This is a genomic window from Sporomusa acidovorans, from assembly GCF_900101845.1.
GTDB classification, from domain to species: Bacteria; Bacillota; Negativicutes; order Sporomusales; family Sporomusaceae; genus Sporomusa; species Sporomusa acidovorans.
On record NZ_FNAM01000015.1, the window covers coordinates 57,672 to 115,342 of the forward strand.

General features: G+C 44.4%; 47 protein-coding genes, 6 tRNA genes, 1 pseudogene and 1 riboswitch (1 of these 55 only partly in view). Of the genes and pseudogenes, 42 read left to right on the forward strand and 12 right to left on the reverse strand.

Features of this window, described 5'->3' with window-relative positions; all coding sequences use genetic code 11:
• From BLR65_RS12035 to BLR65_RS29770, 7 genes are all read left to right on the forward strand, one after another.
• Positions 1-56, forward strand: a tRNA-Gly gene (locus BLR65_RS12035) (it extends 18 nt beyond the left edge of the window).
• Between the two features lie 21 nt (positions 57-77).
• Positions 78-153: transfer RNA gene (locus BLR65_RS12040), tRNA-Arg, on the forward strand.
• Between the two features lie 427 nt (positions 154-580).
• Entirely contained in the window at positions 581-808 is a 228-nt protein-coding gene (locus BLR65_RS12045; RefSeq protein WP_093794438.1) for a hypothetical protein, read from the forward strand.
• Positions 796-1,377, forward strand: coding sequence for a hypothetical protein (locus tag BLR65_RS12050; RefSeq protein ID WP_143122565.1), 582 nt, complete (start codon positions 796-798; stop codon positions 1,375-1,377). The genes BLR65_RS12045 and BLR65_RS12050 overlap by 13 nt, the downstream gene beginning before the upstream one ends.
• Positions 1,378-1,717: 340 nt before the next feature.
• Positions 1,718-1,984, forward strand: coding sequence for a hypothetical protein (locus BLR65_RS12055; RefSeq protein ID WP_093794440.1), 267 nt, complete (start codon positions 1,718-1,720; stop codon positions 1,982-1,984).
• 13 nt (positions 1,985-1,997) lie between these two features.
• Positions 1,998-3,086 (forward strand): S-methyl-5-thioribose-1-phosphate isomerase, encoded by a 1,089-nt coding sequence (mtnA, locus tag BLR65_RS12060; protein WP_093794441.1) that lies wholly within the window; start codon positions 1,998-2,000, stop codon positions 3,084-3,086.
• A 60-nt stretch (positions 3,087-3,146) separates the two neighbouring features.
• Positions 3,147-3,320, forward strand: a complete 174-nt coding sequence (locus BLR65_RS29770; protein WP_169716759.1) for a hypothetical protein — start codon at positions 3,147-3,149, stop codon at positions 3,318-3,320.
• Positions 3,321-3,441: 121 nt separating this feature from the next.
• Here the strand turns inward: BLR65_RS29770 and BLR65_RS12065 are convergent, their stop codons facing one another.
• Entirely contained in the window at positions 3,442-3,591 is a 150-nt protein-coding gene (locus BLR65_RS12065) for a small acid-soluble spore protein P (RefSeq protein ID WP_093794442.1), read from the reverse strand.
• A 383-nt stretch (positions 3,592-3,974) separates the two neighbouring features.
• On the opposite strand from BLR65_RS12065, the gene BLR65_RS12070 reads away from it, so the two are divergent.
• Positions 3,975-5,807: an ATP-binding protein gene (locus tag BLR65_RS12070; RefSeq protein WP_093794443.1), complete on the forward strand. Its 1,833-nt coding sequence runs from the start codon at positions 3,975-3,977 to the stop codon at positions 5,805-5,807.
• A 38-nt stretch (positions 5,808-5,845) separates the two neighbouring features.
• Here the strand turns inward: BLR65_RS12070 and BLR65_RS12075 are convergent, their stop codons facing one another.
• Positions 5,846-6,313, reverse strand: coding sequence for a hypothetical protein (locus tag BLR65_RS12075; RefSeq protein WP_093794488.1), 468 nt, complete (start codon positions 6,311-6,313; stop codon positions 5,846-5,848).
• A 305-nt stretch (positions 6,314-6,618) separates the two neighbouring features.
• Positions 6,619-6,731: riboswitch (molybdenum cofactor riboswitch) on the forward strand.
• 94 nt (positions 6,732-6,825) lie between these two features.
• Here BLR65_RS12075 and tig point away from each other — a divergent pair.
• From tig to BLR65_RS12100, 5 genes are all read left to right on the forward strand, one after another.
• Entirely contained in the window at positions 6,826-8,157 is a 1,332-nt protein-coding gene (gene tig, locus BLR65_RS12080) for a trigger factor (protein ID WP_093794444.1), read from the forward strand.
• Between the two features lie 164 nt (positions 8,158-8,321).
• On the forward strand, positions 8,322-8,714 hold the full coding sequence (locus BLR65_RS12085) for a hypothetical protein (RefSeq protein WP_093794445.1): 393 nt from the start codon (positions 8,322-8,324) through the stop codon (positions 8,712-8,714).
• Positions 8,715-9,080: 366 nt separating this feature from the next.
• A complete protein-coding gene (locus BLR65_RS12090; protein WP_093794446.1) occupies positions 9,081-10,232 on the forward strand; it encodes an HD-GYP domain-containing protein in 1,152 nt (383 codons plus the stop codon).
• Positions 10,233-10,444: 212 nt separating this feature from the next.
• Entirely contained in the window at positions 10,445-10,747 is a 303-nt protein-coding gene (locus BLR65_RS12095; protein WP_093794447.1) for a EutN/CcmL family microcompartment protein, read from the forward strand.
• 5 nt (positions 10,748-10,752) lie between these two features.
• Positions 10,753-11,697: a magnesium transporter CorA family protein gene (locus BLR65_RS12100; RefSeq protein ID WP_093794448.1), complete on the forward strand. Its 945-nt coding sequence runs from the start codon at positions 10,753-10,755 to the stop codon at positions 11,695-11,697.
• Positions 11,698-11,701: 4 nt separating this feature from the next.
• Here the strand turns inward: BLR65_RS12100 and BLR65_RS12105 are convergent, their stop codons facing one another.
• From BLR65_RS12105 to BLR65_RS12115, 3 genes are all read right to left on the reverse strand, one after another.
• A complete protein-coding gene (locus BLR65_RS12105) occupies positions 11,702-12,331 on the reverse strand; it encodes a YigZ family protein (protein ID WP_093794449.1) in 630 nt (209 codons plus the stop codon).
• A 184-nt stretch (positions 12,332-12,515) separates the two neighbouring features.
• Positions 12,516-13,616 (reverse strand): glycerol dehydrogenase, encoded by a 1,101-nt coding sequence (locus tag BLR65_RS12110; protein WP_093794450.1) that lies wholly within the window; start codon positions 13,614-13,616, stop codon positions 12,516-12,518.
• A 110-nt stretch (positions 13,617-13,726) separates the two neighbouring features.
• The gene (locus BLR65_RS12115; protein ID WP_093794451.1) at positions 13,727-14,632 is read right to left on the reverse strand and encodes an RluA family pseudouridine synthase; all 906 of its coding nucleotides are present in this window, start codon (positions 14,630-14,632) and stop codon (positions 13,727-13,729) included.
• Positions 14,633-14,815: 183 nt separating this feature from the next.
• On the opposite strand from BLR65_RS12115, the gene mutY reads away from it, so the two are divergent.
• Positions 14,816-15,871, forward strand: a complete 1,056-nt coding sequence (mutY, locus tag BLR65_RS12120; protein ID WP_093794452.1) for an A/G-specific adenine glycosylase — start codon at positions 14,816-14,818, stop codon at positions 15,869-15,871.
• 465 nt (positions 15,872-16,336) lie between these two features.
• Entirely contained in the window at positions 16,337-19,879 is a 3,543-nt protein-coding gene (gene nifJ, locus BLR65_RS12125; RefSeq protein WP_093794453.1) for a pyruvate:ferredoxin (flavodoxin) oxidoreductase, read from the forward strand.
• 75 nt (positions 19,880-19,954) lie between these two features.
• Here the strand turns inward: nifJ and BLR65_RS12130 are convergent, their stop codons facing one another.
• Entirely contained in the window at positions 19,955-20,578 is a 624-nt protein-coding gene (locus BLR65_RS12130) for a HutD/Ves family protein (protein ID WP_093794454.1), read from the reverse strand.
• 235 nt (positions 20,579-20,813) lie between these two features.
• Between BLR65_RS12130 and BLR65_RS12135 the strand changes: the two genes are divergently transcribed.
• From BLR65_RS12135 to BLR65_RS12195, 13 genes are all read left to right on the forward strand, one after another.
• A complete protein-coding gene (locus BLR65_RS12135) occupies positions 20,814-22,421 on the forward strand; it encodes a transporter substrate-binding domain-containing protein (RefSeq protein WP_169716760.1) in 1,608 nt (535 codons plus the stop codon).
• Positions 22,414-23,778, forward strand: coding sequence for a sigma-54-dependent transcriptional regulator (locus tag BLR65_RS12140; RefSeq protein WP_093794456.1), 1,365 nt, complete (start codon positions 22,414-22,416; stop codon positions 23,776-23,778). Before BLR65_RS12135 ends, BLR65_RS12140 begins: the two co-directional genes overlap by 8 nt.
• A gap of 232 nt (positions 23,779-24,010) precedes the next feature.
• Positions 24,011-25,249: a sodium/glutamate symporter gene (gltS, locus tag BLR65_RS12145; protein WP_093794457.1), complete on the forward strand. Its 1,239-nt coding sequence runs from the start codon at positions 24,011-24,013 to the stop codon at positions 25,247-25,249.
• A gap of 23 nt (positions 25,250-25,272) precedes the next feature.
• The gene (gene ftcD / locus BLR65_RS12150; protein ID WP_093794458.1) at positions 25,273-26,163 is read left to right on the forward strand and encodes a glutamate formimidoyltransferase; all 891 of its coding nucleotides are present in this window, start codon (positions 25,273-25,275) and stop codon (positions 26,161-26,163) included.
• A 116-nt stretch (positions 26,164-26,279) separates the two neighbouring features.
• A complete protein-coding gene (locus tag BLR65_RS30890) occupies positions 26,280-26,690 on the forward strand; it encodes a beta-eliminating lyase-related protein (RefSeq protein ID WP_245692725.1) in 411 nt (136 codons plus the stop codon).
• Positions 26,684-26,908, forward strand: coding sequence for a beta-eliminating lyase-related protein (locus tag BLR65_RS30895; RefSeq protein WP_245692716.1), 225 nt, complete (start codon positions 26,684-26,686; stop codon positions 26,906-26,908). The genes BLR65_RS30890 and BLR65_RS30895 overlap by 7 nt, the downstream gene beginning before the upstream one ends.
• A 402-nt stretch (positions 26,909-27,310) precedes the next feature.
• Positions 27,311-28,279 (forward strand): EamA family transporter RarD, encoded by a 969-nt coding sequence (gene rarD / locus BLR65_RS12165; protein WP_245692718.1) that lies wholly within the window; start codon positions 27,311-27,313, stop codon positions 28,277-28,279.
• A 118-nt stretch (positions 28,280-28,397) separates the two neighbouring features.
• Positions 28,398-28,706, forward strand: coding sequence for a 2Fe-2S ferredoxin (locus tag BLR65_RS12170; RefSeq protein WP_093794460.1), 309 nt, complete (start codon positions 28,398-28,400; stop codon positions 28,704-28,706).
• A gap of 173 nt (positions 28,707-28,879) precedes the next feature.
• Positions 28,880-31,069 (forward strand): DNA topoisomerase III, encoded by a 2,190-nt coding sequence (locus BLR65_RS12175; protein WP_093794461.1) that lies wholly within the window; start codon positions 28,880-28,882, stop codon positions 31,067-31,069.
• 51 nt (positions 31,070-31,120) lie between these two features.
• Positions 31,121-32,158 carry a glycosyltransferase family 9 protein gene (locus tag BLR65_RS12180; RefSeq protein ID WP_093794490.1) on the forward strand — a complete coding sequence of 346 codons (1,038 nt, stop codon included), beginning with the start codon at positions 31,121-31,123 and terminating at the stop codon, positions 32,156-32,158.
• Between the two features lie 418 nt (positions 32,159-32,576).
• On the forward strand, positions 32,577-33,230 hold the full coding sequence (locus BLR65_RS12185; protein ID WP_093794462.1) for a TetR/AcrR family transcriptional regulator: 654 nt from the start codon (positions 32,577-32,579) through the stop codon (positions 33,228-33,230).
• On the forward strand, positions 33,227-34,366 hold the full coding sequence (locus BLR65_RS12190; RefSeq protein WP_245692720.1) for an efflux RND transporter periplasmic adaptor subunit: 1,140 nt from the start codon (positions 33,227-33,229) through the stop codon (positions 34,364-34,366). Before BLR65_RS12185 ends, BLR65_RS12190 begins: the two co-directional genes overlap by 4 nt.
• Positions 34,367-34,378: 12 nt before the next feature.
• On the forward strand, positions 34,379-37,519 hold the full coding sequence (locus BLR65_RS12195) for an efflux RND transporter permease subunit (RefSeq protein WP_093794463.1): 3,141 nt from the start codon (positions 34,379-34,381) through the stop codon (positions 37,517-37,519).
• A gap of 139 nt (positions 37,520-37,658) precedes the next feature.
• Here BLR65_RS12195 and BLR65_RS12200 read toward each other — a convergent pair whose 3' ends face one another.
• Together BLR65_RS12200 and BLR65_RS12205 are read right to left on the reverse strand one after the other, a co-directional pair.
• Positions 37,659-38,117, reverse strand: a complete 459-nt coding sequence (locus BLR65_RS12200; RefSeq protein ID WP_093794464.1) for a hypothetical protein — start codon at positions 38,115-38,117, stop codon at positions 37,659-37,661.
• 7 nt (positions 38,118-38,124) lie between these two features.
• Positions 38,125-38,403 carry a hypothetical protein gene (locus BLR65_RS12205; RefSeq protein ID WP_093794465.1) on the reverse strand — a complete coding sequence of 93 codons (279 nt, stop codon included), beginning with the start codon at positions 38,401-38,403 and terminating at the stop codon, positions 38,125-38,127.
• A 172-nt stretch (positions 38,404-38,575) separates the two neighbouring features.
• Between BLR65_RS12205 and BLR65_RS12210 the strand changes: the two genes are divergently transcribed.
• The gene (locus BLR65_RS12210) at positions 38,576-38,791 is read left to right on the forward strand and encodes a hypothetical protein (protein WP_093794466.1); all 216 of its coding nucleotides are present in this window, start codon (positions 38,576-38,578) and stop codon (positions 38,789-38,791) included.
• On the opposite strand, the gene BLR65_RS12215 is transcribed toward BLR65_RS12210, so the two are convergent.
• On the reverse strand, positions 38,788-39,840 hold the full coding sequence (locus BLR65_RS12215) for an AbrB family transcriptional regulator (RefSeq protein WP_093794467.1): 1,053 nt from the start codon (positions 39,838-39,840) through the stop codon (positions 38,788-38,790). The two genes, BLR65_RS12210 and BLR65_RS12215, sit on opposite strands and share 4 nt — an antisense overlap.
• A gap of 136 nt (positions 39,841-39,976) precedes the next feature.
• Positions 39,977-41,275: a CitMHS family transporter gene (locus tag BLR65_RS12220; protein ID WP_093794468.1), complete on the reverse strand. Its 1,299-nt coding sequence runs from the start codon at positions 41,273-41,275 to the stop codon at positions 39,977-39,979.
• Positions 41,276-41,691: 416 nt separating this feature from the next.
• Between BLR65_RS12220 and citF the strand changes: the two are divergent.
• The 13 genes and pseudogenes from citF to BLR65_RS12285 form a co-directional block, all read left to right on the forward strand.
• Positions 41,692-43,137, forward strand: a pseudogene (gene citF / locus BLR65_RS12225) (citrate lyase subunit alpha); the annotation flags it as partial.
• Positions 43,138-43,213: 76 nt separating this feature from the next.
• Positions 43,214-44,644, forward strand: a complete 1,431-nt coding sequence (gene citX, locus BLR65_RS12230; RefSeq protein ID WP_093794470.1) for a citrate lyase holo-[acyl-carrier protein] synthase — start codon at positions 43,214-43,216, stop codon at positions 44,642-44,644.
• The gene (locus BLR65_RS12235; protein ID WP_093794471.1) at positions 44,634-45,983 is read left to right on the forward strand and encodes a pyruvate carboxylase subunit B; all 1,350 of its coding nucleotides are present in this window, start codon (positions 44,634-44,636) and stop codon (positions 45,981-45,983) included. The genes citX and BLR65_RS12235 overlap by 11 nt, the downstream gene beginning before the upstream one ends.
• Positions 45,984-46,142: 159 nt before the next feature.
• A complete protein-coding gene (locus BLR65_RS12240; RefSeq protein ID WP_093794472.1) occupies positions 46,143-47,762 on the forward strand; it encodes an ABC-F family ATP-binding cassette domain-containing protein in 1,620 nt (539 codons plus the stop codon).
• 388 nt (positions 47,763-48,150) lie between these two features.
• Entirely contained in the window at positions 48,151-49,194 is a 1,044-nt protein-coding gene (locus tag BLR65_RS12245) for a GNAT family N-acetyltransferase (protein ID WP_169716761.1), read from the forward strand.
• 252 nt (positions 49,195-49,446) lie between these two features.
• Positions 49,447-49,914: a pyridoxamine 5'-phosphate oxidase family protein gene (locus tag BLR65_RS12250; protein ID WP_093794474.1), complete on the forward strand. Its 468-nt coding sequence runs from the start codon at positions 49,447-49,449 to the stop codon at positions 49,912-49,914.
• A 12-nt stretch (positions 49,915-49,926) separates the two neighbouring features.
• Positions 49,927-50,640, forward strand: coding sequence for a class II aldolase/adducin family protein (locus BLR65_RS12255; RefSeq protein ID WP_211285083.1), 714 nt, complete (start codon positions 49,927-49,929; stop codon positions 50,638-50,640).
• A gap of 55 nt (positions 50,641-50,695) precedes the next feature.
• On the forward strand, positions 50,696-51,958 hold the full coding sequence (locus tag BLR65_RS12260) for an ATP-binding protein (protein ID WP_093794476.1): 1,263 nt from the start codon (positions 50,696-50,698) through the stop codon (positions 51,956-51,958).
• 25 nt (positions 51,959-51,983) lie between these two features.
• Positions 51,984-54,476, forward strand: a complete 2,493-nt coding sequence (gene hrpB, locus BLR65_RS12265; RefSeq protein ID WP_093794477.1) for an ATP-dependent helicase HrpB — start codon at positions 51,984-51,986, stop codon at positions 54,474-54,476.
• A 199-nt stretch (positions 54,477-54,675) separates the two neighbouring features.
• A tRNA-His gene (locus tag BLR65_RS12270) sits at positions 54,676-54,751 on the forward strand.
• 14 nt (positions 54,752-54,765) lie between these two features.
• A tRNA-Gln gene (locus BLR65_RS12275) sits at positions 54,766-54,841 on the forward strand.
• Between the two features lie 121 nt (positions 54,842-54,962).
• A tRNA-Lys gene (locus BLR65_RS12280) sits at positions 54,963-55,038 on the forward strand.
• A 147-nt stretch (positions 55,039-55,185) separates the two neighbouring features.
• Positions 55,186-55,261 (forward strand) — tRNA-Lys (locus tag BLR65_RS12285).
• 176 nt (positions 55,262-55,437) lie between these two features.
• Here the strand turns inward: BLR65_RS12285 and BLR65_RS12290 are convergent.
• Both BLR65_RS12290 and BLR65_RS12295 read right to left on the reverse strand, forming a co-directional pair.
• Complete coding sequence (locus BLR65_RS12290) at positions 55,438-56,253, reverse strand: Mrp/NBP35 family ATP-binding protein (RefSeq protein WP_093794478.1); 816 nt, start codon at positions 56,251-56,253, stop codon at positions 55,438-55,440.
• Positions 56,254-56,521: 268 nt separating this feature from the next.
• Positions 56,522-57,493 carry a TDT family transporter gene (locus tag BLR65_RS12295; RefSeq protein ID WP_093794479.1) on the reverse strand — a complete coding sequence of 324 codons (972 nt, stop codon included), beginning with the start codon at positions 57,491-57,493 and terminating at the stop codon, positions 56,522-56,524.
• Between the last annotated feature and the right edge of the window lie 178 nt (positions 57,494-57,671).

Below are 57,671 nucleotides of genomic sequence, written 5' to 3' on the forward strand. Positions count from 1 at the left end.
TAGAGCACTAGCCTTCCAAGCTAGCTACGAGGGTTCGATTCCCTTCACCCGCTCCATTTTATTTTAAATAGTATTATGCGCCTGTAGCTCAGCGGATAGAGCAACCGCCTTCTAAGCGGTTGGCCGTTGGTTCGATTCCAACCAGGCGTGCCAGAGAAAACAAGGCTCCCGATAATTCGGGAGCCTTTTGTTATATAAGAAAAGGGGCTGTCGCGCTAGTGGAGCGTCTACGCTGAAATCATAATTACTTCGCGGGCCTTTTTCCGCAATGCTTCGTTGTCGTCGGTGTACATATTCTCGATATGCGCACCTCCTCCGCCTCGCCTTGCGAAAAAATTCCCGCGAATTCTTTCACGCTTTCAACGTAGACGCTCCACTAGCCCATATTTATTCTTTACTGCATTGTATAGAGTATCTATATGCTATGAAAATATGATGTTTTGCTTGTTTTTGATATTTTACTGTGTTAGTATTTAGGCAATAATATGAATATATAGATACTGGTTTATGTAAGCAAATTCTTTTTCTTGTGCTAAAATGCTGAGAAAGTTAGCTGTTTAAGCAAAGGGGGAATACCCGAATGAAACCAAAAGTAAATTTTCAACAGACTGTTGATCAATATAGAAAAAAAACTAATTTAGCAACATTGAATGGTGTTCGTATTAAAAAGCCTGTGCGTCTAAAGCCGAGGAACGAAAGTGAAAAAATGGCACTATGTCATGCAGTTATGTATACGATTAATGAAGCTAAACGTTCTGGAAAGCTGAAGAAAACGGACAGAGGGTATGCGCTGTCATGGAGAGATTGAGAGAGAAGCTCCTTAACTGCAAAGTAATTAAAGATGCTTTGCAAAAGCAAATGATGGTGGCAGGGATAATTAGTGAAGCGTTTAAACAGCATAAGCTTACTCCGGTTGTAGTAGGTGGATTGGCTGTAGAATTTTATACATTATCCAGTTATCTTACCCAGGATATTGACATGGTCATACCGGGTGATGCTTATGCTAGTGAAATAATGCCTGTATTAGGATTTAGAAAATGTAATAACGCATGGGTATTTGAACAAGATCCAACGATTATCGTAGACTTTCCACCCAGTCCGCTAGGTGGTTCATGGGATAAAGTGTTACCTGTTGAATTAGAGTCTGGGGAAATAGTATATATGATTTCCGTTGAAGATATTATTATAGATCGTGTACTAGCTGTTAAGTATTGGGGTGACCCCGAGGAATGGGCTCAATATATGATGGCTGCTCATTATGATGATATAGATTGGGACTACTGTTTAAAACGGGCAGATGACGAAGTCTGTTTAGAGGTATTCAATAAACTTAAGGTACTGGCTGAGAAATATCGGCAGGCTTTTCATGAAAAATAACGAGGTTATTGTTTGGGTATTATGAATTTGATCCCTACCAGGCGTGCCAGGGAAATCAAGGCTCCCGGGAAATCGGGAGCTTTTTGTTATGTAAAATTGAGCCTAGTCTTGGGACTAGTGGTCTGTAAACCCTAATTCTATAGTGTTCTTACGAGATCTTTTCCGCCCTGCTTTGTTGTCGTCGGCTTACATATTCCCGATATGCGCGCCTCCTCCGCCTCGGAGGACGAAAAACCTCTCGCAATTCATTCTATAGCTTTAAAGTACAAACAATAAGGGAGATCGTGGATAAATTTATTGTAAAATTCAAAGCTTTTATCAAGAGAACGTTCATGATATTATGGCGAAAACAGAAGGATTTCTTGAATTTTACCTTGATACGGTGCTTGCTGATACCGCGGGAATTACGGGTATGGAATTAATAAGAAGGACAGACGGACTGGCTAATGTTAAAGATATAACCGGTATTCCTGATGAGACAAAGCGTATGCGGGCGGAAAGAATTATTGTTACATTTGCCAAAGAGTGTATTATGCAGCGAGAGGCATTGAAAAATGGGCAAGATTACATCGATTCTATTAACAAGGCAATACGTAAATTTTCGTAAAGGTGGAATTTAAATGGAAAATAAGAAAAATATAATGGACTATGAGACCGTTGCGCTTGATGAAGAGAATCATGCGCTTGTTATCATTGATCAGACAAAATTGCCGGGAAAGACAGAGATTATCAGTTTGACTACCCAAAAAGATATCTGGGATGCAATTTATTTATTGAAAGTACGCGGCGCGCCGGCTATTGGGGATGCCGCTGCTATCGGTATTTATTTGGCCGCAAAGAACTTACAAACAGATAATTATCAAGAGTTTTATACAGAATTTAAAAAAGCAAAAGAGTATCTTGATTCGGCGAGACCTACGGCAGTAAACCTTTCCTGGGCACTTAACCGTATGGAAAAAGTGGTCATCGATAATAAAGCGAAGACAATTGCGGAAATCAAAGAGTTACTGCGTCAAGAAGCTATCGCCATAAAAGAAGAAGATATATGGATTTGCCAAAAGATAGGCGAATATGGCCTTTCGCTGGTAAAACCCGGTGACGGCTTGCTTACCCATTGTAATGCCGGACAACTGGCAACGGCGAAATACGGTACAGCGACAGCGCCTATGTATTTAGGCCATCAGAAAGGCTATAATTTTAAAGTTTTTTGTGATGAGACAAGACCTCTGCTGCAAGGTGCACGGCTTACAGCCTATGAATTATCGGAATCCGGCCTGGATGTAACCCTGATCTGTGACAATATGTCTTCCAATGTAATGAAAAACGGCTGGGTAAATGCTGTTTTTGTGGGCTGTGACAGAGTCGCCGCCAATGGCGATACGGCAAATAAAATAGGCACATCGATTGTCGCTATTGTGGCCAAAAGATATAATGTTCCCTTTTATGTCTGCGCACCCACTTCCACGATTGATTATGAAACCCCCACGGGGAAGGAAATAAAAATAGAACAGCGTCCGGATAAGGAAGTTGTAGAAATGTGGTACAAAGAGCGTATGGCTCCCGAAGGAATAAAAGTTTATAATCCTGCCTTTGATGTTACGGATAATGATTTAATTTCGGGAATTATTACGGAATATGGAATAGCTCGCCCTCCTTATACGGAGTCTTTGCAAAAAATAGTAGCGTTAAAAAATAAAAAACAGCAATAAATGATAAAGCAGCCGTAAATACGTAATTTACGGCTGCTTTATAAAATAAGGGGGAGTTAGATGGGCGGAGAGAGTATTAAAATATTAGCTGTAAATGATCCTGCCATCAAAGGTTATAGCAAACCGGAATATAAAATCCTTCATCATTATAACCAAAAAGTGATTTTTGATATTTTACCCTGGGAGTCTTATTATCCTAAAATGATGGAAGCTTTTGCAGGCAAAGCTGATTAATGATTAAAAGTATGTAAGAGGTTAGTAAGACTACGCCCTACAGTTCAAAAGCGAGAATTGTAGGGCATTTGATCATAGCGATCATAGGTCATATCTAGGCATTTTCCCTTGTGCAACAAACTTAGGATCCTTCGCCGTGGCGCTGGCCGGTGTGATTTTGGTTTTTTACTTTCTTAGACCCTGAAAGCGGTTCAGGCATATTGTTGTCATTATACGTTGTATGCCTGGGGGCATTCGGTTGATCTACGGGATAAGCTTCAGGCTTGGCCATATTATCTCCTCCGATTTGTATTTATAGATTTGCTGGAATTCTTTCTGCAATTACTTGCGTCGATTCTTTTGGTGTAGCACCTTTTTCATAGCTTACGGCGCCTTACTTGGTTTTATCCGTGGAAGATTCGAGATTAATTGTGGCTTTTCTCCAAAACAAGAAAGCTCCGGCAAGTCTTTTGCAGGATTTGGCAGCTTTTACGAGAAAATACTCAATAACTTACACCATTAGATTTTTGTTCAAAAATTCTCTAGTAGTAGCCTAGCTGATTAGCGAGCGTATGTTTACTGGCAGAGAACAAGGTATAGATAGGCAGGAAATAATTGTAGTTATATCCAATATTTACTTAATAAGTTACATTATCTGACGGAGGACAAATTACTTTGCTGAAATCGAGGTTTGGTAAGCTGTTTTTTTGTACGGTTTCTATGCTTACGTTGCTAATGATGGTAGCTGATTATAGCGATGTCAAAGATGAGTGCAACTTACAATATCTAAACCGAGAGAGAGAATTAATGCAGGTTGCAACCCGGCTTAATGATGAGTTGTCGTCATTTGATCAAATCGTAAGGGAGAATAACGCAGAAAACTTGGATGCGGACACGCAGACCCAAGTTTTGAATAGGAACCTGCAGCTTACAGTAATGAAAATTTCGGAAGAGCATCCGAATGTGGGCTTGGGATATTATTCGAGAAAATTAGATCGAAATGTTGCGCTGGGACCTCGTCTTGAAACTGGTTTTTTAAAAAAGATTACCGCTCCGGGGGCTTTGGAAATATATCAAACGGGAAATCCTAAAACATTTATCATTGAGGAATCGATCCTTTGGGATGGAAAACCGATATTGGCTGTTCATTACCCGATTAAACGCAATGGCGAAATTATCGGTCACTCATTTGCTAACGCAAAAATCGAGGATATTGAAGCGGCATACAGATCTGGTGTGGTAACCCGGGTTTCGCGAATGGGTTTGGTGTGGTTAATAACCGTTATTTTTATCTCAGTGATGTTTTATCGTATTAGACAAGTGGTAGCAGGCATTATTAGACGAATAGAAAATGAAGAAGATGATTATTCCCAAATTGCTGATTTTCCCGAATTTCTTCCTATACTTAAGACGGTGACGAAATTACGTGGCAAGATCAGAAGTGATCATCACAGGCTCATGGAATCAAATAGCAAACTGTTTAAGCTAATGGATATTTGTCCCCTATCGATACTTGAGTTAGATAAGGCGGGCAATATTGTGTCTTTAAATGAACCTATGGTTGCTTTCTATAAAAACTATCTTCCTTATAGCAAGGATGAATTAATCGGAAAGTCAATCCGAACCCTGTCCAGCGAATTAGGTATTAATTTCGAAGAAAGCTTTATTGCCAGACTGTTAAATGGACAAGAAATAAGAAATGAACTGGTTGAAAGGCTTAAGCGCTACTGGATGGTAAATGGCATACCCATTTACCATCACGAGACCAATGAATTTGCCGGGTGTTATGCGTTTTATCAGGATATTACGCAATGGGAGAATTTTAAAAGTGAAATGGCACGACTGGAGTCTTTGAATGCAATCGGTGAGACAGCCGGTTCTGTAGCACATGAATTACGAAATCCGGCTACAACCATCAAGGGGTTCGTACAGTTAATGAGTCTAAAATGCAATGAACAACAAGGCAAATATTTTGCTATTATCCTTGAAGAACTTGAGCGTATGAATAATATAATAGAAGATTTTTTGTCACTTGCCCGGCATAGGTTTATTGCCAAGTCGCCAAATGATCTAAATCAAATCCTGCAGGGAATTTATCCGCTCCTTTTGGCTGACGCCACCAAGAATGATATTGAGTTACATTATAACTTATGTGATGCGATAAAGATGATTGAACTAAATCCTAAAGAGATGCGGCAGGTTATCTTAAATATCGTTCGTAACGGAATAGAGGCGACACCACGAAAAGGACATCTATATATATCGACAATAAATGTGCCTAAGGGCATCGAACTTATTATCAGTGACACCGGCAGCGGGATTCCGGAAGACAGCTTAGCATGCATTTTTGAACCTTTCTATACATCTAAAAAAAGTGGTACCGGCCTGGGCCTGGCAGTGTGTAAAAATATCGTTGAGGCCCATAGGGGTAAAATTAAGGTTGCTTCTAAGGTCGGCCAAGGCACTACCTTTACTATTTTCTTCCCGAATGATTTGTTTGAGCAATAGTAGGGAGCGGTAGAGACAAGTAAAATATTAGTAAGGCGTTAGTTTTTGTAATTTTTATTTAAATATTGCTGGATAATGAGACCGATACCCACTCCCATACACATAGATAGAATTGGTGCCCAGATGGGGCCTAGTACATGGTGACCAATGGCAAAAGTTGGCGAGAAAATGACTCCAATAGTTCCTAAATACGCGGCAAGAACAAATGGCAAAAAGGTAAAAGGCGCGGTTCCACCACCCGCATCCCGATAGGCGTCCCAAATGGCAAAAACATAAATACAAGGGTAAAACATCAACCATTGGTAGTTGGCCAAATTTACAGCAGATTTTATATCCCAATAAAAACTTGCGATGATAACTATGTTAATATTTCCATTCATATTGACTAGAAACTCCAAGAGGATAAAAAGACTACCCTTAACCAGTTTTCCGTTTAACAATTGCCCGAAGCCGGGAAAGGCGATGCTCCATAGGAGTATTTCTTTTTTTGTATTTGAATTATTCATAGTATTGTAAGCCCTGATTATAGCCTGAGGCGGTTCCTCCATCCGTTTGTATTTGCATACTTGCACCGTCCTTATGCATTCAGGCTTATTGCTTGCTAATCAGCAGATTATTAAGGTTTTGTATGATTGTAATTAGTATAATTAGATCTCTTAAAATAATACCCCTACGGAGTACTTTACGTGCCACTTCTTCTATATATTTGTGTATCGTGTATGACTGGTACGATGCCGGTCGCAATTAATGAGAAAAATTTTTTAACAGGCAAACTTTTTGCAGGAATTTAACAGACAATTCAAGAAAATTAAAGACAGATGAGTTCCAAGTTATTTTTTCCATACTGGAAAGGGTAACCGAAGGGTACGAAGAGTAATTTTCGTGCCTGCCCGTATTGCGCAAAGGAAGTCTGGTTATCAGACTTCTTTTTTTATTTGCCAGGCATGCGGCATAATTGCTCATAAGTAAATGTGAGGCTCATATGGGAGCAATATTTTAATTAAAAGGGGTATGAATCATGAATGCGACATTAGAAAAAGTAGAGAACAGTGAAGCTTATTTAGAATTTGTGATCGAAGCTGCTAAGCTTGAAGAAGGTATGGAAAAATCGTATAAAAAAAATGTTAAGAATTATCATGTTCCCGGCTTTAGAAAAGGGAGTGCGCCGCGCTATATGTTAGAAGCAAAATACGGGCCTGAAGTCCTGTACGGAGATGCTGTTGATTTTATTGTACCCGATGAATATTATGCTGCTATTAGGGAATTGAATCTAAAAACGATAGGTGAGCCTGATATTGAAGTTGGCTATATAGTAAAGGGAAAACCGGTTAATGTTAAAGTACGTGTACCGGTTAAGCCGGAAGTTATTCTTGGATCTTTAGAAGGCCTAGAAATTAAAGTTCCTCAACCGTATGCTGTTACGGAAAAAGATGTTGAAAAATACCTGCAGGATTTATGTTCCAAAAATAAAATAGTTATCGACAAGGAGCAGAAGCCGGCGGCTCAGGGAGATACAGTAACAATTGATTATGAATGCTCTGTTGATGGCTCTTTACCCGGGGGAAAAGAACAAAACATGAAAGTAGTTCTTGGCGCAGACACGTTTTTTCCTGGTTTAGAAGAAAAATTAGTTGGCGTAAAAAAGGGCGATCATTTACATGTGGAAACTACTTTCCCTCAAAATCATCCGGCTACTCAATTGGCTGGTAAGAGGGCTTTGTTTAAAATAAAAGTGAAAAACGTTGAAAATATTCAACCATGGGAACTAAATGATCAATTTGCCCAGCAAGTGGCAAAAATGAATAGCCTGGAAGAGTTGCGTTCAGATGCCAGGCGGAAGCTGTCCGAAATAGCTTCGCAGCGTGACTTATACGGAAAAAAACAAGCTGTTATCAAGGCGTTATTGGATACATGTGAATTTGATGTCCCCGACTCCCTGGTTATGCAGCAAGCGCAATTGATGCTGGAGGAGTTTACAAAACGTGTAAGCGCTGAAGGAGGAAGCATTGAATTGTATCTTCAGATGACGAATACGGATTTTGCCAGCTTCAAAAAGCAACTATGGGAAGACGCTAAAATGGTTATCAGGACAAACTGTCTATTGGAAAAAATTATTGAAGAAAAGGCTTTTGAGGTAAGTGATGAAGAATTAAAGAACGGTATTGAAGCTTTTGGCATTCGTATCGGCATGGCTAAAGAAAATGCCAAAAAAGAAAATCTAGGTCCATTGGTTGACAAGGTATTATTTGATTTAAAAGCAGACAAGGCTGTTGCCTATCTGTTAGAGCATGCATGTATTGCCGTCGAAGACAAGAAAGAAGAAACGACGCTCGTTAACCTTCAGCTATAGAATACCGGTATTAACGTCAACAGCTAAACTAGCTGAAGGCGAGTTCGTAACCATTGCAAGTGCATCATGACGGAATCCGGGGAAAGTATCAATGATTATATGTTGGTGCTTTCTTTTTTTATTATTAGGGCATACTATGTGTAACACATAAGAGGAGGTGTACAATGATGACCGATACGGATAGCCTTATTAAAGAGCAAATGATACCGTTTCGTGAAAGAATACTTAGGATTGTGCAAGAAAAACATCCTTATGTATACTCTATTGCTAACAGCTTTTTTTCCGGGCGTAAAAATATGGCAGGACTTCAGGTAACTCAGGATGGTCAAGTGGTTGGAGAATATACATTTCATTTGGATGGCTTGCACATTGAATCTGTGGATACCGGCAAGCTTGATTCGGCTGTGAATCATCCGTTTTTAGGTATAATCAAGCCTTATGGTGTAATTGAAAAGCATGTAATCGAGAAAATTATTGCCGATGAAGGGTTTGCCTCCGATTTGATAGCCTCTTTTATCAAATACTTACCTGACATTACGATAAAATTTTTACGCTGAGCGTTATACGGGTGTATAAAACCTGGATAAAAAGGGCAAACTAATAGTGTAAAGGTGTCCTCGAGTAACAACGAGAATTGCGAAACATAATAAATTGAAATACGCGCACATATAAAACACCAAAAACACAAAACCCTCTACCGGCTGGCAGAGGGTTTTCGTTGTGCAATTGACAAGTACTACTCTTTAGAGCAAGTAATTAGGATCAAAAATTAATAGGTTAAGTAATTTTTTCAAAGAAATATTCAATAAAATATTGAATATTTCTTTGAAATAGCTAATAATTAGAACAAATAGTTTTACATAGCAAATTAACAAGTTTTATCAGTAGTGCGGACAGTGCAGGATTTAAAGGGGAGAAAATGTATGTCTGACAATTATCAAATTGCTCGCTATCCAATTAGCCAGCTTCGGCCCGGGTTGAAGCTTGGAGAAACGGTCCTTTCTCCTGATGGCGGGGTATTGCTTTATGCTGGTACGATGCTGACGCATAAACACATTGAAAGACTTATCTTTTATAAAATCGATCATGTTCGTATTCGGGAATTTCAAACCGGTGAAGCGGATACTTTAGGGCAACAGGGAGCAGACCCTGTTGAACAGGAAGCACTCATTGCTCATCACGAGTATTGTGAACCGGATATGCCAGCAACCGTGTCGGAACAGGAGAATGAGTTTGCCAATACCTATGGGAACGCGGTGAAGGACTTGAAAAAGTGCTTTACGATTGTTCGCCTGGAAAAGCACCTGGATTGTGATTTGTTACATTCGATAGTTGATTCCCTGCTTACCCTTACTCCGTATGGGATTGGTGCTACTGCTTTGCTGCATACGGCTAATCGTTCAGAGGACTATCTGTTTCATCATTCCGTTAATGTTGGAATTTTAGCTCATATTATCGGCACCCTCAGTGGCGCATTTAAGCCGAGTCAACAGAAAAACCTAATTCTGGCGGGTATTTTGCATGACATTGGCAAGCTTGAGATACCTGTGCATGTTCTATATAAGAAGGGACGTTTGGATGAAGACGAACTGCACATGGTTCGTCAGCATCCGGCTATTGCCTATAAATTTTTCCGGCATTTCAAAGAAGTTCCGGAAAACGTACGGCTGGGAGTGCTTCAGCATCATGAGCGCGATGATGGTTCCGGTTATCCGCTCCATACTAACGGCGCGAAGAACCATCCGATTGCTAAAGTGCTTGGCATTGCGGATGTTTATGATGCAATGACATCCAAAAAGGTGTACGGTCAAGAAGTATCGCCTTTTGCTGCCATTGATACTTTGCAAACAGACACTTTTTCCGGTAAATTTTCGCCTAACTATACTACCCCCTTTCTCCATGAGTTGTGTCAAACACTTATTGGCCGCTATGTGACGTTAAATGATGGTAATATCGGACAGCTTGTATTCTGGAACCGCAGTGGAAAAGAAACTTGCCTGATTCGTTTTTCTGATGGACAAGTAATTGATATCAGCAATCAAAATAAGCTAAAAATCATGAAATTGGTTTGCTGAGGTACACATTAAAAAATTTTGCCGGCGCAGGCAGGCGGTGTATTGCGAAATTTTTTGTGGGTTTATATTCGACCGGCATTTTTCGTGAAGACGCGGCATTAGCCGAGTCTTTTTTTGGCAATAATCCACTATTACAGCACAAAAAAACACATAGGAAATAGGTCAATCTGGTCAAAACTGTTAGGTAAGTTCTTTTTCGAGGAGAGGATTTTATGTGGCTTGGTAAAGTAGTTGGCACTGTTGTTGCGCCTACCAAGAATGACACCCTTGTCGGCAGCAAGCTCTTGATTGTGCAGCCGCTAAATCTTGACGGTATGAATACTATTAGCCTTCAGGTGGCCGTCGACACTGTGGGAGCGGGAAATGGCGAAACAGTATTGGTGTCCACAGGCAGTTCGGCCCGGCGCGTGATGAACAATGAAAATAGTGCGGTCGACGCTGCTATTGTGGGGATTGTTGAAACAATCGAGACCGAAGGAATTTCTAAAGCTCAATACTGGGTTCATAAAGGATAATCATTATGCTGACAGCTTATAAAAGTACCGATGACCGCTTGCAGGCGGTTGACGTTGCTTCTGCGTTACCTGAAGGAACCTGGTTGCAGGTAGTCAAGCCGGCGGCAGAGGAAATTGCTTACTTGTCAACTACGGCTAAGGTGCCCGAAAAATTCTTTCGCTTTGCTTTTGAAGTGGATAGTTGCCCGCGAATCATGGTGGGAGATCGCTGTATTCTTATTATTATCAACGTGCCGGTAGCACGTAGTGCCGACCAGTATGATACGATTCCCCTCAGTATTATCCTGACACCGGAACACACGATTACGGTCAGTCAGGAACCAACCCAGATTATTCCGGAAGGCGGAGACCGGGAATTTAATACAAGGAGACGCAGCCGTTTCTTTTTTCAAATCCTGAATCATGCCGGAACTATTTTTTTGCGCCATATTTACCATATACGTCAACGAACAGAGGAGATAGAGATTTACTTACGTAAGTCGACTAATAACAGAGAAGTTTTTCAACTGCTTAACCTGGAAAAAGGCTTGATGTATTTTACCGCTGCTTTGCGGGCTAATACCATCGTTCTGGAGAGTATACTCCGGCTGCGTTCCAATCAGCAGCTAAGGCATTTGCTGCCTATGCATGAAGAAGATGAAGATATTATTGAAAATGTTATTATCGAAAATAAACGGGCCCTTGAGTTAGTCCAGACGTATAGTGATATCTTAAGCAGCATGATGGATGCATTTTCGTCGGTGATTTCCAATAATCTAAACTATGTTATGAGGTTCCTGGCAGCCGTAACCATTTTATTGTCGATACCTACAATGATTTCCAGCTTTTGGAGTATGAGTCTGGTTGTTCCTCTGCAGGGAACGGAAATAGGCTTCTGGACAGTGATTCTGGTATCCTTTTTGGCTAGCAGCCTGGCCGGGATAATTTTAAAGAAAAAAAGGATGCTTTGACAGGCTAACCGCCGTCTACATAGGTTTCTCCGGCCGGCTTTACCACCGCCTGGGCGGCTGTACAGTCGGCAATTAGTTGCAGTAACTTCTCCTCGTCACCTTTGCGGGCTAACACCGTAAGGGTGACTATATGGCTAAACTCTTTATTTTCAATAGGGTAATGATGGAGCCGCAACTGGTTCTCTACCGTTCCCAGCAAAGCATAGTTAATTTCTACGGCAAAGCGGGCATGAAGCTGTTTTTCGATTATTATGGCTGCGTCCAGACCGTCAACGGCTGCCTTGGTGTAGGCGCGAATGAGTCCGCCGGCTCCCAGCTTAATGCCGCCAAAGTAACGAGTGACAACAATGACGGCATTTTTGACCGCAGATTTATGTAAGACATCCAGTATGGGTTTGCCGGCTGTTCCGCCAGGTTCACCATCATCGTCAGCTTTTTGTATTTGCCCATGCTGACCGATGACATAAGCCGAGCAATTGTGGTTCGCCTCTTTATGCTGTTTTTTTATATTGTGGATAACCGCAATAGCTTCTGCTTCGGTTGCGGCCGGACAGGCATAAGTAATGAACAGGGATTTACTGATTTCCAGTTTGGTTTCACCGCTTTGCTTTATGGTGCGATAGACAGGCAACATAACAGAACACCTCATTTTCAGGGGATAAGTCCATAAAATTACTATAACGGTATCAAGGAATTTTGGCAATTACCGTGAAAAAATTGTTGGCGCTAAATTTTATTATGAATAAAGAAAGCACTATTTGCCGCTGGGTGGCAAATAGTGCTTTTTACTAACAACTGCTGGGGAGTGCGTATATGGTTTAATCCTGCTTTAAATAAGCTCTGCCAATTGCATCGGCCGCCAGAATGGCTGCATACACAGAAGTCGCATTTACGCTGAAAGGCTGATTATAAATCGTTTCCCCGGGCGCGCAAGTAGCTTCGGCAACCTTACGGATTTTATCAGGCGTTACCTCAGAGATGCCGATTTGCTTAAGGGTAATCGGCAGACCAACTGATTTGCAGAAGCTAAGAACTTTTTCGATCTCGGCTGTTGTGCGATTTTCAAGCACTAATTGGACAAGTGTGCCGAAAGAAACCTTTTCACCATGATAAGCCTGATGCGTTTCTTCGAGTACGGTAAACCCGTTATGAACGGCATGAGCTGCCGCCAAACCGGAACTTTCAAAACCAAGGCCGCTCAGCAAAGTATTGGCTTCTACCACTTTTTCTACGGCTTCGGTGGCAACACCCTGCTCTAGCGCTAATTTGGCCCGGAATCCGTATTCCATTAAAATATCGTAGCAGAGCTTGGCGAGACATAAGGCAGCCGCTGTAGACAGTCCTCCGGGAAGATTGCCGGCAAAGGCTTTGGCGCAGGCATCGGCTTCAAACCAGGTAGCCAGCGCATCTCCCATACCGGACACGAACAGGCGGGCCGGCGCTTGGGCAATGATGGCGGTATCTACAAGCACCAAATCCGGATTTTTGGGCAGTACCAGATAGGAGTCAAAAACGCCTTCAGGGGTGTAGATGACGGATAAAGCGCTGCAAGGGGCATCTGTTGTGGCGATTGTCGGGACAATGGCTACCGGAATCTTGGCAGTGTAGGCAGCCGCTTTGGCGGTATCCAACGCTTTACCGCCGCCTACACCGATAATAATATTTAGGTTATTTTGTTTAATGACCGAAACAATCCGGTCAATTTCCGGGCGGGAACATTCCCCGCCAAAGTATTCAATGGTATAGTCCATTTGCTGTTCTTTTAAACTGGCCGACAGAAGGTTTTCAATTGCGCCGAGGCCTCGTTTGCCGCCCAGAACCAGGGCTTTAGTTCCCAGCGGGGCAACATGCTTGCCAAGATCGGCAATTGCATCGGCTCCTTGCACATATCGGCTCGGAGAAATCATAATTTTGTTCATGAGAAACCTCCTTATATGCCTGCAGCAGGCTTATTTATAGTATAGGAGTTTTCCCGTTTTATATGATTTACCTGCCTATAAAATTGCTATTATCAGGTAGATTTTTGCGCTTATTCGGGTTGATTGGTATCACAGTAGTGAATTAACCGGGTAAAATCTGCGGGCAGGGGGGCCTCTACAGTGACTACTTGTTTATTTTCCAAATGCTCAAAATGAACCAAATTGGCATGCAACGCCTGACGGGAGATAAGAGGAGTGCGGATTCCGTACATCCGGTCACCCAGGATTGGGTGGCCGATATGGGCCAAGTGTACACGGATCTGGTGGGTCCGGCCGGTTTCCAGCGTAAGCGCAAGCAGTGTTGCGTCGGAAAAGCTCTGGATAGTACGGTAATGCGTAATGGCCGCCTCACCCTGCGGGTTTATGGCGCGCCGGTTGGGAAAAGAGGGGTGAGGCCCTATGGGGGCCTCAATTTTTCCGAACGGCGGATTTATACTACCCTTGATTAATGCCTGATAGCTGCGTGTAAGCGTTTTGTCTTTTAATTGCTGCTCCAGCAGAGTTTGGCTGCGGGAATCTTTGGCAAAAATTACACAGCCGGATGTTTCCCGGTCTAATCTGTGAACAGCACGTATTGTAGTTAAAATGCCCTGTTCGGCTAAATAATGAGCTAAATAGTTGGCTAAGGTGCCTGTGATTGTTTGCCCTGTAGGGTGGACAAGCTGAAAGGGCGGTTTATTTACGACCAAAAGGCAATTGTCTTCATACAGGATTTCAATTGCTCCCGGCTCGGGCTCAACCCCATACGCTACATCTTGCAAAACCAAAACACGCAAGGTATCGTTTAGTTTTAGCTGCTTTTGTAAAAAAACAGGCCTGCCATTTAAAAAAACACCTTTTTGACGGGTTAATTTTTGGATTTTTCGGCCTGAAAGCTGAAGTACCTGTTTTAGGTAGGTTTCCACTGTTTGACCGGCATGTTCCGGAGAGATTTTGACGGATTGAAAGGATTTCAACTGCAAACCTTCTTTCGTAAGCGATTATTAAACTAAATATATAGGAAAATCAGAGTGTTGGCAATTAATGGCCGGTTTTGCCTAAGAAGAAAGCGGGCTTGCTATTTAACGGATTTTTATTATACTATAAGTAGTTTTTGCTATTTGGAATAATTATTTTTTGAAAGCAGAAAGGATAAACAGATGACCTTAGCGTCCCAATTATTGGCATGGTATAATCACAATGCCCGCAAATTACCCTGGCGTAACGATAAAGATGCTTATAAAATCTGGGTCTCGGAAATTATGCTTCAGCAAACAAGGGTCGAAGCGGTCAAAGACTACTATGCACGCTGGATGGAACGGTTTCCTACAATGGCAGTCTTGGCAAAGGCATCAGAGCAAGAAGTGCTGAGTTACTGGCAGGGATTGGGTTATTACAGCCGGGCCCGCAACTTGTTGTCTGGTGTTAGAGAAGTATGTGCAGCTTATGGCGGAGAAGTTCCGGCTGAGCAGACTGCTATCCAGAATTTGCCGGGGGTCGGTGAATACACGGCAGGGGCCATCGCCAGCATTGCCTATAACCGCCCGGTGCCAGCCATTGATGGCAATGTCCTGAGAATCTTTAGTCGCCTTTTTTGTTTGGAGGAGGATATTGCCAGGCCGGCGACGAAACGAGAAGTGAGACGGCTTGTTTGTCAGCACATGTCGGTTGAATATCCCGGCGATTTTAATCAGGCCTTGATGGATTTAGGTGCCATGGTGTGTATTCCGCGGCACCCCAGATGTGAAAACTGCCCGTTGACCAATCTATGTGAAGCCTATGAACGGGAAGTACAGGATACTTTGCCGGTACGGTCGCCGAAAAAGGCGCCCCTGCTGGTAAAAATGGCGGCGGGGCTGGTTTTTAAGGAAGAAAGTTTCTTAGTGCGGCAACGGCCGGCCGCCGGGCTGCTGGCTAAGATGTGGGAGTTTCCTGCCATAGAGCTAACTGGGGAAGAAGACGCTGCTGAGCAATTACAAGCCGGTTTTGAGCAGGAGCTTTGCCAGAATGTGCAGGTAGAGAAAAAAATATTTCATTATATCCATACGTTTAGTCATCGGCAATGGGATATTTCTTTCTATCAGTGTGAATGGCTAGGCGGCGGTGAACTGCCGTCGGCAGCGAGGTGGCTAAGCCCCGCGGATTTCATGAGTATACCTTGGGCGGGGCCGCACCGCAAAGTGGCTCTTGCCTGTAAAAAAACTCCCAGCTTATGAAGCTGAGAGTTTTCGCCTTTTACTTTTTAGCGGTAGTTTCCTGGGAACCGGCTATTGCAATTTTCTTATTACTTTTTTTAGGACCGCGGCCAGGTTTTTTGTCGCCCATCCCGTCACCTCCACAATCTGTTAGCTAATAGGGTGCTTAGAACAAGGACAGGTTATACCAAAAAAATATAAGAAAAAATTCACGTAAAACGAGAAAAACCAATTTTAAATAATCAGAATATATTATATCATATTTAAATTTAGAATTCAACAAACATTGGCAATTGTGAGAGGTAGAAAATCAAAAAAAATGTGGAAAATTGCACAAGAATTTGTTTTTTAAGCAGGATTCTACCGTTATTTAAAGAATAATAAAAAACGTAATTTATGGGTCAATATTGACCGGCGTGTTGTTAGTGGTTATTAGGCTGGCTTAGTAACTCTAATTCTAATACACATGAAAAGGAAGGGATCCCGATGGCAAAAATGAAGACTATGGATGGAAATACCGCAGCAGCTCATATCTCTTATGCATTTACTGAAGTTGCTGCAATCTACCCAATTACTCCGTCCTCACCAATGGCGGAGCATGTTGATGAGTGGGTTGCTGAAGGTAGGAAGAATATTTTTGGGCAACCTGTCAAAGTTGTTGAAATGCAATCTGAGGCTGGTGCTGCCGGAGCAGTGCATGGCTCCCTGCAGGCAGGTGCTTTGACTACTACATACACAGCATCACAGGGCTTGCTGCTCATGATTCCGAATATGTATAAAATTGCCGGCGAATTATTACCTTGCGTATTTCACGTCAGCGCCAGAGCACTTGCCGCCAACTCATTAAATATTTTTGGTGACCATCAAGACGTTATGGCAGCTCGTCAGACTGGTTTTGCACTGCTGGCTGGCAGCAGTGTTCAACAGGTTATGGACTTAGGTGCCGTTGCCCATTTGGCTGCAATAAAAGGCAGAGTACCATTTGTTAATTTCTTTGATGGCTTCCGTACCTCTCATGAAGTACAAAAAATAGAGATACTGGATTATGCCGATATGGCTAAACTTGTGGATATGAATGCTGTTAACGCCTTCCGCCGCAATGCGCTTAACCCTGATCATCCGGTTGTTAGGGGTACTGCCCAAAATCCTGATATCTATTTCCAGGAAAGAGAAGTAGTCAATAAATATTATGAAGCTATCCCTGCTCTTGTTGAAGATTATATGGCAGAGATCAACAAATTGACCGGACGCGACTATCATCTCTTTAATTATTATGGAGCTCCTGATGCTGATCGCATGATTATTGCTATGGGCTCTGTTTGTGAAGCAATTGAAGAAACCGTTGATTATCTGAATGCCAAAGGCGAAAAAGTCGGTCTGTTGACTGTACACCTATATCGCCCATTCTCGCTTGAACATTTCTTCAAATATATTCCGAAAACAGTTAAGAAAATTGCGGTACTTGACCGTACTAAAGAACCGGGTTCGCTTGCTGAACCATTGTATCTTGATGTTAAGAGCGCCTTCTATCGGAAAGATTGGCAGCCGGTTATTGTCGGTGGCCGCTACGGCCTAGGTTCCAAAGATCCTGTTCCCGCGCACCTTGTTCCTATATTCGAAAACCTGCGTCTTGATAATCCTAAAGACGGCTTTACGGTAAGTATTGTTGATGATGTTACCAATACTTCGCTGCCGGTACTTAGCGAAGATATTGATACCACACCTGCCGGCACCACCGCTTGTAAATTCTGGGGCTTAGGTTCAGACGGAACTGTTGGCGCCAACAAGAGCGCTATTAAAATTATCGGCGACCATACCGATATGTATGCCCAGGGTTATTTCTCTTACGACTCGAAAAAATCCGGCGGGATTACCGTATCCCATCTCCGGTTTGGCAAGAAGCCGATTAAATCACCGTATTTAATTAATAAAGCTAATTTCGTTGCCTGCCACAACCAGTCTTATGTTTATAAATACAATGTGCTTGACGGCTTGAAGCCCGGCGGTGTATTCCTTTTAAACTGCATCTGGAATGAAAAGGAACTTGACGAGAAATTGCCGGCAGCCATGAAACAGTTTATTGCCAAAAACAATATTCAATTCTACACTGTAGATGCAGTCGGTATTGCTCAGGAAATCGGCTTGGGCGGCCGGATCAACATGATTATGCAATCAGCCTTCTTCAAACTGGCTGATATTATTCCATTAGAAGATGCTGTTAAGTATCTGAAACAGGCCGTTGTTGATTCTTACGGCAAAAAAGGTCAAAAAGTGATTGACATGAATAATGCCGCTATTGATAAGGGCGTTGATGCTATCGTTAAAATTAATGTACCTGCCGCTTGGAAAAATGCCAAAGATGAAGCTGTAGATACTGCTAAAGCGCCTGAATTTATCGAGAAAATACTTGTTCCTATGAACCGTCAGGAGGGCGACAACCTGCCTGTCAGTGCGTTTGTTAACATGCCTGATGGTACTTTCCCAACAGGTACTTCCGCTTATGAAAAACGTGGCATTGCTATTGATGTTCCGGAATGGCAAATGGATCAGTGTATCCAATGTAACCAATGTTCCTATGTTTGTCCGCACGCTGCCATTCGTCCGGTTCTGGTAAATGCGGACGAAATCAAAGCAGCTCCGGCCGGCTTTACTGCTAAGACGGCTAATGGTATTAAAGATCTGAGTTTCCGAATCGCTGTTTCGCCGCTGGATTGCACCGGTTGCGGCAACTGCGCTCAAGTGTGCCCGGCAAAACAGAAGGCTCTGATCATGAAACCTCAGGAAACGCAGCATAATCAAATTCCATTATGGGATTATGCAGTGAGTGTATCCCCGAAAGCCAACCCCATGAATAAACTGACAGTTAAGGGCAGCCAGTTTGAACAACCGCTGCTGGAGTATTCCGGTGCTTGTGCAGGCTGTGGCGAAACTCCTTATGCCAAACTTGTTACCCAATTGTTTGGCGATCGCATGATGATAGCTAATGCGACTGGATGTTCCTCAATCTGGGGTGCCAGCGCACCTTCCATGCCGTACTGCAAAAACCATGAGGGACATGGTCCGGCTTGGGCTAACTCCTTATTTGAAGATAACGCTGAATTTGGTTTAGGTATGTACGTTGGCGTGAAACAAGTCCGTACTACTTTGGCCGCCAAAATTGAAGAAGCCACTAAGCTTGCTGTCAGTGCCAATCTCAAGACTGCCATGGAAGATTGGCTGGCCAATAAAGACAACGGCAATGGCACCCGTGAGCGTGCCGACAAACTGATTGCCTTATTGGCTGCGGAAAAAGGCAGTAATGAATTGTTAAATGACATTTATGATAATCGCGACTTCTTTGTCAAACGTTCCCAATGGATCTTCGGCGGCGACGGCTGGGCCTATGACATCGGCTTTGGCGGTCTCGACCATGTATTGGCCAGCAACGAAGACGTTAATGTTATGGTATTTGATACGGAAGTGTATTCCAATACCGGCGGTCAATCCTCCAAAGCCACTCCGACCGCGGCAATTGCGAAATTTGCTGCCAGCGGTAAGACCACCAAGAAGAAAGACCTTGGCATGATTGCGATGAGTTATGGCTATGTTTATGTAGCGCAGATTTCTATGGGAGCCGATAAAGCGCAAACTCTTAAAGCCATTGCTGAGGCCGAGGCTTATCCCGGTCCGTCCCTCATCATTGCCTATGCACCTTGCATCAATCACGGTATCAAGATCGGCATGGGCAATAGCCAGCTTGAAGCCAAAAAGGCTGTTGAGGCCGGTTATTGGGATCTCTATCGCTACAACCCGGCTCTTAAAGAAGCTGGCCAAAATTCGTTCAGCCTGGATTCCAAGGAGCCAACGGCTGACTTCAAAGAATTCCTCATGGGCGAAGTGCGTTATGCTTCACTCAAGAAACAATTCCCTGAACATGCCGAAGCTCTCTTTGAGAAAACAGCCAAAGACGCTGCTGAAAGACGCGCAAACTACAAACGTCTGGCACAAGACGCCGAGGCATTTGCGCAGGCAGCTGCCGCCAAAGAATAATTCCGGCGTACACTGGAATACAAATGTAAAGAAAGCACTAATTGTCTTTTCAGGTAATTAGTGCTTTCTTAATTTTTACTGATACCAGATGTCTGTCCTGATTATATGGACTTGTTCATTTGTCGGATTGGTTAAACAGGCAGAAACGCTTTCCGTTTGATCGGTTGTTATCAGTACTACGTCGCCGGCAGTAAGCGTATATGTTTCACGGTGGGGAACCATAACAGTGGCCGCTTCGCCAACGCAGTAAAAAGCTGAAGTCATATACCGAAAGTTTTTAGTCTGAGGGTTATGTATGTCTACCTGTTGGTCAGTTTGCACCGGCAGGGTAAGGGCAGTCAATTTTCCGCCGGTGCTGCCTTTCAGCATCAAATTAAAATCACGAACTTTCCCATAGCTCTTGGTTGTCCAGTCACCGCTAAAACTGTCCTGCGCAAATGGTTTCAGATAGCAACTATGATGGCCGGCATGCTCAAGACGCATTTCTCCTTCCAGTACCATGATTAGACGAGCAACCCCTGGCAGGGAGGTGAATGTCGACTCTGACAGATCAACCCGGGCTGAGCTGATTCGCCAGATAAAATTGCGTTCGGCATAGACGGCCTGGTTGGGGTAAATCGCGATTTGCGTTGTCGTACCGCCGGACCAGTTGCTGGTAGTCTGTTCGTTTTTGCGGATTAATTCAAAACTTAAAGTCATAACAATCCTCCGTTTCTTTAAGCAATGTTCGATTTTATCCGACCGGCTGCCATAAAATTTGGCCGGGGATATTCGGCTTACATTCAGGCATAGCAGCGTTTTTAAAAATTGTCAACTCTATTATAGCATAATAAATTTGTCTGATTATAACAAAAATGAAAGTACAGGATTTGACAGACTATTTGTCGAAAATACCAGTATGCCATATGTTTTAACTAGGAGGAAGGATAGCGGTATGAATGGCAAGCTATGCGTAAGTATTCTTATGCTGGTTTTTTTTATTGCCGGGGGATCCATACGTAGCGCGGCTGCAGCCGGCTATGAAAACCGGGTATTGATTGTAGCCGGTGATGAAAACTTCCCGCCTTATGAATTTGTAGATGTGATCGATGGCAGTAAGGTTTACCGGGGATTTAATGTCGATGTACTAAAGGCTGTGGCTTTAAGTACCGGCTATGAAATTCAGTTCCGGCCGATGCCTTGGGCGGATGCGATTAAGGCTTTAGAAAGTGGTGAAGTTCAGGCTATAGAAGGAATGAAGTATAATAATGAGCGGGATAAATTCTACGATTTTTCAGAAGCATATATGACAAATTCATTGGCGATATTTGTGCTTAAGGATATGCAGGCTATTGCTTCTATTGAGGATTTAACAGGACGTAAAGTTGCTGTCCAAAAAGATGCCATAGCTTATCAGCGGTTAAAGGATCGGCCGATTGATCTGGTAGTTACCAATAACCAGGAAGAAGCGTTAGAACTTTTAATTAGTGGAAAGGTGGAAGCTGCTTTTGGCAATCATTTAACCGGTCAATACATACTGCAACGTACTAAAAAATACCAATATGTAAAGATTGTCGGGGGAGCTATTGATGCTGAAGGGTACTGTGTGGCGGTCAAAAATGATGACCCCATACTTAACGTCTTTAATAAAGGTTTGAAGGATATCAAACAAAATGGGACTTATGACAAAATATACGTAAAGTGGTTTGGGGAGCCAATTGATTACCCGGCTCAATATTATAAACGGAATTTTACTTTTGCCCTAACTGCTGTTGGTATATTAGTTGTTTTAGCAGTTATCATTATTCAGATTAACTTATATTTGCAGCGGGAGGTCAAGAAACGGACCCGGGAAATTGAGATCATTCATGAAGAACTACAGCGTAAAGACAAATTGGAGGCGTTAGGAAAGCTCATTGCTTGTATTGCCCACGAAATTCGCACACCGTTAACATCCATAAAAACCTTTGTTGAGTTGCTCCCGGCAAAGTACGATAATCCTCTTTTCCGGGAAAAAATAAACCAGTTTGTGCCGCAGGAGATTGAACGCATAAATACTATTGTTAACGATTTACTAACCTATGCCAATCCGAAGAAAGTGGAGCGAATTGCTATTCCCAGCAAACGGCTGATTGATAATATTTTGGTCTTCTTCGCTGATAATATTGCTAAGCAGGGGATTGATTTACATATTGCTGTTAGGGAAGATCAAATGGTATGTGTTGATGTACAACAGATGAAGCAGGTCTTGATTAATATTTTGCTCAATGCACTGCAAGCGCTGGCTGAAACTGACAACCCCAGATTAGCCATTGTCAGTGAAGAAAGACAAAATCAACCTTGTTTGATTATTACCGATAATGGCGTGGGGATAGCCAAAGAGAATGTAAAGTTTATTTTTGAACCTTTTTTCTCAACGAAAAGCGGCGGAACCGGGCTCGGATTATTTGTTAGTTATCAGTTGGCGCAGCAGAATGGTGTTGCAATAATGATTGAAAGTAAAGAAGGCATGGGGACTAAAGTTATTTTACAGTTTAGCTCAGAGGAGAATTTACATGTTTAAGATACTCGTTGTCGATGATGAACCCGCAATTTGTACCTCATTGGCGTTTGCTCTGGAAGATAATTATACGGTAGCAACGGCCGGTTCAGCCGAAGCGGCATTAACAGCTATTGGTATGCAGGAATTTGATATCATACTTTTAGACTTGAAATTAGGCAATGCTGACGGAATGGAAGTATTGCAACAGATAAAAACAATAGATAGCAGTATTGTCGTTATTATTATGACGGCATATGGCAGTATAAAATCCTCTGTAGCCGCAATTAAAGCGGGTGCGTTTTATTATTTAACAAAACCTATTAATATGGATGAATTGAATATGCTGCTCATAAATGCATCTGATTATATTGGGATGAGGTTGAAAGTTAAGTATCTCAATGATAAGCTGACCGAACAAGGTGAAAGTACAGGCATAGTGGGTACTTCTGCCTCTATCCGGCAAGTTATGAATGATATTGAACGGGTAAAAGATATTGACATCAATGTGCTTATATTGGGGGAAAGCGGAACCGGTAAAGAACTTGTGGCCAAGGCGCTGCATTATCTAAGTGTGCGAAAAAATGAGCCTTTTGAAGTCATCAACTGTGCTGCTATTCCTGCCGAGCTGTTAGAAAGTGAGCTTTTTGGCTATGAAAAAGGAGCATTTACAGGTGCGATGCAGAAAAAGAAAGGGATTTTTGAATTAGCCGACCGGGGGACATTGTTTCTTGATGAAATTGGTGAAATGGATATGAAGCTGCAGGTCAAGTTGTTACGGGTTGTCCAAGAGAAAGAAATAGTGCCAATTGGTTCAAACCATAGACGTAAAATTGATGTGCGTATTGTTTGTGCAACCAATCGCGATTTAAAAAAAATGGTAGCTACGGGAAATTTCCGTGAAGACTTATATTTCCGTCTGAATGTTGTGACCATCAATCTTCCGTCTCTTAGAGAGCGGCAGGAAGACATTCCTTTATTGATAGAACACTTTGTTGCCAAATATAATCAAAAAATGGCTAATCAAATAAAATGTGTTGAACCCGATTTTTTGAAGATGCTTACCCGGTATAGCTTCAAAGGGAATGTAAGGGAATTGGAGAACATTATCGAACGGGCTATGGTATTTGCCGACGATGGGGTATTGCGGTCAACTAATTTGCCTATTGAAGTACAGAAACACGGAATGAAAGAACAAGCTTCGAGCGATACAGCGATGCTAATACCTGTCTATATTGGCGAAGATCTGGACCAAATCGAGCGAAAGGTTATCACGCAGACACTGCAGCATTACCGGGGAGATAAAGGGAAAACGGCGCAAACACTAAGAATCAGTGAACGAAAATTATGGTATAAAATTAAAGAATATGAATTGCGCTAAGAGTGCAATTTTTTCGGATTCTGCAAATTTTTCATGAAAAATTTGCAGAATTTTTTTTATTTATAAAGAAAATATAAGTTTTTTGCTTAAATGGCGAGTTTTTAGCGGCCTATCGGAGAAAAGTGGCTTGGCATGTAATTTGCAATTATATGTAAGTGAAGTTAAACGAGCATTATACATTTCAGAAAGGAGCAAGCGCGTACAAGGAAATTAGAAAACTAGGAGGAAAAGTATGAACTTCGAAGTAGTGAATCAAGTATTGGTTATGAAGCTTGACCTTGTTGCTACGGTAGCCGTTGCAGTATTGCTATTAATGTTTGGATCCTGGCTACGCCGTGTTTTTCCGGTTTTAGCCAGATTCTGTATCCCTGCGGCCGTTATTGGCGGGTTTACATTTTCCATGTTAGCCTGGGTGCTTAAGGAAACGAGTATAGTTACTTTCAAAATGGATACCGTTTTACAGATGCCCTTTATGATTGCATTTTTTACTACCGTAGGTTTGGGTGGCAGTTTTGGTCTTATCAAGAAAGGCGGTAAATCACTGTTTGTATATCTGGTAGGCTGCTGGGTTCTAGCTGTTATGCAGAATGTTGTTGGCGCGGGTATGGCAATGTTGTCGGGTATTCATCCGGTGCTTGGCGTAATGGCTGGTGCCGTTTCGCTGGAAGGCGGCATGGGGGCGGCTTCGGCATTCGGTCCTACTGCGGAACAGCTTGGCGTACAGGGAGCGTTTGTTGTTGCCGTAGCTGCAGCCACTTATGGTTTGATAACTGGGGGATTAGTCGGTGGTCCGCTTGCTAAATGGCTGATTGAACATTATAACTTGGCGATTGAAACAAGCAAGGAAGAATTTAACGCATTACATCAAGTGTCGCCAGAAAACGAACACGATGACGTTGTATCTAGTAACAATGTTTTGTCAAGTATGGCTGTTATTCTTGTAGCTATGGTACTGGGAGCTATGTTTTCAGCCAAAATCAAAGATCTTACAGGTTTTGTTTTGCCAGGTTATGTAGGAGCTATGTTTGTTGCTGTGCTTATAAGAAATTTTAATGATGTGAAACCGGTCTTTACGATGAATGAAAAGGCAATCGACCTAATTGCGGATGTAAGCTTGGGTATATTTCTGACAATGGCCATGATGTCGCTAAAAATATGGGAACTTTCCAGCTTGGCAGGCCCACTGGTGCTCATTTTGGTTGTGCAAACAATATTTATGTTTATTTATTGTATCTATTTCCTGTTTCCGCTACTTGGACGCGATTACGACGCAGCTATCATGTGTGCCGGTATGATTGGACATGGGCTTGGTGCTACACCCAATGCTATTGCCAACATGAATGCGGTAACAGAACGGTATGGTGTAGTTTCACGCAAGGCTTTCCTGATTGTGCCGTTATGTGGCGCTGTGCTCATCGACTTTGTAGGAATTCCTAATATCGTATGGTTTATCAATTATTTTACCAAGTAATATAATCAGAAGGAGAATGTCAAATGAGTAAACTTGTTGAATGTGTTCCTAATTTCAGTGAAGGCCGCCGCCCGGAGGTTATTGATGCCATTGTCAATGAAGTTCGTAAAGTTTCCGGGGTAAAACTGCTTGATGTAAAGCCAGACGCCAGTCACAACCGGGTAGTCGTTACATTTGTTGGTGAGCCGCAAGCCGCCAAACAGGCAGCTTTTCATGCTTGTGCCAAAGCGGCAGAGCTTATTGATATGGAAAAGCACCAGGGTGAGCATCCCCGTATTGGTGCCACCGATGTTATCCCGTTTATTCCGGTAAGTGAAGTAAGCCTTGAAGAATGTGTACAGCTTGCTAATGAACTGGGACAGGAAATTGCCGGGAAGCTAAATATTCCTATTTATCTTTATGAGGCCGCAGCAAAAATTCCGGCCAGGAAAAACCTGCCTGATGTCCGTAAAGGCCAATATGAAGGGCTTAAAATGGCGATTGCTAAACCGGAACGCCATCCTGATTTTGGTCAGGCCAAAATGCATCCAACAGCAGGGGCGACTGTGGTTGGCGCACGTCAGTTTTTAATTGCCTATAACATCAATCTTGATACGCGTGATGTAAATATCGCCAAAAAAATTGCCAGCGCGATTCGTGAGGCTAAAGGTGGCTATCGTTATGTTCGGGCTATGGGCGTAATGATTGAAGAGAGAAACATGGCTCAGGTGACAATTAATATGGTCGACTATACCGGCACACCGCTTCATCGGGTATTCGAAACCGTAAAATCGGAAGCTGCCCGTTATGGAATCAATGTTGTCGGCAGTGAGATTGTAGGCCTTACCCCGCTGCAGGCGTTGCTGGATGCCGCCGAGTTTTACCTGCGGCTCGAAGGGTTTGAACGGAAACAGGTACTGGAGACGAATCTATAATAAGGGTTGCGTGTTTAATGGTCTATGCCGGACTGAATGGGGCGCTTTATAATGCAATTTGTTGATAACGGTACAAGCTGGTCGAGACAGGTAAAGATATTTTTAACTATGGGTTTATTCAGCCTGTTCACCAGGGACGTGCAGCCGAAAAAGTTCTCTTTCCGATTTTATTAGCTAAAGGTAAAGTGGCTATTTCCAATATGTTTTTTGATACCACGAGAGCTCATGTTGAACTTGCCGGTGCAAGAGCGATTGACTGTGTTGTCGCGGAAGCAAAGGATCCTTCGAAGCGGGCCCCTTTTAAAGGAAACATGGATGTTGAAAAAATGGAAAAAATTATTTTGGAATATGGGCCGGAGAATGTTGGTCTGGTTGTTATGACCAGTGATTTGGAAGCATTGTCAATTGGACTTTATGAAGGACTTAATGAAGATTACCTAAAGTATCGGATTGGACAGATGGAATACTTGGCAGCCCGTTTGGATGAAGCCGGTATTCGTGCGTGTGATATGGTTCTTATATGTTAGGCAACGATCCTGACACTAAAGAACAACTACGTGCTGATTTTGAATTTACCCGCCTTGCAATTCCGCGCCGGGTATATACGCAGGTTCACTTTGATATTATGGCGGAGGCTCTTATTGCGATTAAAGCCAAGGCACATGAAATTAAACATGGTTATAAGATTACATGGGAACCGCCAATCCTCCGCCACTTCCAGGCTTCCCTTGCAGCTGTTGAATAAGGGTAGAAACCATGGAATGATGTTAAGGTTTTGAATAGATAGAAGCTATGCCAATTTGAAGGTATAGCTTCTGGTTTGCGAGAAGTGACTACGATGATGGGCATTCACCAGATTCATGCCAGTAAAGGTGAACAGGCTGTACGGGAAGTGGTGCACAGCTTAATGTTTTATACCTAAGTAACAAGTCCAAGTTCATAAGCAGCTACTGTCCGCAATTGGCCGGTAACTGCTTTTTGTTTTATCAAAATAGCATTTTTACTGTAATTTTTTTCAAAATTATGCTATGCTTATTAAATATCCGTTTTATCGTTGGTTCAGGAGATGTTGGGATGATCAAAAGAGTTTTGGGGTTATTATGGGGTCTATGGCTATTTGGTTTGGGTGTTGTTGGAGGTCTGAACAGTGAATATCGGGGATAAACCAAAGAATGAACGGCTGCTTGGTATACTGTCTGCCGCCGGCGCTTATTTGCTATGGGGAATTCTGCCTGTTTACTGGAAGCAGATTTCGCAAATTTCAGCTTATGAGATTCTAGCTCACCGCATTATTTGGTCTTGCGCATTCATGTTTTTTGTTATAGTGGCAACACGCGGGCAAAAGCAGTTTTTTGAGGAGACTGCCGCTATTTGCCACTGCCGTAAAAAACTACTGGGATTGATTATGGCCTCACTGCTTATTAGCGCCAACTGGCTTATCTATATATGGGCGGTTAATGCCAATAGGGTTGTTGAAACAAGTCTCGGCTATTATATTAACCCGCTTGTTAATGTGTTGCTTGGAGTAACGGTACTGAAGGAGCGGTTGTCCCTGTGGCAAACTGTTTCTTTTGTGCTGGCGGCTTTAGGGGTTACGAATATGGCAATGCATTTTGGGGCCGTTCCCTGGGTTTCCTTATCGCTGGCGATTACTTTCGCTTTATACGGTATGTGTAAAAAGATATTGGGGCTTGGTGCGATCACATCGACTACTCTTGAAACGCTGATTGTATCGCCCGCGGCATTGGCGTATTTACTTTATCTCGCCGGACAGGGAAGCGGTTCGTTTGCTGTAGCCTCTGCGTTAACAATGAGCCTTTTGATGGGGGCCGGGGCAGTCACGGCAATACCGTTACTGTTATTTGCCAGTGGTGCTAACCGTCTGCCGCTCAGCCTTTTGGGGTTTATTCAGTATCTGTCGCCAACCATTACATTAGCAATTGGCGTAGGCTTATATCACGAAGCCTTCACCAGCGTTCATCTTGTTTCGTTTAGCCTGATTTGGCTGGCGCTGACTGTATTTTCCTTAGCCGGCACCCGGCCATTTATGAATGCCGAAGAATGGGTGAGAGACTGTAAAGGACGGCGGGAGCGGGAGGAAAAAGTGTCCTCTTGACATCAGCGGTTTTCTTACGTATACTCAATAAATAAAAGGATTAATTGGTGACGGAGAAGTCGCTGCCCATACATGCTGTGGGTTAGCGGCTTTTTTTTATAAAAAAGGAGGATGGAAAATGGATAAGCCCAAGTATCATATTTTTGTGTGTACCAGCTCACGCCCCAACGGGATTCAAAAAGGCCATTGCCACACGAAAGACGGCGTCGAAATTATGATGAAGTTTATGGAGGAGATTGAAGAGCGAGAACTGGGCGGTGAGGTGTTTGTTACCAATACCGGCTGTTTCGGGATTTGCGATAAGGGTCCCATTGTTGTTGTTTATCCGGATAATATCTGGTATGGGTCGGTAACGCCCGACGATGTGGGAGACATAATGGATGAGCACATTGAAGGCGGTGCGCCGGTAAAACGGTTAGTTATTTAGAACTTCTGTAAAATTAAAAGAAACGCTTATAGGCTGCCGGGCTTATTCCCGGCAGTTTTTATTTGAGCAGATGGCAGGCAGACAGTCTTATCGCCAGCCCAATTTTTCTTACCTTTAAAACTTGGCAAATAACGGGTATAATAAAAACTATATCAATTTAGTGAGGTTTTATTATGAGCAAAATAATTGTATTAGCTGAAAAGCCTTCAGTCGGACGGGATTTGGCCAGGGTATTGCATTGTAATACCAAAGGTAACGGCTATCTCGAAGGGGCTAACTATATCGTTACCTGGGCACTCGGGCACCTAGTGACACTGGCGGATCCGGAAGCTTATGACGATAAATATAAGGCATGGCGGCTGGAAGATTTGCCTATGCTGCCCAGGGAACTCAAGCTTGTTGTAATAAAGCAAACAGGCAAACAGTTTCATGCTGTCAAAGAACAGCTAGCCCGGAAAGACGTTAACGAAGTTGTTATTGCTACCGATGCCGGGCGCGAGGGCGAGCTGGTTGCCCGCTGGATTTTGGAAAAGGCGCATTGTAATAAGCCGGTAAAGAGACTTTGGATATCGTCGGTTACCGACAAGGCTATTCGCGAAGGATTTAACAAGCTGCGGCCCGGCAGGGACTATGAAAATCTGTATGCTTCCGCGGTCGCCCGCTCGGAAGCCGACTGGTTTGTCGGCATTAACGCAACCCGTGCGCTTACGACCAAATATAATGCGCAGCTATCCTGCGGGCGCGTACAGACACCAACATTAGCTATTATTGCCGCCAGGGAAGCCGAGATACAAAATTTTAAGCCGCAAACTTATTATGGAATTACCGCGGCTGCCGGGCGTCTCCTGTTAACTTGGCAGGACAGCAAGAACCATGAGAGTAGGATCTTTGACCAAGACCGCTGTGACAAAATCATAGCCGCCATGAAAGGAAAAAAAGCGGAGGTTCTTGATGTTCAGCAAGTAAGCAAAAAAAGTTTTTCGCCTCCTTTATACGATTTGACCGAGCTGCAGCGCGATGCCAATAAGCTTTTCGGGTTTTCGGCCAAAGAAACATTGTCCGTTATGCAGAAGCTGTACGAAAACCACAAGGCTTTGACATATCCCCGTACCGATTCGCGCTATATCACCACTGATATTGTAGAGACACTGAAAGACAGAGTGAAAGCTTGCGATACCGGGCTTTATTCCAAACAAATCCTTAAGATTTTAAAAGGACCGATTAAGGTGAGCGGACACTTTGTTGATAATAGCAAAGTATCTGACCACCATGCCATCATCCCCACCGAACAGCCGGTTGTTTTGAATTTGTTGACAGATAAAGAAAAGAAGATTTACGATTTGGTTGTCAGAAGGTTTTTGGCGGTGCTTTATCCGCCCTTTGCATATGAACAGACGACAATCAAAGCTCAAATTGGCAATGAAAGTCTTATTGCGAAAGGAAAAGTGGTCTTGTCAGCCGGTTGGCGGGAACTCTATAACAATCACCCGGACGAGGAAGAAGCGGACGAAGTCGCTGAACAACTGCTGCCCAGCCTAAAAAAGGGAGATGTTTTGCCGGTTCAGGCTGTGACCCGGACTAAGGGCGAGACTAAGCCGCCTGCCCCGTTCAATGAGGCCAGCCTGTTATCTGCCATGGAAAACCCGGTGAAATATATGACGGGCGAAAGTCAGACACTTAAACAAATTATCGGGGAAACAGGCGGTTTAGGCACCGTTGCTACCAGAGCCGATATTATTGAAAAACTTTTTAACAGTTTTGTTATCGAAAAAAAGGGTAAAGATATATTTATTACGGCCAAAGGCAGGCAACTCCTGGAGCTGGCGCCTACAGATTTGAAATCACCGGCGTTAACTGCCTCCTGGGAACAAAAATTAAGCGCTATTGCCAAGGGAAAGCTGCAAAAACAGTCCTTTATTACCGAAATAAGGGACTATACGAAAAATATTATCAGTGAAATAAAAAACAGCCAGGAACAATTCCGGCATGATAATGTTACGCGCACCCGCTGCCCTGAATGCGGTAAGTATCTGCTTGCAGTGAATGGTAAGCGCGGTAAAATGCTTGTCTGCCAGGACCGTGAATGCGGCTATAGAAAAACCATTGCTCAAATAACGAACGCACGTTGTCCTAACTGTCACAAGAAACTTGAACTGCGCGGCGAAGGCGAGGCGCGTACCTTTATTTGTGTTTGCGGTTATAGAGAGAAATTAAAAGCCTTTACAGAACGTAAAAAGCAAGAAGGTGACACGAAGGTATCGAAAAAAGATGTGTCACGTTATCTAGCCCAACAGCACAAGCAAGATGACCAGCCCTTTAACAATGCGCTCGCGGCCGCTCTTGCCAAAGTCAAGCTGCAGTAACGGGCTGTGGTTTTTGGTGATATTCAAAATGCCAAAAGGCAGGGACTTTTTGTGAGTAAAGAGATATTAATTATCAGACTTAGCTCAATTGGTGACGTCATTCATTGTACGCCTGTGGCCGGGGCACTCAAAAAGGCCTGGCCGGACTGTAAGATTACATGGCTTGTCGGTGAAGTCTGTGCCGAATTAATAAAATATAACCCTCACATTGACAACATAATCATGTGGTCACGGGAGCGTTTTGAAAAACACTTACAGGCTTTTGAATTTATCAAAGCCTATAGTATGTGGCACCAACTGCAGGTGAAGTTGAAGGAAAAGGTATATGATGTTGTGCTTGATATTCAGGGACTCTTTATTACGGGAATGATTACCAGGCAGGTAAGAGCCGAACGACGGGTTGGCCTTAGTGATGCCAGAGAACTGAATCCGCTGTTTATGACGGAGACGGCAAACCCGTTGGGAAAACATATCATCGACAGATACCTGGGGGTACTTACGCCACTCGGCATAACCCCTCAATATCGGAAAATGACATTAGTTATCCCGGAAACGGCAGACCAGTTTGCCCGGGCTTATTTAGAAAGCGAACAAATATTATCTCAAGATAGGTTTGCCGTGTTAGTTCCCGGCACAACATGGACGACAAAAAACTGGCCGCCTGATTTTTTTGCCATAACAGCGAAACTTCTTGCCAAGGATTTTAAAATCGTACTGTGCGGCGGCAGGAACGAGGTAAACTTAGGACGGGAAATCATCGCTAAGGCAGGTGTCAGCATCGTCGACGCAATTGGCAAGACCAGCTTATTACAAATGGCGGCGGTGCTTGCCCGGGCAACGGTAGTTGTTGTTGGTGATACCGGACCGCTCTATATGGCTGCGGCTATTAATACACCGGCTGTTGCCATATTTGGTCCAACCAATCCTGAAACTTACACCCCACCGGGAAAACAATATGCAGCGCTGTATAGCCGTCAGGCTTGCAGTTTTTGCCATAAAACGAAATGTCCGCAAGGCAACTATGCCTGTATGAGGGCTGTAACGCCGGCAGAAGTTGTTGATCAGGCTTACCGGCTAAGCGGAGATTAACAATTGCGAAATCAGATTTCAACATGTGCGTAGAGTTTCCCCAACAGCGATGTTTGGGAAACTTTTTTAGGTCAAACAGAACTTATAATAGAATTTTGTTGACATAAGTGCAACCAGCGGCTGGCGTTTTCGCCAAAGGCTCGGCGTTAGCCGGGTTTCTAACATTATCCGAAAGGTTAACCTTTCAGATAATAAGTAAGAACGACTAGGGTTTCTGCCGGCGTCCTGAAGGACTTGGCACAAGCCAAGTCTTTTCTTATGTGAACAAGGAAAACATATCCGTATTTAACCTTATATTTATAAAAATTTAATAAAAATTTTATGGTGGTATCTGGTAGACAGTAATTTTATTTTGGAATATAATTAAATGTGCGTTTAAAATTTCCTTTTAAAGAACTGTCAGTATTCGGGAAAGAAGGTGAATGCAACGAATGTAAAAATTTGTACGGATAAGCCAACAGTTAATAAAATAATTGAAGCGGCGGTTCCGTTGTTTGCTACCAGGGGATTAGCGGCAGTTTCCGTAAAAGAGCTGGCTGATGCTGCAGGCGTAAACATTGCCCTGATTTCGTATTATTTCGGCGGAAAAGATAATTTGTATGCCTTTATATTAGAGCAAGAGCTGACTGTACTGGGAGATGCCATCGAGAAGATAAGCAAAGAAGAAATCTCCCCTTTAATGAAAATAAGAGACTTTGCTGATGTAGTGATTGATATCTATAAAGAAAGACCCTATCTTGACCGTCTGTTTTTCGTTGAAATCTTCAATCCCACTAAATATTTTGACAGCTTTGTGAAGACCGCCGTTTACCGTCTGCATTATTTCCTGCGGGATTGTATTCAAGCTGCGATCGCCTGTGGGGAATTCAGAGCGGATATTGAGCCGGAATTTGCGGCCATATCTTTTATGAAAATATTGAATCTGTCGTTTACAACTCAGCAATTTTGCCGAGAGTTATTGCCCAACAGGGAGAACATAGCTGAACAATATATGTTACAGGCACTGGAAATCTACTTACATGGCGTAACAATGCCAGTTAGCAATAAAGAAACAGGAGGGAAAAGTAAGTGATAACGAACAAAAAAAGCATTATATGGCTGACCGTACTATTTTTGTTAGTAACTGCCGGCTGCAGCAAACAACAGGCCACCCGTCCGCCGCAGGCAGTAGCGGTTAAGGCAATGCAGGTTATTCAGCAGGATACGCCTGTTACATATGAGTATGTTGGTGAAATTGTCGCGAAAGACGAGGTACCGATAAAGGCGCAAATCTCCGGCAATATTTCCCGCAAATTAGTCAAAGGCGGCGATATTATCCAAGCCGGACAGCCATTGTTCGAAATTGATCAGCGCAAATATGCGGCAGTGGTTGCCGATGCCGAGGCCCAGGTAGCGCAAGCTCAGGCCTCATTAAGCAATGTCCGCCGCGATGTCAGACGTTATCAAAGTTTGGCCGATCAGGGCGCTATTGCCGTTCAAACCTTGGATACTACTTCATCCCAGGCCGAACAATATCAGGCGCAGGTCAACGCTTATCAGGCCAAACTGGATCAAGCCAGGAAAGATCTTGATGATACTCAGGTCGTATCTCCGGTCGACGGCCGGATTGGTGTGGGTGAGTTAAGCGCCGGCGCTTATGTCACCGCCGGCAGTACCGTGCTGGCAACGGTTTCAACGGTCGATCCGGTGCAAGTCAGCTTTAGCATGAGCGAGAATGAATATCTTAAGTTTGCCAAAATAGGAAGTTCACCTGATGCCTGGGGGCAAAACCTAAAACTAATTCTCAGTGACGGTAGTGAATACCCGGTTGCCGGTCATTTGGACCAGATTGACCGGGGACTGGCTAATCAAACCGGCACTTTGGCGATGAAAGCATCTTTTGGCAATCCGCAGCAATTACTGGTGCCCGGCATGTTTGCCAAAATCGTGGCAACCGGTGAAACCAGACAGGGGGCACTGCTGATTCCGCAGCGGGCTGTGCAGGAAATGCTCGGCAAAACCTTTGTCACCATTGTCGGTCCCAACAGCGAAGCCGTGACCAGACAAGTAAAATTAGGTCCCAAAATCGGCAATCTGCAAATTATTGAGGATGGCCTTGCCCTCCAGGATGTCGTTGTTGTCGAAGGATTTGCCAAAGCTCAGCCGGGAACCCCGCTCAATGTAACAATGATCGGGCTGAATGATCTTGCGATTCCAGGCGTGCAGTAAGGGGGCGTTCAGATGGCTAAATTCTTCATTAATCGACCAATTTTTGCAATTGTTATTGCCATTATTATCACGCTTGCTGGCAGCATCGCCGCGTTTAACCTGCCTATCGCCCAATATCCGCAGATTACGCCTCCTCAGGTTAGCGTCAGTACGACCTATACAGGCGCCAACGCCGATGTAGTGGAAAAGTCGGTTGCCCAGGTTATTGAACAACAGGTAAACGGCGTAGAAGGTGCGGTCGCTATGTCTTCGACCAGTGCCGATACCGGCCGGTATTCGCTTAATGTTAAGTTTGAATTAGGGCAAAACCCCGACATGGTGACCATGTATACCCAAAACCGGGTAGCCCAGGCCAATGCCGGCCTGCCTCAGGATGTACAAACAAACGGGGTGACGACCCGCAAGGTTTCTCCTGATACGGTGCTGTATTTCAGCCTTATTTCACCCGACGGCAGTTACGATAGTGTTTTTCTAAAAAATTACGGCAGTATCAACATTATCGACGATATTCGCCGGGTCAAAGGTGTGGGTGATATTTCCGAATACGGTACGGATTTCAGTATGCGTATTTGGCTCAAACCGGATAAATTGGCTCAGCTTGGTATTACCGCCTCCGACATTGCTACGGCGATCAAAGAGCAAAATGTGCAGGCCCCGGCCGGTACAATCGGCCAGTTGCCGTCGGTGGCGCAGCAGGAATTCCAATACACGGCCAGTGTTCAAGGCCGGCTTGTGACCGAAGAAGACTTTAGAAAAGTAATCATTCGTTCGCAGCCGGATGGCTCGGCTATTCGCTTGGGAGATATAGCTACAGTTGAATTAGGTGCTAAGGATAATACTTTTAAAAGCAGTTTTAACGGCCAGGATTCCGTTGTTTTTGCTGTTCAACTGACTACAGATGCCAACGCTTTAGAGACAGTTAATGGCGTGCATAAGGTTATTGAGGACGCAGCCAAACGTTTTCCGCCGGGGATGGAGTATCGCGTTCTCTCCGATAATACGAAATATATCAGGGAGTCTATTGAGAAAGTTGTCCACACGTTTTTTGAAGCCTTAGCCCTGGTGCTGATTATTGTATATTTGTTCCTGCAAAATTGGCGGGCTACCCTGATCCCGATGCTGGCGATCCCGGTTTCCCTGGTGGGAACCTTCGGCGCCTTTGTCGTGTTAGGCTTCTCTATCAATACACTGACACTGTTTGCCATGGTGTTAGCGATTGGTCTTGTGGTTGACGATGCGATTGTTGTTGTGGAAGCGGTCGAACACCATATGCGCTATTCCGGCCTCAATCCCAAAGAAGCTACCATCCGGGCTATGGAAGAGGTATCCGGTCCGGTTGTTGCTATCGCTTTCGTGCTCGCATCTGTTTTTATTCCGGTTGCTTTTTTCGGTGGAACGACAGGCGTTCTATACAAACAATTTGCCCTAACAATTGCAGTTTCCATGGCGTTATCCGCGATAGTAGCTTTGTCGCTGACACCGGCGTTATGCAGCCTGTTACTGAAGCCATATACAGGCGAGCAGCGCACCGGTTTATTAGGAAGATTTTTTGATCGGTTTAATCTTTGGTTTGAACAAATCATTGAAAAATATTCCCACGGTGTCCAACAGTCTATACGCAGAGCACGCCTATGGGGAGTAGGGTTAGTCGTCATTGCCGTATTATGCGTAGGCATGTTGCGGGTTCTTCCCTCGACTTTTGTACCTAGCGAAGATCAGGGCTTCTTCTTATCTGTTGTCAGTTTGCCGGAAGCGTCAAATATGAACCGTACCCGCGCGATTGCCAAACAGGTAGGCGAAATTTACCGTTCGTTGCCGGGTGTGGAAAATACTATGGAAGTTGCCGGGTTTGACATTTTGGCCGGTGGTCAAAAACCAAACGGAGCGATGGTAGGTATTGGCTTAACACCATGGTCTGAGCGGACAACGCCGGATACGCAACTGAAAGCTGTACTGGGGCAAGCCATGGCTCAAGTCAGCAATATTCCTGAAGCTACAGTTTTCGCTTTTAATCTTCCGTCACTACCGGGCATTGGTACCGTTGGCGGCCTCACTTTTATGATCCAGGATAGAGGCGGCGCCTCCCTGGAGGAAATGAATACGGTATCGCAGCAATTCATTGCGGCTGCCCGGAAACGTCCGGAATTTGCTATGGTACAATCCAGCTTCCGGGCCGATACGCCTGCTTATCGCTATGAGGTAAACCGGGAAAAAGCCAAAGCACTTGGCGTTCCTGTTCAGGATATTTTTACAGCGTTACAAACTTTTCTGGGCGGCGTTCAAGTAAATGATTTTAATAGATTTGGACGTACTTACAAGGTTATGTTGCAGGCTGAACCGGAATTTCGTGCCGACGCGGATGCGACTCGTTTCTTCTATGTCCGCAGTTCTTCCGGGACCATGGTGCCGCTTAATACGTTGGTCACACCAACTCCGACCAGCGGTCAATTGTTAATTAAACGGTTTAATGGCTATCCGGCGATGCAAATTAATGCGACAGCGGCTCCCGGTTACAGTTCCGGCCAAGCCATGGACGCTATGGAACAGATCGCCGCCGAGGTATTACCAAGAACATTTACTTATGAATGGGCTGATTTAAGCCGTGAAGAAAAGCTTTCCAGCGGTCACACTCCGGTTATTTTCGGCTTAGCCCTGCTGTTTGTGTTCTTATGTCTGGCGGCCCTGTATGAAAGCTGGAATATCCCGTTTGCCGTACTGCTTTCGGTGCCAACAGGTATTTTAGGATCAACTGTATTTCAATATGCCCGCGGGCTCGAAAATAGTATCTACATGCAAATCGGCTTGGTTATGTTGATTGGTTTGGCGGCTAAGAATGCTATTTTGATCGTTGAATATGCCAAAGTCAGGACTGACAAAGGCATGGAACCGGTGCAAGCCGCCATTGAGGCTTCCAAGCTTAGATTACGGCCGATTTTAATGACATCATTGGCGTTTATTTTAGGCTGCATTCCGCTGGCGATGTCAACAGGTGCCGGTGCTGCCGCCCGGACGGCCCTTGGCACAACAGTTGTTGGTGGTATGCTGTTTGCTACTAGTCTGGGTATCTTCCTGGTACCTGTATTATTTGTCGCTATTGAATATGGAACGGCTAAACTAAAGGCTTTTAAAACGGGTCACACTCGTGCTAGTTAATGCAGAAAGGCGCTGGATGCTGAAATCCAGCGCCTTTTTATCGATATGTGCTTTTTCTAACACCCTGCCTGTAAATCTTGGATACTACAATTCTGTTTGATCAAAAAAGGCGGGATGCAGTCTGCATCCCGCCTTGAAATTAGCGCTGTTGGCTATTTCTATTTTTAAATTTTTCCCACAAAAAGCGTCCGGCCATAAATATTCCGGCCAAGATCATAACATTAAAGATCATCCCCAGTATATTGGCAAACAGGCCGGAATTACCAAAACCAAACATGTTGCCCAGCATGCTGCCTAATAACATGCCGCCGCCCAAAAGGCCAATATTGCGAAGAAAGCCGCCGCTATTTTGCTGCACAGGCGACTGAGCCGTCTGTGTATTCGGTTTGGCTGCGGCCGCAGGCGCTTTTTCACTGTAACTTTGCGCCGGAGCCGAAGGCTTGTACTCCGTGGTATTGCTTTTAGACGGTGAAGTTTGCGTTGTCGGCGGCTTGGTAGACGGTGACGATATTTTGGATTTTGAACCACTCACCGCCGCGAAGCTGACAGCATTAAAGGCAAACATAAACACGAAAGTAAGCAGTAGAAGTTTTTTCATTCGTTACTTATTCCTCCTTATAGGTCTTGACGTCTTCCGGGAATGTGAAGATTTCAGCCAGATTAGGCAGTTCCCCGGTTAAATAACGGTCAATATCGTGGACATCGATATAAAATGTGCAGGCTACCTCAAGATAACCCTGTTCCTTACCCTGGCTAAGATCCCGAATGGCTATCAGACGTTCGCGGAGCGCCTGACAGTCTTGCGTTGACGCGGTTACACTGAGAGTTGCAAGCGGAATGCCATATTCCCGTAAAACGTCTTGCAGGTTCATTCTTTCTGACATGAATGTAATCACCACTTTGTATAGTTTGTGCTCTCAGAAGAGAGTCCACCATTATCAATGTAATATGAAAGTTAAAAAAAGTCAAGGTGAAATAGTAAAAGGGATGGTTGTAAACGGCTATCTTTGCTATAATAAAAGCCATAATTTAAGTTGTAGTGAGTGAGGTTACTTTATGCGCAAATTTGTGAAAGTTACCGAAAGTGTAATGACTCCTTTAGAGCCGCGGCGGGCCGCTATTTTGGCGGAGGAGTGTTTGATTGAACTGCGTTTTGTCGAGAGCCGCAGCGAGAAGCATGGTTGGTTATATGAATATGAAGCAACCGGTGAAGTAGGCAGGGTGGAAAAATTTTTCATCAGGCTTAAGGACATTGAGCAGAAAAGAAGTTAGATCCGATAGAGCTTTTTTTGTATGAGCCATTTGGTAACAGGTACGCAGACCAGCAGAATAAACAGCAGTCGAAATAATTGATAGGCAACTACTGTGGGAAAATCGGCGTTGGCAGATATGGCTGTCAACGCCATTTCTGACATTCCTCCTGGTGCCATGCTGATAAATGCCGTTACAAAGGATACGGGGTAAATCAGAGAAAAAATATAGGATACCCCAAGCAGAAGCAGAATGACCATTAGGACAGTAAATAAATTGATGACGGAAATTTTTTTCCAATTGGCAAGGCTGCCAAAATCAACATCCAGGCCCATCCTAATGCCGACAAAAATTTGGGCTAAGGAAATAACCGGAGCGGGCAATACCGGCGCGTGCAAGCCTGACAGTGTAAGGAGTGCCGTACCCAGCACCGGGCATATAACGTAGATGTTAGAAATGTGGAGACGTTTGGCTAGTTTGACGAATGCCAAGATGGTTGCCAGAAAAATTGCCAGTATCGGTAGTTGACTAAGATCCATATGGCTTACAGTCGACATAGCAGCGGGTGTAACATGGGTGGCGATGCCATGCAAGGCCAGCAGCGGAACGGTAAAAACAACAGTAACGACCCGCACTGTCTGCATCAAGGTTACCACGGAAACCGAGGTTCCTTTGGTTTCCTCGCAGATGACGGACATCTGCGAAAGGCCGCCGGGAATACTGCCAATCAGGCTATTAGCCAAGCCGATGCTGGTATAGCGTTCGGCCAGGTAACCGGTGCCTAAGCATAAGGCGATGAGGATGACGGTTGTTAGCAGCATGATAGGCAATTGCTGTGCGATTTGCTGGGCAACAGATAGGGTAAACGGACTGCCCATCATATAACCTAGGACGATCAAGCCCATATTGCGTCGTTTTTTTGGCCAATAGGCGACTTTGCCCAGCAGGGTTTTCCAAATAATTGCCATGGCCAGCGGGCCCAACGTCCAAGGCAAGGGCAGGTGCAGTAAGCTAAATAAAAAACCGCCTGCGGCAGCGAGGACAAAAATAACCAACGATTGTTTGTGCATAATTCACCTTTTATTACTGTAATGTGTATATATTATCACTTTGATATTAAAAGCTAAAATGCGATAAAACCCGAATAATCAGGTTTTATCGCATTTAACGGCTGTTTAGCATGATTTATCTGAAAAAACACTGTTTTTATAAAGGAATAATACCGATAGTCAGTGCGAGCGCAAGCATGACAATGGACGTGCCAATAGCCCAAAGAAGGGTGTATTTCTGAAAATCCCCGAATTCAACTCCGCACAGGCCTACCAGCAGATAAGTGGAAGCTACAAGCGGACTTAACAAATGGGCGCCCTGACCAATTAAAGAAGCACGGGCAATTTCCGCCGGTGTAATGCCATATGTCGCCGCAGTTTTAACCAAAATAGGCACAACCCCGAAATAAAAAGCGTCGTTTGTCAGGAAAAAGGTAAACGGTAAGCTGGCCAGGGCGGTGATAAGCGCCAGATGGGGTCCCATGGAAGGCGGAATGACAGAGACCAGCGAATTGGCCATTGCATCGACCATTTTCGTACCGGACATAATGCCCATAAAGATCCCAGCCGCAAATACCATGACAATAACAGGCAAGGCGTTGGCAGCATGCGTTGCGATTCGGGCTTGCTGGTCTTTAAGTTTGGGATAATTGATAATCAGGGCCAGTGAAGTACCGATCATAAATAAAACGTTAAGAGGCAATAGCTCTTTGACTAACGCTGCCATCAGGATAATAGTCATACCTAGGTTTATCCAGAACAGGTGCGGCCGTTTAAGAATTTGGTTTTCTTTATCCATATTGGCAGTTGCCGGTCCCGGGACCGTGTCCTGAAGGTGCAGTGTGCCGAGACGGGCACGTTCTTTCAAGCCTATCCGGTAAGCTACAAACAATACCCAGATCGTACCGGCTACCATGGCTGGTATTAGTGGAACAAATACGTCGGAAGCTTCCAGACTGAGAGCACTCATAACCCGCCCGGTGGGACCACCCCACGGCAATATGTTCATCACACCGTTTTGCATGATAGCCATAGCCGGCAAGATGAGCGGATGGATTCCAAGGCGCCGGTGAACAGCCAGCATAGCGGAGCAGGTGATCATGTACGTGGTTGAACCATCACCGTCCAGCGATACAATGCCTGCTAAAATAGCAGTACCTACAACAACTTTCATGGGGTCGCCTTTAACGGCCTTTAGGATCCGGCTAATCAGCGGGTCGAATAAACCGGCGTCAATCATTACACCGAAATAAAGAATGGCAAAACAAATCATAATACCGGTCGGAGCTACTTTTTTGATACCCTCAAGTGACATTGCGCCAAGTTGAGGCCCGAAGCCAAGCGCGATTCCGAAGGCCAACGGCACAAGCATCAGCGCAGTCATGGCGGAGAGTCGCTTGGACATGATAAGATACATAAAGGCAATAACCATTAGAAATCCCATTAGTGCTAGCATATAATGACTCCTCCTTGACGAAAAATTACGACAATAATCGTACTCTGAGATAAAGTATAGGGGAAGGCGTTATATAAGTAAAATTCAATCTGGCTATGGCCGGATATCAAAGAAAATTATGAGAATATTTATAATCATGACCCATATGCTCCGGTAAGGAGGCTTGCAGGCATAGGCGGGTGATGTATTGACAACGCTCCATCACTGGCGTTTGACTTCCGCTTTTGCCAACACACCACCCGCCTGTTAAAATTCTTTAGTACATTGTATATAGTTTGCCATTAGTAAAGAGTAATAACTATGCCCACGCACTTTGTGCGTGGGCATAGTTATTACTGGCGGGCGAAAATGACCTTCGGAAAGTCCGTCTCCTTGACAAAATTGACAAAAGCACTGACAACATTCATGTCAAGCATGGGCGGGTTGTTGGTCCCAAAATCCGTCTTAACAAGCCAAGGTCGGAAAAAGTTGTCAAATCAGTTGAACAGGCCATCGAAGCTGCTGGTGTGCAGGATGGTATGACCATAGCTTTTCATCATCATTTCCGTAATGGGGACTATATCTTAAACCGGGTTGTTGCGGCTATTGCCCAAAAAGGTATCAAGGGATTGACGCTCGCGCCAAGTTCGCTTAATGATATTAATGAAGCCATTATTCCGTTTATTGAGCAGGGAGTTATTACCGCGATTGAAACAAGCGGCGGGCGCGGCAAGCTGGGGCGGTTTATGAGTTCCGGCAAATTGTCCAAGCCTACCATTATTCGTTCTCATGGCGGCCGGGCCCGGGCCATTGAAGCCGGTGAACTCAAAATTGACGTAGCCTTTATCGGTGCGCCCTGTTGTGACGCTTCTGGCAATATAAACGGTATTAACGGGCGTTCCGCCTGCGGATCAATGGGCTACGCCATGGTAGATGCCGCCTATGCCGACAAAGTAGTGGCCATTACCGATAATCTGGTCCCGCATCCTGTATTTCCGATCAGTATTCCGCAGACACAAGTGGACTTTATTGTTGTACTTGACAGTATTGGCGATCCGCAAGGAATTGCCTCAGGGGCACTGCGCATCAGCCGTGACCCGCGTGAATTGTTGATTGCCGAATATGCCACAGACGTTATTGAGCATTCCGGTTATTTTAAGGACGGATGGTCGCTGCAATTGGGGAGCGGTGGTGCTTCTTTGGCGGCAGCAAAATTTATTAAGGAAAAGATGCTTGCTCAGAAGATTACAGCCAGTTTCGGTGTGGGTGGCATTGCGGCGCCGTTTATTGATATGCTGGAGCAGGGCTTGATCAAAACAATATTTGATGTGCAGGATTTTGATATTCCTTCCATTGAATCTTTAAAAAATAATCCCAATCATTTGGAAATGTCGGCCTCCTATTATGCTAATCCTCATAATGGCGGTCCGATTGTGAATAATCTTGACGTTGTTATTTTAAGTGCCACCGAGGTCGACGTTGATTTTAACGTCAATGTTATAACTGATTCCAACGGTATTATTATGGGGGCATCCGGCGGGCATTCAGATACGGCGGCCGGTGCCAATCTGGCCATTGTGGTGGCACCGCTCTTGCGCGGCCGGCTGCCAATGGTTCTCGACCGGGTCAATACCATTGTTACGCCAGGGGAAACGGTGGATGCCATTGTTACGGAACGCGGCATAGCAATTAATCCGCGCCGCACTGATCTTATCGATAACTTAAAGGACACCAGGTTGCCCATTATGACGATTCAGGAATTGCAGAAAATGGCTTACGACATGACTGGCAGGCCTGAGCCTATTGCCGTAAGCGATGAAGTTGTGGCGGTTATTGAATACCGTGACGGTACGATTATGGATGTAGTGCGAAAACCACTGTAAGCTTTTGTCGCATAGAGAATTTGTATTTCGGAAAAAGTATGGTAAAATTGGTAGAGGACATGAAGGGAGATGGAATATGCGGCAAATTACTTTAGAGGCTGTTTTGGAAGCGAAAGAACGGCTGGCCTCCCTTCAGGCAGAAATGCGCAGTCTGCATCGGCTGCCAATAATCAGTATTACTACCAACATACCTGGCCCAGTGAAAGACAGTCCGGGCATCCAGGATTTGCTCAGGGCTGCCGTTGACCGGGTTAGAGTCAGTTCTCGGCAATTTGGCTTTATTATCACGGAAGAACGGTTTATTTATCCGGCAACTGGACCTGCGGCTGTTTTGGCTGTTGACGGTGAGCCGGACAAATTAAAACAAGCGTGTGTTGCGATTGAACAAGCAGGCGATTATGCCCGGTTATTTGATATTGACGTGTTTGATGCTGACGGAGGGCAAATCTCACGCACTCGCCTGGGGTATACGGAGCGTACCTGCTTTTTATGTGATCAGCCGGCAGTCCTATGCCGGCGTTTAGGTTGCCACAGCAGGAAAGAAATCGATCGCAATGTGGCCGAACGGCTGGCAGCCTTTGCGGCTGCCGGCACGAATCCATGGGAAGATGTCGTAGGGGATATTGGCGCTTGGGCGGTGGAGGCTATGCTGATGGAAGCGGCCTGTACGCCAGCTCCGGGTCTGGTGGATCGCGATAACGCAGGTGCCCACCAAGACATGAACTTTTTTACATTTTTAATGAGCAGCAGTGCTCTGGCCGGCAGCATGTTTCGCTGTGCCGTTGCCGGATACCGGCATCAGGGCAGGCTGGAAGGTTTGCTCCCGGTACTGCGCTTGATCGGTAAAGAGGGTGAACGGCAAATGCTGCGGGCTACCTGCGGCGTTAACACCCAAAAGGGGTTGCTGTTTTTATTGGGTATTGTTGCCGCAGCAGCAGCCTATACGCTAAAAAAAGCGCCTGGGTGTGATAATATCGCCGGACAAATTCTCGACACAGCGGCTGCGATTACGAGCGGCATAGTGGAGCGGGAGCTTGTCCCGCTTGCCGGACAAGCTAAGGTCAAGCTGACAGCCGGCGAAAGGCTGTATATGCAGTATGGCGTGACCGGCATCAGGGGGGAAATGGAAGCCGGCATGCCCAGTATCCGCGAACACGGATTACCGATACTGAAAGTTGCCCTGGCACAGGGGGTGTCACTTAATGATGCTTTGGTGCACACGCTGATGAGTCTGATGACAGTCGTACAGGATACGACTATTTTAAACCGTCATGGGATGAAGACTTTGCTTGCGGTACAAAATGAGGCGAAGCAGATCATGGCCCAGGGCGGTATGTTTTCCGAGCTTGGCCGGGCACAGATTAAGAGTCTTGATCACAGTTTTATTGCACGTAATATTAGTCCGGGTGGTGTAGCTGATTTGTTAGCTGCCACGTATTTTCTATTTCTTGCCGAGAACAACAGTCAAAATAACCGATGGGGGAAGGAGCCAAAAAATGACGACTAACCAGCCCGTAAAAATTATGGAGACAGTACTTAGAGACGGACACCAGTCACTCGCTGCAACCCGTATGCGAATTACGGACATGCTCCCCATGCTGGAGCAATTGGATGAAGCTGGCTTTTGGGCGCTTGAGGCCTGGGGCGGTGCCACTTTCGACAGTTGCCTGCGCTTTTTAGGGGAAGATCCGTGGGAGCGGCTGCGTACATTAAAGAAACATCTAAAGAAGACGCCTATTCAAATGTTGCTGCGGGGTCAGAATGTTCTGGGGTACAACCATTATGCCGATGATGTAGTACGGGAATTTGTTAACAGGGCTGTTGACAACGGAGTTAGGAATATCCGGATTTTTGATGCTTTAAATGATGTTCGCAATCTCGAAGTGGCGATGAAAGCCGCCAAGGCAGCCGGTGCTCATGTGCAGGGGGCGTTTGTATATACGATCAGTCCTTTTCACAATCAAGAGAGTTTCTTAAAAGTTGCGCAAGATTTAGTTTCACTTGGCGCAGATTCGATTTGCATTAAGGACATGTCCGGTCTGCTGGCACCATATGCCGCTTATGATTTAGTCAAAGCGCTTAAAGCCAATATCAGCATTCCTATTCAATTGCACACCCACTATACCAGCGGCATGGCATCGATGACTTATCTCAAAGCCATTGAGGCCGGTGTTGATATTGTTGACTGTGCGCTGTCGCCCTTTGCGATGGGAACTTCCCAACCTGCCACCGAGGCTATCGTTGCCGCCCTGGAAGGCACTCAGCGGGATACGGGTATTAAAAAGGAACAATTATATCCGATTGCCGATCATTTCCGGACTGTTAAAAAGTCGCTTGCTCAGGACTTTAAATTAAATACTGCTATTGATATTGATACGAAAGTATTGTCATTCCAGATTCCCGGCGGTATGCTGTCAAATCTGCTGAATCAAATGAAGGAACAGGGGATGGCGGATAAATACCCCGAACTTCTTGAGGAAATGCCCAAGGTACGGGCTGAACTGGGTTATCCGCCGCTGGTTACGCCAACAAGTCAGATCACGGGTTCTATGGCCGCCTTCAACGTGATGCTGGGACGCTATAAGATTATTCCCCGTGAAATTAAGGATCTTGTCCGTGGTAAATACGGTCGTACGCCGGCCCCGATTGATCCTGAATTCAGAAAGATGATTATCGGTGATGAGCCGCTTATTACAAATCGTCCGGCAGATGACATAGCACCGCAAATGGACACATTACGTCAGGAACTGGCGGAAAAAGGTTATGCCAATGCATCGGCCGAAGATGTTTTGTCCTATGCGTTGTTCCCGGAAGTTGCCTTAGACTTTTTCAGTAAACACCGGTAAACAAAGAAATTACTGTCAGGGTGTTAGTAACGCTGAAAACAACAGCAAACAGCAGTACGGATGTACTGCTGTTTGTATTTTGTCGGTTAGCTTTATTTTTACCCCAATTTATGCTATAATAAACCTTTATATTATATTTAAGAAAGATGGGAAAACATATTGATTAGTACGAACAACCTGACTTTGCAATTTGGTAAGCGAATTTTATTTAAAGATGTCAATATAAAATTTACGCCAGGCAACTGCTATGGCTTGATTGGGGCCAATGGTACCGGTAAATCGACTTTTCTCAAGGTGCTGTCCGGCGAGATTGAAGCGACAGCCGGTGAGGTTGCGGTTACTCCGGGCGAACGGCTGGCCGTACTGAAACAAAATCACTATGAGTTTGATGAATTTGAAGTCCTGAAGACGGTAATTATGGGGCACGCCCGCCTCTATGAAATCATGGAAGCAAAGGACGCTCTCTATGCCAAACCAGATTTTTCAGATGAGGACGGAATGCGGGTCTCAGAGCTTGAGTGCGAGTTTGCCGAATTAAATGGTTGGGATGCAGAAACAGAGGCGGCCAAACTGCTGAATGGGCTAGGTATCAAAGAAGAACTGCATCAGCTCAAGATGGGGGATCTCAGCGGCAACGAAAAGGTAAGGGTATTGCTAGCGCAAGCATTGTTTGGCAGTCCGGATATTTTACTGCTGGATGAACCGACCAACCATTTGGACATTGATTCGATTAGCTGGCTGGAAGATTTTTTGGCTGACTTTCCCAATACGGTTATTGTGGTGTCCCATGACCGGCATTTTTTGAACCAGGTATGTACTCATATTGCCGATATTGACTTCCAGAACATTCAGCTTTATATAGGAAACTACGACTTCTGGCTGGAATCAAGCCAGCTTGCTTTGCAACTGGCCAAAGAGGCCAATAAAAAGAAAGAAGAAAAGATTAAGGACCTGCAGAACTTTATACAACGGTTTAGTGCCAATGCTTCTAAGTCAAAACAAGCCACATCCCGTAAAAAACTACTGGAAAAAATTACGCTTGATGATATTAAACCTTCTTCCCGGAAGTACCCTTATATCGCTTTTAAGCCTGATCGCGAGGCCGGTACTCAACTGCTGACTGTGGAAAACATCAGCAAGAAGCTTGAAGAGGAACAAGTGCTTGAGAATATTAGCTTTACAGTAACAAAAGGGGATAAGATTGCCTTTGTCGGCCCTGCCGGGCTGGCCAAATCGACTCTCTTTAAGATTTTGTCGGGAGAACTGGCAGCTGACAGCGGTTCTTTTAAATGGGGGGTAACAACAAGTCAGGCGTACTTTCCTAAAGATAATTCCCAATACTTCGACGGTGTCGAATTAAACCTGGTTGATTGGCTGCGCCAGTTTTCCCGTGATCAGGAAGAGTCATTTATTAGAGGCTTTTTGGGCAGAATGTTGTTTTCAGGAGAAGAAAGCTTAAAGGAAGCAAGGGTATTGTCAGGAGGCGAAAAAGTCCGCTGCATGCTGGCAAGGATGATGTTAAGCGGTGCGAATGTTCTCTTGCTTGATGAACCGACAAACCACCTGGATTTAGAGTCAATTACCTCACTTAATAATGGACTCATGAATTATGATGGCACATTATTGTTCGTTTCCCATGATCATCAGTTTATTCAAACAATTGCCAATCGTATTATCGAAATTACGCCGAATGGACTTCTTGACCGCCGCATGCCCTATGATGAGTATTTGGTGAATGCCGATGTGAAACAGCAATTAGCAACCTTGTATGGGCAATAAACAAATAACATAAAGCACACTTAAGTCTCAGGATATAATAAGCATATATGTTAGGAAGAGATTGCAATTCTGGCCCGCGCTGAAAAGATAATTCTTATCGCTGCGGTTTATGGAATTGGCAATCTCTTTTTTGTTACATATTTTTATAATAGATATTCCGCATTAAAGAAATTTGCAGGCACAGGCGGGTGATGTATTGACAACGCTCCACCACTGGCGTTTGACTTGTGCTTTTGCCAACACACCACCTACCTGCAAAACTTTAATACGTTGTATATAGATTCTTTTGGCGGCGACAATTCATGAGCAACAGGAAAAAGCGAGTGATAAATTTATTGGCTATAACCGATAATAGTCTTAAAATAACTTCAAATGCAGGAGAATGGATATGACTGAAAAGCCATTTGACAGTGTGAAAATTGAAGCCGTGCGGCGTTCTGATTTAGAACAACTGGAAGATTTATTTATTACAGCCTTTGCAAAAGAATATGATATTCAACAAATTAAACGCCGAATTCACCGCGCCCGTCAATTTTATTATCTTTTGTACCCGTTAAGCAGATTTTCTCTATGGGTAAGAAACCATTTCCATGTGTATGGGGTAAAAGTTGCCGGACAGTTAGCCGGGTTTGTCCAGATTTCCTATCCAAACTCCACACAACTGCATATTGATTATATCGCCTTTGCCGAGCAATACCGGGGGAAGGGATTGGGCAGCTGGGTTTTAACAAAGCTGCTGAATAATGTTAATCATCTTGATGTTATTCTTGAGGTTTTATCAGACAGTCCGGCGTATTATTTTTATAAACGGTTAGGCTTTAAGCAGATAACGGAAATACTGCATTATGGACTGTCGCTAACGGAAGCTTATCATGTATTGCCGGCGCCGCCCGATGGGTTGGCAGGGTTTCGAAAACTTGAAAAAAAAGACAGGGAACAACTTTATCTGTTGCATAAAAATTCAGTTCCTCACCATTTGCGGCAAATCATGGGGATAAACTATGGCGATTTTAATCGCGGTATGCTGATCAGGAAATTAGACTGGGCAAAAAACTACTTGATGCGTAAGCAAAAAATGGAGTATGTTGTGGAGCGCCAAGGAAAAATAGTTGCCTTATTGACAATCAACAGTTACCTGAAAGCAAACAATCATGTACTTACGTTAATGATTCACCGTGATTATGAATACCTCCGCGCCGCCCTCATCAGCAAAGCCGTCGGCCTGATTAGAAAAAAACATAGGCGCGGGATGATCAGTATGACCATATATAGTGATCATCCCGCCAAACAGGAAACTATGGAACACGTTGGTTTTCGGAAAGACTCGGCGTACAGTCTGATGATTCGTCCGTCGCCTGCAAGACATAAAGAGTCGATTAGGGGTATGCCGCGCCAAGCACGAGAGCGGCAATCCGTAATAAGGAAACATTAATAGGATATTTTAGGCCAGAGGAGTAGGTGTTTTGTAAAGAGTGTCAAATATATTAGTGGAGCGTCTACGTTGAAAGCGTAAAAAAATTCGCGGGAATTTTTTCGCAAGGCGAGGCGGAGGAGGTGCGCATATCGGGAATATGTAAACCGACGACAACGAAGCATTGCGGAAAAAGGCCCGCGAAGTAATTATGATTTCAGCGTAGACGCTCCACTAGGTATAATATCCAAAAACAGTTAAGGGGAGTTCGCCATGTTTAAAAATATGAGACGTACTGATCGACAGAGTACTAAGGAATTCGCTGTTAAATTATTGGAAACCGGCGAATATGGCATATTGTCAACCGCAGATCCGGAAGGCCTGCCTTATGGTGTTCCTGTAAGCTATGTGTATAAAGATGATTGCCTTTATTTTCATAGTGCTACAGAAGGCCATAAGTTAGACAATATAACCACTAACCACAAGGTTTCTTTTTGTGTTGTCGGCGCAAAAAAGTTACTGCCCGAAAAATTTACGACAAGCTATGAAAGTGTCATTGCTTTTGGACAGACCAAAGAGATAACAGGGCAGGAAAAAAAGGAAGCTTTGCTTGCGCTGGTCGCCAAGTACTCACCTGAGTTTATGGAAAAAGGGAAAGCCTATATTGAAAAAAGCGGTGACAACACAACGGTAATAAAAGTTGCGATAGAGCAAATAACCGGCAAGGTACGGCCGCAATAAGGAGCCAGCATTATGACAGAGAGTGACTTGAGACAGCAAATATGCCTTATCGGCCAGCGCATGTATGACAGCGGTTTCGTTGCAGCAAATGATGGGAATATCAGTGTTAAACTGGATGATAACGAAATACTGACTACCCCGACTGGGGTAAGTAAAGGTTTTATGACCCCGGAAATGCTGCTAAAGGTAAATAGTGAAGGAAGCGTGCTAACTGAAGCCGGTTCATGGCGGCCTTCCTCCGAACTTAAGATGCATCTGCGGGTCTACCAGGACCGTCCGGATGTTGGCGCTGTTGTTCATGCTCATCCCCCTTACGCCACTACTTTCGCAGTTGCCCATATTCCCCTTAATAAGCCGCTGATCGCTGAGGCTGTTGTCAATCTTGGGTGTGTGCCTGTAGCTGAATACGGAACTCCTTCCACTCAGGAAGTACCTGCTGCTGTGGCCCGTTATCTGGAACACTTTGATGCCGTATTATTAGCCAATCATGGCGCTTTAGCCTGGGGAGAAGATTTAGTTACCGCTTATCATAAACTGGAATCGGTAGAGTATTATGCTAAGCTGATGTTTTTATCAAAACAACTGGGTGAAGCACAGGAACTTTCGGAATCACAATTTGAAACCCTGTTGAAAATAAGGGAAAAGATGGGCTTGACCGGACGGCATCCCGGCAAGTGCCGGGATGTTGAGTGTGATTTTCCGTGTGCTAGAAAGACGCGCTCATAAAGAGTTCTCTCCTCTTATAAGATTAATCTTTTTACGATAAACAGGAGGAATTATTGTGCCAGAATCCTGCTTCGATCTTAGCAAGCTATTGCTTTACCGTAATTTATTACAGGATGATTTGATTACCCGGCTGCAGTCTCTTGAGAAAGCTGAAGATCAGTACGAACTTGCTTCCAGGCTTATCGTATGGGCGGAAAAAGCCGGCATAACGGGCAGTATTGCGGAAAACTATGTATTGTATCAAATCGGCTGTGACGAAAATGTCTATAGCAGTACCAACGAAAAAAATGGCGGTCAGCCGGGACACAGCCTGCTCAGGGCAGCCATTCATGATATCGCCATCTTGAAAACGCTATTAAATAGTGGACTTTCCCAGCGCTTTTGCGATGAACTTAAGCCCATGTTACTTGATTATCAGCCGGCTCGTGGGCCTAAAAGCAATAGCGCCGGTCGGTTTTATAATCTGGAGGTTTTAAGAGATTTGTTTTTTGATGTGACCCAAAAACATACACCGGAAGAGATCGCGTTAGCCCTTGGCCGGTATTACGATCACTATGGCTGCGGTAATTTAACTGGTTATGCAGCATTTACATGGGACGCAGGACGGCGGCAAATCAGTGGAATTGAACATTCCGACCCTGTGCAACTGCAGGATATTATCGGCTATGAATATCAGAAGGCTGAACTTGTGCGCAATACCGAAGCATTTATCCAGGGGAAACCTGCTAATAACGTACTTCTTGTCGGCGCCAGGGGAACGGGTAAATCGTCTTCCGTTAAAGCCATTGTCAATGCTTACTATGACCAAGGTCTAAGATTGATGGAAATCGCTAAAACTGACTTTAAGCATATTCCTGAAATTATGGCGGCATTGCGGGAGTATGGAAAGAAGTTTATTCTTTTTATGGATGATTTATCCTTCGAGGAATTTGAAGCAGAATATAAAATATTGAAATCTCTGATTGACGGCGGCATGGCGGTGTGCCCTGATAATGTTTTAATTTATGCTACATCCAACAGAAGAAATTTGATAAAAGAAACCTGGGAGGAGCGCAGCGGCAACGAATTGCATCGTCAGGATACACTGAATGAAAAGGTGTCGCTGGCCGACCGCTTTGGTATCACGCTATTTTATACGCTGCCCAACCAGGAGGAATATTTCCATATCATTGCAGACATCGCCCGTAAAAGCAATATATCCCTTAGCCCGGCTGAACTGAAGGAGGCGGCTTTGCGTTGGGAGATGTCTCACTCCGGCCGTTCGGGACGGAGTGCCAAGCAATTAGTTGATTACTTGGCAGGGAAAATGGCAAATTAAGTTTACTACTAGCAGGGAGTCTGAAATGAATATCCTTCCTATTAATGAAATATTGCCTGAACTTAAAAATGTACTTAATTCACAAAATGCCGTATTGGTTGCACCGCCAGGCTCCGGCAAGACAACGCGTATTCCGTTGGCTCTTATGGACGAGCCTTGGCTCAGGGGCCAGAAAATTATTATGCTGGAGCCACGGCGTTTGGCTGCCCGCGCTGCTGCCCGCTATATGGCGCAGCAACTGGGCGAACAAGTAGGAGAAAAGGTAGGCTACCGGGTCCGGTTTGATACCTGTATCAGTTCACAAACGCGAATTGAGGTAGTTACAGAGGGGATACTTACCCGTATGTTGCAAACAGACCAAGCTCTGAACGGAATAGGGCTGGTCATATTTGACGAGTTCCATGAGCGCAATATTCACGCGGATCTTGGCTTGGTTTTAGCTTTGGAAACACAGAGTTTTTTGCGGGAGGATCTGCGTTTGTTAGTGATGTCGGCTACCCTGTCTGCCGAGCCTGTGGCGGAACTTCTCGGCAATGCTCCGGTCATTGGCAGCAAAGGGCAAACATTTCCTGTTGAAACTCATTATCTTGAAAGACGTACGGCGGAAAATACGGAAACGATTGTAGTAGAGACCATTTTTCATGCACTTGCCAATCACGCTGGCGATATCTTAGTCTTTTTGCCTGGGGCCGGTGAAATCCGCCGTGTACAGGCCAGGCTCGTTGAAAAAGGCATCGCAGGCTTTGCGCACATTGCACCGCTTTATGCCGCTTTGCCGGCAAATGTGCAGGATGAGGCTATTTTGCCAAACGTAACCGGCGTACGTAAAGTGGTTTTGGCTACGTCGATTGCGGAGACCAGTCTTACTGTCGAAGGTATCAGAGTCGTAATTGACAGCGGGTTGATGCGGGTTCCGCATTACTTATTCCGTACCGGCCTAACTTCTCTGGAAACGGTCCGCGTGACTAAATCAGCCGCCGATCAGCGGCGAGGCCGGGCCGGCCGGTTAGGGCCGGGAATCTGCTACCGGCTTTGGACCAAGCAAGAACATTATTATCTTGAACCGGATACGGCACCGGAAATTCTATCCGCAGATTTGACTCCCCTGGCGCTGGAATTAGCAGCTTGGGGAATTGCCGATCCTAGCGAGGTGCATTGGCTTGACCAGCCGCCTGCCAGGACATTTTCGCAGGCAAGAGAATTGCTTGGCAAATTAGAGGCATTGGATAGTAACGGTCTGATTACCGGCCATGGACGGCAAATACTGCGGACAGGCCTGCAGCCGCGTTTGGCACATATGGTCCTCAGAGCGATGGAATTGGGATTGGGCGCGGTAGCCTGTGAACTTGCCGCTATTCTCAGTGAACGGGACTTTTTGCAGGCAGTGGATGTTGATTTGCGTCTTCGGCTGGCAGTGCTTCGCCAGCTTAACCCAAAAGATAATCAGGTTTGGCCGCCCGGTCAACAGCTTGATATTTCTTTGTGCCGGCGGATTTGCCGGGAAGCGGAGCGTCTTAAGCGAGAATTCGGCAATGTACCGGGTCAACCTAATGATATTGAATGGTGCGGCTGCCTGCTGGCGTTTGCCTATCCTGACAGAATTGGTCAACGGCGGAGTAACGGCAAATTTTTACTGGAAAATGGACGGGGTGCTGTCTTGGTGGGGGATCAGCCATTAGCGCGGGCAAACTATATTGTAGCTCCCAATCTTGACGGGCAGGGCAGTGAAAGCCGTATTTTTCTTGCAGTGCCAATCGAATTGGAACAATTGACAGACTACTTTAAACGGCAGATTTTTACTGAAGCCACAGTGTTTTGGGATGAGACAGCTCAATCGGTGCGCTCTAGGGTATATGAACGGTTGGGGGCGCTTATTATCAAAGAAAAACCTTGCTTGGCACCTGCGCCGGCGGCTGTTTTATCGGCGCTATTCAGCGGGATTGTACGGGAAGGATTGGCGATATTGCCTTGGTCGCGGGCGGCACGGCAATTACGTCAGCGTTTACTGTTTATGCATTACTGGGAACAAGGATGGCCTGATGTTACGGATGAAGTTCTCCTTGGCACACTGGATACCTGGCTGGGGCCTTTCGCCTATGGTCTGACAAGCCGGAATGAATTAGAACAGTTAAATCTTGTTACAATATTGGAGTCGATGCTTAGCTGGGAGCAACGACAGGAGCTTGAAAGATATGCGCCGACTCATTTTATCGTTCCAAGTGGACAACGGCTCCCTATCGATTACAGTAACCCGGATTGTCCGGTATTGGCAGTTAAACTGCAGGAAATGTTTGGCCTGCAAGCAACACCCTGCATAGCCCGGGGGAAGGTCCCGCTGACTCTGCACCTTTTATCGCCGGCGCGGCGACCAGTGCAGGTTACACAGGACTTAGCCAGTTTTTGGCGAACTACTTATTTTGAGGTAAAAAAAGACTTAATGGGCAGGTATCCCAAACATTACTGGCCTGAAGACCCCTTGGTTGCGATACCAACCAGCCGTGTTAGACCCCAAGGCTAGCCGATCTATATATTTCCAACACACCACCCGCCTGCAAAAATCTTTAGCACGTTGTGTATATCTGTATTTATATTTTTTTCTTTCTTTTATAGTTACCTGCGTAAAATGGCTAATCTATACGCAGAATAGTTGGAGCAGGGTGCTTGACATAAAGATAGCGGTATGATAGAATGAATTCTGTCGTAAGCGACAAGTGATGGTGGCTGTGGTGAAGCGGTTAACACGCCGGATTGTGGCTCCGGTATTCGAGGGTTCGAGACCCTCCAGTCACCCCATATTTTTTTGACACAGGGGCGTAGCCAAGTCGGTAAGGCAACGGACTTTGACTCCGTCATGCGTTGGTTCGAGTCCAGCCGCCCCTGCCACCGATTTTACAAGGTAGCTACTAGCGTAGCTTTGAATTGTCTCCTGTTGCGTCTATGCTCAATGGGAATAATCCTCAATATTGTAAAATGGTAGCATATAGTTTGTCTCCATTTAGACATCGACCTACTAGCTCAGTCGGTAGAGCACCTGACTTTTAATCAGGGTGTCCCGCGTTCGAGTCGCGGGTGGGTCACCAAAGAAGAAAAGCATGTTGCCGCTAGCCAATAGGTAATGCGGCAATATGTATGTTTCGCTCAAAGTGGCATTCCAATTGCAGTAGCCGGGTAGCAGGCTTTGAGAGTATCCGGTTAGCCGATGGCCAATATCTGTATACTATGCATATGACCCACTAGCTCAGTCGGTAGAGCACCTGACTTTTAATCAGGGTGTCCCGCGTTCGAGTCGCGGGTGGGTCACCAATATTTGTATGCTTCTCAAATTATGTTTGAGGGCTTTTTTTATGGAATTACAAGCCCAGAATCCCGCTGATTCAATAATAAGAACAAAGCTAGAAGAGTTGCAATGTCAATTCTTCTAGCTTTGTTTCTATATCACTCTATAAAACCATGAGGATGTCACTTGTTTGATTTTTTAATTATGATAATTTTTGCAGTAATTGATTTACAATGCCTTGCATTTTTTCTTTGGTATGGCTGGTAAGTGAGTCAATGCTTTTCCCGGTATCACCGGCAATGACTACACCAGGATCAATTGGCAAGTCTCCTAGAAAGGAAAGTTGGTAAGCGGCTGCTGTTTTTTTGCCGCCGCCGTTTTTGAATATGGCATGCAGATTGCCACAGGTAGGGCAGACAAAACCACTCATATTTTCAATAAGGCCAAGAATCGGCATGTGGACTAATTGACAGAATTGAATAGACTTACGCACATCCGCTAAGGCAATTTCTTGCGGCGTTGTTACAATGACAGCTTGGCAGCCGGTTACCGTTTGGGCTACGGTTAACGGTTCATCACCTGTTCCGGGCGGGCTGTCAATAATCAAAAAGTCAAGCGGGCCCCAGGCTACATCTGACAAAAATTGACGGATAATGCCGATCTTCACCGGACCTCGCCAAATAAGCGGAGCATCAGGCTGATCCAGTAAGCCTTGTATGGATACAACTTCTAGATGCTCATTGTATTGATACGGTAGAATCTGGTTGCCGTCGGTATTGAGTTTTAATCCGGTAAGACCTAGCAGTCCGGCAACGCTGGGACCATGCACATCTACATCGAGCAGACCGACTTTATAGCCCTGATTGCTTAAAAAAACCGCTAGGTTGGTTGCTACCGTACTTTTACCGACCCCACCCTTACCGCTCATGACTACGATTTTGTGTTTAACATTTTGCAAAAAATTATCGATTTTTTGACTTTGCACTTCTAATTCTTGATTGCTACTGTGGCAAGCCATTTGTTAAATCCATCTCCTTTGGTATATTGTAACAAGTAATATAGATAGTTTCTTCTCTACCACGCCGACGAACTCCTGCAGGACTGTATAGTGTAATCGGTAAGCTAATATAAGGTGGATGTGCTGAAGGTTAATTTGAATACGGCATGGAAAGTTTCAGCGGATGCAGGCAATCACAAAGGAAAATACTTATATCCTGATAGGGGTGCAGCGGAACGCAGCGTATACGGGCGGCTGCGTTCCGCTGAGGTCTCAATAGCTTGCTTTATCAGCAATTATCATAGAATAAAAAGTCAATATATTTTACTAAAACATAAACCACAAAAAATAACGCTAAGAATTCTTCGAAATAAGCTAAATATTTCAGTATTATACTTTCCATTCCAGTCGTAGTTAAGAATGTATTCAATGTCTTGATTGATATAGCACTAATAACAAGAGGAAAAGTAAATGCGGAATAGCTTGGGAAAAACTTATTTTTTATCATTTTAGGCATATGCCAAAGAACGACAAAAAGCATGGTTAAAGATAACAAAGCCAATAGCCAGACGACTATCATATTTTTTTCTTGAAATGAATTTAAATACCCAGTTAAACACAAACTGGCAGGTGCAGCAAAAATTGCGATGGTAGGTTGTATTGGATCGGGGATAGAATTTATTACAAATACTCTATAACTGATAACAGGTAATAAAAATAAATAGGTAATAAATCCGAACCAGAAAAATATTTGACCAATCCACATGGCATTAAATACGGGCGATACTACGCTAAAAATTGCAATGCCAACGTAAACTACAAAATAGCTAGGAAGTGCTTGTTGTATATTAAAGTTAAACAGATATTTGATAGTGTAATATATTATTAAAATGAAATGAATTAAAATGCCTAATCCGCAAACAACACAGGCAGCTAATGACCAAAATGGGTAAATATAGGTGGATAATACGACAACCGCCATAGGAAAAGTGGATGAAATGCCTGTAATGACAGGGCTTTTAAGGTCTTTTATAATTGCATCCGCATAGATAAATGTTTTGGATATCAGCATTAAAGCTAAAAATAAGAAAATAAGCCCTGATAAAATCCTAAATATATTTCCGTATGTAGATAACATATTACCTGTCGATATGATTCCTAAAAGCAGTCCTGATATAGGAATCGGTGTAGCTCGTATTGATTTTTTAAATAGTTGTACTATTCCTTGTTTAGGGCTGACTTCTGGTAATAACTGTTGCAATTTTAACCCCCCTTGTAAATGATAATATTTCCATATAAGGACTAATATCCCTTTTTGCTAGATAGGTATTTGATTTTTAGCAGGCCAAGAGCATCAATTAAGCTGTGTTTTTTTGTTTAGGAGAATAATAAATATTGCCAATGCAAGTAGTAAGAAGTCATGGCAATGAGTAACTAAG

What these genes read in the sequence shown, in the direction of transcription:
- BLR65_RS12045 (WP_093794438.1), top strand. Translation starts at nt 581, where the DNA reads ATGAAACCAAAAGTAAATTTTCAACAGACTGTTGATCAATATAGAAAA.
- BLR65_RS12050 (WP_143122565.1), top strand. Translation starts at nt 796, where the DNA reads ATGGAGAGATTGAGAGAGAAGCTCCTTAACTGCAAAGTAATTAAAGAT.
- BLR65_RS12055 (WP_093794440.1), top strand. Translation starts at nt 1,718, where the DNA reads ATGGCGAAAACAGAAGGATTTCTTGAATTTTACCTTGATACGGTGCTT.
- mtnA (WP_093794441.1), top strand. Translation starts at nt 1,998, where the DNA reads ATGGAAAATAAGAAAAATATAATGGACTATGAGACCGTTGCGCTTGAT.
- BLR65_RS29770 (WP_169716759.1), top strand. Translation starts at nt 3,147, where the DNA reads ATGGGCGGAGAGAGTATTAAAATATTAGCTGTAAATGATCCTGCCATC.
- BLR65_RS12065 (WP_093794442.1), bottom strand. Translation starts at nt 3,591, where the DNA reads ATGGCCAAGCCTGAAGCTTATCCCGTAGATCAACCGAATGCCCCCAGG.
- BLR65_RS12075 (WP_093794488.1), bottom strand. Translation starts at nt 6,313, where the DNA reads ATGAATAATTCAAATACAAAAAAAGAAATACTCCTATGGAGCATCGCC.
- tig (WP_093794444.1), top strand. Translation starts at nt 6,826, where the DNA reads ATGAATGCGACATTAGAAAAAGTAGAGAACAGTGAAGCTTATTTAGAA.
- BLR65_RS12085 (WP_093794445.1), top strand. Translation starts at nt 8,322, where the DNA reads ATGATGACCGATACGGATAGCCTTATTAAAGAGCAAATGATACCGTTT.
- BLR65_RS12090 (WP_093794446.1), top strand. Translation starts at nt 9,081, where the DNA reads ATGTCTGACAATTATCAAATTGCTCGCTATCCAATTAGCCAGCTTCGG.
- BLR65_RS12095 (WP_093794447.1), top strand. Translation starts at nt 10,445, where the DNA reads ATGTGGCTTGGTAAAGTAGTTGGCACTGTTGTTGCGCCTACCAAGAAT.
- BLR65_RS12100 (WP_093794448.1), top strand. Translation starts at nt 10,753, where the DNA reads ATGCTGACAGCTTATAAAAGTACCGATGACCGCTTGCAGGCGGTTGAC.
- BLR65_RS12105 (WP_093794449.1), bottom strand. Translation starts at nt 12,331, where the DNA reads ATGTTGCCTGTCTATCGCACCATAAAGCAAAGCGGTGAAACCAAACTG.
- BLR65_RS12110 (WP_093794450.1), bottom strand. Translation starts at nt 13,616, where the DNA reads ATGAACAAAATTATGATTTCTCCGAGCCGATATGTGCAAGGAGCCGAT.
- mutY (WP_093794452.1), top strand. Translation starts at nt 14,816, where the DNA reads ATGACCTTAGCGTCCCAATTATTGGCATGGTATAATCACAATGCCCGC.
- nifJ (WP_093794453.1), top strand. Translation starts at nt 16,337, where the DNA reads ATGGCAAAAATGAAGACTATGGATGGAAATACCGCAGCAGCTCATATC.
- BLR65_RS12130 (WP_093794454.1), bottom strand. Translation starts at nt 20,578, where the DNA reads ATGACTTTAAGTTTTGAATTAATCCGCAAAAACGAACAGACTACCAGC.
- BLR65_RS12135 (WP_169716760.1), top strand. Translation starts at nt 20,814, where the DNA reads ATGAATGGCAAGCTATGCGTAAGTATTCTTATGCTGGTTTTTTTTATT.
- BLR65_RS12140 (WP_093794456.1), top strand. Translation starts at nt 22,414, where the DNA reads ATGTTTAAGATACTCGTTGTCGATGATGAACCCGCAATTTGTACCTCA.
- gltS (WP_093794457.1), top strand. Translation starts at nt 24,011, where the DNA reads ATGAACTTCGAAGTAGTGAATCAAGTATTGGTTATGAAGCTTGACCTT.
- ftcD (WP_093794458.1), top strand. Translation starts at nt 25,273, where the DNA reads ATGAGTAAACTTGTTGAATGTGTTCCTAATTTCAGTGAAGGCCGCCGC.
- BLR65_RS30895 (WP_245692716.1), top strand. Translation starts at nt 26,684, where the DNA reads ATGTTAGGCAACGATCCTGACACTAAAGAACAACTACGTGCTGATTTT.
- BLR65_RS12170 (WP_093794460.1), top strand. Translation starts at nt 28,398, where the DNA reads ATGGATAAGCCCAAGTATCATATTTTTGTGTGTACCAGCTCACGCCCC.
- BLR65_RS12175 (WP_093794461.1), top strand. Translation starts at nt 28,880, where the DNA reads ATGAGCAAAATAATTGTATTAGCTGAAAAGCCTTCAGTCGGACGGGAT.
- BLR65_RS12195 (WP_093794463.1), top strand. Translation starts at nt 34,379, where the DNA reads ATGGCTAAATTCTTCATTAATCGACCAATTTTTGCAATTGTTATTGCC.
- BLR65_RS12200 (WP_093794464.1), bottom strand. Translation starts at nt 38,117, where the DNA reads ATGAAAAAACTTCTACTGCTTACTTTCGTGTTTATGTTTGCCTTTAAT.
- BLR65_RS12205 (WP_093794465.1), bottom strand. Translation starts at nt 38,403, where the DNA reads ATGTCAGAAAGAATGAACCTGCAAGACGTTTTACGGGAATATGGCATT.
- BLR65_RS12210 (WP_093794466.1), top strand. Translation starts at nt 38,576, where the DNA reads ATGCGCAAATTTGTGAAAGTTACCGAAAGTGTAATGACTCCTTTAGAG.
- BLR65_RS12215 (WP_093794467.1), bottom strand. Translation starts at nt 39,840, where the DNA reads ATGCACAAACAATCGTTGGTTATTTTTGTCCTCGCTGCCGCAGGCGGT.
- BLR65_RS12220 (WP_093794468.1), bottom strand. Translation starts at nt 41,275, where the DNA reads ATGCTAGCACTAATGGGATTTCTAATGGTTATTGCCTTTATGTATCTT.
- citX (WP_093794470.1), top strand. Translation starts at nt 43,214, where the DNA reads ATGCGGCAAATTACTTTAGAGGCTGTTTTGGAAGCGAAAGAACGGCTG.
- BLR65_RS12235 (WP_093794471.1), top strand. Translation starts at nt 44,634, where the DNA reads ATGACGACTAACCAGCCCGTAAAAATTATGGAGACAGTACTTAGAGAC.
- BLR65_RS12245 (WP_169716761.1), top strand. Translation starts at nt 48,151, where the DNA reads ATGACTGAAAAGCCATTTGACAGTGTGAAAATTGAAGCCGTGCGGCGT.
- BLR65_RS12250 (WP_093794474.1), top strand. Translation starts at nt 49,447, where the DNA reads ATGTTTAAAAATATGAGACGTACTGATCGACAGAGTACTAAGGAATTC.
- BLR65_RS12255 (WP_211285083.1), top strand. Translation starts at nt 49,927, where the DNA reads ATGACAGAGAGTGACTTGAGACAGCAAATATGCCTTATCGGCCAGCGC.
- hrpB (WP_093794477.1), top strand. Translation starts at nt 51,984, where the DNA reads ATGAATATCCTTCCTATTAATGAAATATTGCCTGAACTTAAAAATGTA.
- BLR65_RS12290 (WP_093794478.1), bottom strand. Translation starts at nt 56,253, where the DNA reads ATGGCTTGCCACAGTAGCAATCAAGAATTAGAAGTGCAAAGTCAAAAA.